The organism is Amycolatopsis sp. NPDC051716 (assembly GCF_040681595.1).
GTDB lineage: Bacteria > Actinomycetota > Actinomycetes > Mycobacteriales > Pseudonocardiaceae > Amycolatopsis.
This window is the reverse complement of sequence record NZ_JBFAZA010000019.1, coordinates 56,327-113,628: the sequence shown is the minus strand read 5'-3', so window position 1 is coordinate 113,628 and position 57,302 is coordinate 56,327. Positions and strand designations below refer to the sequence as shown.

46 protein-coding genes, 2 tRNA genes and 1 riboswitch (2 of these 49 running past the window's edge) are annotated in these 57,302 nt (G+C 69.5%); of the genes, 25 read left to right on the top strand and 23 right to left on the bottom strand.

Features of this window, described 5'->3' with window-relative positions; genetic code table 11:
* Positions 1 to 557 carry the end of a cytochrome P450 gene (locus AB0M30_RS25970; protein WP_364588313.1) on the top strand. Its footprint begins 649 nt before the window's first position, so only the last 557 of its 1,206 coding nucleotides appear in the window; the start codon falls outside the window, past its left edge; it ends in the stop codon at positions 555 to 557.
* Positions 558 to 610: 53 nt separating this feature from the next.
* Here the strand turns inward: AB0M30_RS25970 and AB0M30_RS25965 are convergent, their stop codons facing one another.
* The 3 genes from AB0M30_RS25965 to AB0M30_RS25955 form a co-directional block, all read right to left on the bottom strand.
* Positions 611 to 1,924, bottom strand: a complete 1,314-nt coding sequence (locus AB0M30_RS25965; RefSeq protein ID WP_364588310.1) for a replication-associated recombination protein A — start codon at positions 1,922 to 1,924, stop codon at positions 611 to 613.
* 98 nt (positions 1,925 to 2,022) lie between these two features.
* A complete protein-coding gene (locus AB0M30_RS25960) occupies positions 2,023 to 2,391 on the bottom strand; it encodes an MmcQ/YjbR family DNA-binding protein (RefSeq protein ID WP_364588307.1) in 369 nt (122 codons plus the stop codon).
* Positions 2,388 to 2,783 carry an MmcQ/YjbR family DNA-binding protein gene (locus AB0M30_RS25955; RefSeq protein ID WP_364588304.1) on the bottom strand — a complete coding sequence of 132 codons (396 nt, stop codon included), beginning with the start codon at positions 2,781 to 2,783 and terminating at the stop codon, positions 2,388 to 2,390. The genes AB0M30_RS25960 and AB0M30_RS25955 overlap by 4 nt, the downstream gene beginning before the upstream one ends.
* Positions 2,784 to 2,982: 199 nt before the next feature.
* Between AB0M30_RS25955 and AB0M30_RS25950 the strand changes: the two genes are divergently transcribed.
* From AB0M30_RS25950 to AB0M30_RS25935, 4 genes are read left to right on the top strand one after another with little or no spacing between them, the layout of a single operon-like run.
* Positions 2,983 to 3,801: an AraC family transcriptional regulator gene (locus AB0M30_RS25950; protein WP_364588301.1), complete on the top strand. Its 819-nt coding sequence runs from the start codon at positions 2,983 to 2,985 to the stop codon at positions 3,799 to 3,801.
* A 45-nt stretch (positions 3,802 to 3,846) separates the two neighbouring features.
* Entirely contained in the window at positions 3,847 to 4,245 is a 399-nt protein-coding gene (locus tag AB0M30_RS25945; RefSeq protein ID WP_364588298.1) for an RHS repeat-associated core domain-containing protein, read from the top strand.
* The gene (locus AB0M30_RS25940) at positions 4,187 to 4,372 is read left to right on the top strand and encodes a colicin E3/pyocin S6 family cytotoxin (RefSeq protein WP_364588295.1); all 186 of its coding nucleotides are present in this window, start codon (positions 4,187 to 4,189) and stop codon (positions 4,370 to 4,372) included. The genes AB0M30_RS25945 and AB0M30_RS25940 overlap by 59 nt, the downstream gene beginning before the upstream one ends.
* Positions 4,373 to 4,642, top strand: a complete 270-nt coding sequence (locus AB0M30_RS25935; protein WP_364588292.1) for a hypothetical protein — start codon at positions 4,373 to 4,375, stop codon at positions 4,640 to 4,642.
* 54 nt (positions 4,643 to 4,696) lie between these two features.
* Here AB0M30_RS25935 and AB0M30_RS25930 read toward each other — a convergent pair whose 3' ends face one another.
* A complete protein-coding gene (locus AB0M30_RS25930) occupies positions 4,697 to 9,430 on the bottom strand; it encodes a fibronectin type III domain-containing protein (protein ID WP_364588289.1) in 4,734 nt (1,577 codons plus the stop codon).
* 318 nt (positions 9,431 to 9,748) lie between these two features.
* On the opposite strand from AB0M30_RS25930, the gene AB0M30_RS25925 reads away from it, so the two are divergent.
* From AB0M30_RS25925 to AB0M30_RS25900, 6 genes are all read left to right on the top strand, one after another.
* Complete coding sequence (locus AB0M30_RS25925) at positions 9,749 to 10,117, top strand: hypothetical protein (RefSeq protein ID WP_364588287.1); 369 nt, start codon at positions 9,749 to 9,751, stop codon at positions 10,115 to 10,117.
* Between the two features lie 497 nt (positions 10,118 to 10,614).
* Positions 10,615 to 11,598, top strand: a complete 984-nt coding sequence (locus tag AB0M30_RS25920; protein ID WP_364588284.1) for a LuxR C-terminal-related transcriptional regulator — start codon at positions 10,615 to 10,617, stop codon at positions 11,596 to 11,598.
* 133 nt (positions 11,599 to 11,731) lie between these two features.
* A complete protein-coding gene (locus tag AB0M30_RS25915) occupies positions 11,732 to 13,138 on the top strand; it encodes an APC family permease (RefSeq protein ID WP_364588281.1) in 1,407 nt (468 codons plus the stop codon).
* A gap of 23 nt (positions 13,139 to 13,161) precedes the next feature.
* Positions 13,162 to 13,509: a hypothetical protein gene (locus AB0M30_RS25910; protein WP_364588278.1), complete on the top strand. Its 348-nt coding sequence runs from the start codon at positions 13,162 to 13,164 to the stop codon at positions 13,507 to 13,509.
* Positions 13,510 to 13,527: 18 nt separating this feature from the next.
* Positions 13,528 to 15,834, top strand: a complete 2,307-nt coding sequence (locus AB0M30_RS25905) for a N,N-dimethylformamidase beta subunit family domain-containing protein (protein ID WP_364588275.1) — start codon at positions 13,528 to 13,530, stop codon at positions 15,832 to 15,834.
* 99 nt (positions 15,835 to 15,933) lie between these two features.
* Positions 15,934 to 17,340 carry a gamma-aminobutyraldehyde dehydrogenase gene (locus tag AB0M30_RS25900; protein ID WP_364588516.1) on the top strand — a complete coding sequence of 469 codons (1,407 nt, stop codon included), beginning with the start codon at positions 15,934 to 15,936 and terminating at the stop codon, positions 17,338 to 17,340.
* A gap of 316 nt (positions 17,341 to 17,656) precedes the next feature.
* Here AB0M30_RS25900 and AB0M30_RS25895 read toward each other — a convergent pair whose 3' ends face one another.
* From AB0M30_RS25895 to AB0M30_RS25885, 3 genes are all read right to left on the bottom strand, one after another.
* Positions 17,657 to 19,708: a hypothetical protein gene (locus AB0M30_RS25895; protein WP_364588272.1), complete on the bottom strand. Its 2,052-nt coding sequence runs from the start codon at positions 19,706 to 19,708 to the stop codon at positions 17,657 to 17,659.
* On the bottom strand, positions 19,705 to 20,601 hold the full coding sequence (locus tag AB0M30_RS25890) for a purine phosphorylase (RefSeq protein ID WP_364588269.1): 897 nt from the start codon (positions 20,599 to 20,601) through the stop codon (positions 19,705 to 19,707). Before AB0M30_RS25890 ends, AB0M30_RS25895 begins: the two co-directional genes overlap by 4 nt.
* Before the next feature lie 226 nt (positions 20,602 to 20,827).
* Positions 20,828 to 21,559: an NUDIX domain-containing protein gene (locus tag AB0M30_RS25885; RefSeq protein ID WP_364588266.1), complete on the bottom strand. Its 732-nt coding sequence runs from the start codon at positions 21,557 to 21,559 to the stop codon at positions 20,828 to 20,830.
* 367 nt (positions 21,560 to 21,926) lie between these two features.
* On the opposite strand from AB0M30_RS25885, the gene AB0M30_RS25880 reads away from it, so the two are divergent.
* Complete coding sequence (locus tag AB0M30_RS25880) at positions 21,927 to 23,795, top strand: hypothetical protein (RefSeq protein WP_364588263.1); 1,869 nt, start codon at positions 21,927 to 21,929, stop codon at positions 23,793 to 23,795.
* On the opposite strand, the gene AB0M30_RS25875 is transcribed toward AB0M30_RS25880, so the two are convergent.
* The 3 genes from AB0M30_RS25875 to AB0M30_RS25865 are packed head-to-tail and all read right to left on the bottom strand — an operon-like array spanning position 23,792 to position 29,707.
* On the bottom strand, positions 23,792 to 25,981 hold the full coding sequence (locus AB0M30_RS25875) for a DEAD/DEAH box helicase (protein ID WP_364588260.1): 2,190 nt from the start codon (positions 25,979 to 25,981) through the stop codon (positions 23,792 to 23,794). The two genes, AB0M30_RS25880 and AB0M30_RS25875, sit on opposite strands and share 4 nt — an antisense overlap.
* Complete coding sequence (locus tag AB0M30_RS25870) at positions 25,956 to 27,296, bottom strand: ATP-binding protein (protein WP_364588257.1); 1,341 nt, start codon at positions 27,294 to 27,296, stop codon at positions 25,956 to 25,958. Before AB0M30_RS25870 ends, AB0M30_RS25875 begins: the two co-directional genes overlap by 26 nt.
* The gene (locus AB0M30_RS25865; RefSeq protein ID WP_364588254.1) at positions 27,293 to 29,707 is read right to left on the bottom strand and encodes a TerB N-terminal domain-containing protein; all 2,415 of its coding nucleotides are present in this window, start codon (positions 29,705 to 29,707) and stop codon (positions 27,293 to 27,295) included. The genes AB0M30_RS25870 and AB0M30_RS25865 overlap by 4 nt, the downstream gene beginning before the upstream one ends.
* Positions 29,708 to 30,221: 514 nt before the next feature.
* Here AB0M30_RS25865 and AB0M30_RS25860 point away from each other — a divergent pair.
* Positions 30,222 to 31,445 carry a tyrosine-type recombinase/integrase gene (locus AB0M30_RS25860; RefSeq protein WP_364588251.1) on the top strand — a complete coding sequence of 408 codons (1,224 nt, stop codon included), beginning with the start codon at positions 30,222 to 30,224 and terminating at the stop codon, positions 31,443 to 31,445.
* Between the two features lie 107 nt (positions 31,446 to 31,552).
* Here the strand turns inward: AB0M30_RS25860 and AB0M30_RS25855 are convergent.
* Positions 31,553 to 31,625, bottom strand: a tRNA-Lys gene (locus tag AB0M30_RS25855).
* 166 nt (positions 31,626 to 31,791) lie between these two features.
* Between AB0M30_RS25855 and AB0M30_RS25850 the strand changes: the two genes are divergently transcribed.
* On the top strand, positions 31,792 to 32,991 hold the full coding sequence (locus tag AB0M30_RS25850; protein ID WP_364588249.1) for an Ig-like domain-containing protein: 1,200 nt from the start codon (positions 31,792 to 31,794) through the stop codon (positions 32,989 to 32,991).
* On the opposite strand, the gene proP is transcribed toward AB0M30_RS25850, so the two are convergent.
* From proP to orn, 3 genes are all read right to left on the bottom strand, one after another.
* On the bottom strand, positions 32,988 to 34,394 hold the full coding sequence (proP, locus tag AB0M30_RS25845) for a glycine betaine/L-proline transporter ProP (protein WP_364588246.1): 1,407 nt from the start codon (positions 34,392 to 34,394) through the stop codon (positions 32,988 to 32,990). The two genes, AB0M30_RS25850 and proP, sit on opposite strands and share 4 nt — an antisense overlap.
* A gap of 233 nt (positions 34,395 to 34,627) precedes the next feature.
* Positions 34,628 to 34,703: transfer RNA gene (locus AB0M30_RS25840), tRNA-His, on the bottom strand.
* Between the two features lie 77 nt (positions 34,704 to 34,780).
* Complete coding sequence (gene orn / locus AB0M30_RS25835) at positions 34,781 to 35,389, bottom strand: oligoribonuclease (protein ID WP_364588243.1); 609 nt, start codon at positions 35,387 to 35,389, stop codon at positions 34,781 to 34,783.
* Positions 35,390 to 35,502: 113 nt separating this feature from the next.
* On the opposite strand from orn, the gene AB0M30_RS25830 reads away from it, so the two are divergent.
* Together AB0M30_RS25830 and AB0M30_RS25825 are read left to right on the top strand one after the other, a co-directional pair.
* A complete protein-coding gene (locus AB0M30_RS25830) occupies positions 35,503 to 37,035 on the top strand; it encodes a helicase HerA-like domain-containing protein (protein WP_364588240.1) in 1,533 nt (510 codons plus the stop codon).
* Positions 37,036 to 37,101: 66 nt separating this feature from the next.
* A complete protein-coding gene (locus AB0M30_RS25825) occupies positions 37,102 to 37,479 on the top strand; it encodes a DUF3224 domain-containing protein (RefSeq protein WP_364588237.1) in 378 nt (125 codons plus the stop codon).
* 115 nt (positions 37,480 to 37,594) lie between these two features.
* On the opposite strand, the gene AB0M30_RS25820 is transcribed toward AB0M30_RS25825, so the two are convergent.
* The 3 genes from AB0M30_RS25820 to AB0M30_RS25810 form a co-directional block, all read right to left on the bottom strand.
* Positions 37,595 to 38,620, bottom strand: a complete 1,026-nt coding sequence (locus AB0M30_RS25820) for a trypsin-like peptidase domain-containing protein (protein ID WP_364588234.1) — start codon at positions 38,618 to 38,620, stop codon at positions 37,595 to 37,597.
* Between the two features lie 98 nt (positions 38,621 to 38,718).
* Positions 38,719 to 40,041, bottom strand: coding sequence for a M20 family metallopeptidase (locus AB0M30_RS25815; RefSeq protein WP_364588231.1), 1,323 nt, complete (start codon positions 40,039 to 40,041; stop codon positions 38,719 to 38,721).
* A gap of 39 nt (positions 40,042 to 40,080) precedes the next feature.
* Positions 40,081 to 40,830, bottom strand: a complete 750-nt coding sequence (locus AB0M30_RS25810; RefSeq protein ID WP_364588228.1) for a methyltransferase domain-containing protein — start codon at positions 40,828 to 40,830, stop codon at positions 40,081 to 40,083.
* A gap of 148 nt (positions 40,831 to 40,978) precedes the next feature.
* Between AB0M30_RS25810 and AB0M30_RS25805 the strand changes: the two genes are divergently transcribed.
* From AB0M30_RS25805 to AB0M30_RS25795, 3 genes are all read left to right on the top strand, one after another.
* Complete coding sequence (locus AB0M30_RS25805) at positions 40,979 to 41,884, top strand: DNA-3-methyladenine glycosylase 2 family protein (protein WP_364588225.1); 906 nt, start codon at positions 40,979 to 40,981, stop codon at positions 41,882 to 41,884.
* A gap of 224 nt (positions 41,885 to 42,108) precedes the next feature.
* Positions 42,109 to 42,894: a M50 family metallopeptidase gene (locus AB0M30_RS25800; RefSeq protein WP_103337671.1), complete on the top strand. Its 786-nt coding sequence runs from the start codon at positions 42,109 to 42,111 to the stop codon at positions 42,892 to 42,894.
* Between the two features lie 849 nt (positions 42,895 to 43,743).
* On the top strand, positions 43,744 to 44,976 hold the full coding sequence (locus AB0M30_RS25795; protein WP_364588222.1) for an aldehyde dehydrogenase family protein: 1,233 nt from the start codon (positions 43,744 to 43,746) through the stop codon (positions 44,974 to 44,976).
* 110 nt (positions 44,977 to 45,086) lie between these two features.
* Here the strand turns inward: AB0M30_RS25795 and AB0M30_RS25790 are convergent, their stop codons facing one another.
* A complete protein-coding gene (locus AB0M30_RS25790; RefSeq protein ID WP_364588219.1) occupies positions 45,087 to 45,338 on the bottom strand; it encodes a hypothetical protein in 252 nt (83 codons plus the stop codon).
* 89 nt (positions 45,339 to 45,427) lie between these two features.
* On the opposite strand from AB0M30_RS25790, the gene AB0M30_RS25785 reads away from it, so the two are divergent.
* The gene (locus tag AB0M30_RS25785; protein WP_364588216.1) at positions 45,428 to 46,519 is read left to right on the top strand and encodes a dihydrofolate reductase family protein; all 1,092 of its coding nucleotides are present in this window, start codon (positions 45,428 to 45,430) and stop codon (positions 46,517 to 46,519) included.
* Between the two features lie 4 nt (positions 46,520 to 46,523).
* Here the strand turns inward: AB0M30_RS25785 and AB0M30_RS25780 are convergent, their stop codons facing one another.
* Positions 46,524 to 47,729 carry a chitinase gene (locus tag AB0M30_RS25780; RefSeq protein WP_364588213.1) on the bottom strand — a complete coding sequence of 402 codons (1,206 nt, stop codon included), beginning with the start codon at positions 47,727 to 47,729 and terminating at the stop codon, positions 46,524 to 46,526.
* A gap of 177 nt (positions 47,730 to 47,906) precedes the next feature.
* The gene (cobN, locus tag AB0M30_RS25775) at positions 47,907 to 51,470 is read right to left on the bottom strand and encodes a cobaltochelatase subunit CobN (RefSeq protein WP_364588210.1); all 3,564 of its coding nucleotides are present in this window, start codon (positions 51,468 to 51,470) and stop codon (positions 47,907 to 47,909) included.
* Positions 51,471 to 51,519: 49 nt separating this feature from the next.
* Positions 51,520 to 51,627, bottom strand: a riboswitch (cobalamin riboswitch).
* 85 nt (positions 51,628 to 51,712) lie between these two features.
* Here cobN and AB0M30_RS25770 point away from each other — a divergent pair.
* Positions 51,713 to 52,441, top strand: a complete 729-nt coding sequence (locus tag AB0M30_RS25770; protein WP_364588207.1) for a hypothetical protein — start codon at positions 51,713 to 51,715, stop codon at positions 52,439 to 52,441.
* On the opposite strand, the gene AB0M30_RS25765 is transcribed toward AB0M30_RS25770, so the two are convergent.
* Genes AB0M30_RS25765 through AB0M30_RS25755 form a run of 3 tightly spaced genes read right to left on the bottom strand, consistent with a single transcriptional unit; the run spans position 52,438 to position 54,449 of the window.
* Complete coding sequence (locus AB0M30_RS25765) at positions 52,438 to 52,671, bottom strand: helix-turn-helix transcriptional regulator (RefSeq protein WP_043784651.1); 234 nt, start codon at positions 52,669 to 52,671, stop codon at positions 52,438 to 52,440. The two genes, AB0M30_RS25770 and AB0M30_RS25765, sit on opposite strands and share 4 nt — an antisense overlap.
* 3 nt (positions 52,672 to 52,674) lie before the next feature.
* A complete protein-coding gene (locus AB0M30_RS25760; protein ID WP_364588204.1) occupies positions 52,675 to 53,526 on the bottom strand; it encodes an ABC transporter permease in 852 nt (283 codons plus the stop codon).
* Positions 53,523 to 54,449 (bottom strand): ABC transporter ATP-binding protein, encoded by a 927-nt coding sequence (locus AB0M30_RS25755; protein WP_364588201.1) that lies wholly within the window; start codon positions 54,447 to 54,449, stop codon positions 53,523 to 53,525. The genes AB0M30_RS25760 and AB0M30_RS25755 overlap by 4 nt, the downstream gene beginning before the upstream one ends.
* 109 nt (positions 54,450 to 54,558) lie before the next feature.
* Between AB0M30_RS25755 and AB0M30_RS25750 the strand changes: the two genes are divergently transcribed.
* The 4 genes in view from AB0M30_RS25750 to AB0M30_RS25735 are tightly spaced (at most 4 nt apart) and all read left to right on the top strand, a layout consistent with a single transcriptional unit that may run on beyond the window.
* Positions 54,559 to 54,873: a DUF6191 domain-containing protein gene (locus AB0M30_RS25750; RefSeq protein ID WP_103337663.1), complete on the top strand. Its 315-nt coding sequence runs from the start codon at positions 54,559 to 54,561 to the stop codon at positions 54,871 to 54,873.
* A gap of 4 nt (positions 54,874 to 54,877) precedes the next feature.
* Entirely contained in the window at positions 54,878 to 55,954 is a 1,077-nt protein-coding gene (locus tag AB0M30_RS25745; RefSeq protein ID WP_364588198.1) for a precorrin-3B synthase, read from the top strand.
* The gene (locus tag AB0M30_RS25740) at positions 55,951 to 56,574 is read left to right on the top strand and encodes a precorrin-8X methylmutase (protein ID WP_103337661.1); all 624 of its coding nucleotides are present in this window, start codon (positions 55,951 to 55,953) and stop codon (positions 56,572 to 56,574) included. Before AB0M30_RS25745 ends, AB0M30_RS25740 begins: the two co-directional genes overlap by 4 nt.
* Positions 56,571 to 57,302 carry the 5' end (the start) of a precorrin-2 C(20)-methyltransferase gene (locus AB0M30_RS25735; RefSeq protein WP_364588195.1) on the top strand. Its footprint extends 759 nt past the window's final position, so 732 of the gene's 1,491 nt are visible here — the first part of the coding sequence; it begins with the start codon at positions 56,571 to 56,573; its stop codon lies beyond the right edge, outside the window. Before AB0M30_RS25740 ends, AB0M30_RS25735 begins: the two co-directional genes overlap by 4 nt.

Sequence of the window (57,302 nt, the reverse complement as noted above, 5' to 3'; positions counted from 1 at the left end):
AGCTGCGCGAAGAAGGCACCTACCGGCGGACAGCGCTGGCCGGCATGGGTTTCCTGCTGCTCGTGGCCGGCCACGAGACGACGGCGAACATGATCTCGCTGTCGACCGTGGCGTTCCTGCGCAACCCGGAGCAGCTCGCGATGATCAAGGCCGACCCGGGCAAGACGCTCGACGCGGTCGAGGAGATGTTGCGGTACTTCACGATCATCGACGCGGCGGCGTCCCGGCTGTGCGTCGAGGACACCGAGGTCGGCGGGCAACTGATCCGCGCCGGCGAAGGAGTGCTGGTGCTCGGTCATTCGGCCAACCGGGACCCGCGGGCGTTCGAGCACCCGGACGAGCTCGACATCGAGCGCGGCGCGCGCCACCACGTGGCGTTCGGGTTCGGGCCGCACCAGTGCCTGGGCCAGAACCTGGCTCGGATGGAGCTGCAGATCGTGTTCGACACGCTGTTCCGCCGCATCCCCACGCTGGAGCTGGCGGTGGACGTCGAGGAGCTGCCGTTCAAGGACGACGCGAACATCTATGGCCTGTACCGGCTTCCGGTGACCTGGTAGCGAACTGCCGTCCCGCCACCGGGGGAGAAGGACCTCGACGGCATCCGGCCCAATCATCCGCGTTGCCGGTGAGCACGCGAGGCGGCCCACTCGCGCAGGCGCTCGGCGATCTCGATCTCGTAGCCGTTCCGGGTGGGCTGGTAGTACGTCTCGCGGTCCATGCCGGCGGGGAAGTAGTCGGCACCGGAGAAGCCGTCGGCGGTATCGGGGTCGTACTGGTAGTCCTTGCCGTAGCCGAGGTCTTTCATCAGCCGGGTCGGGGCGTTGAGGATGTGGGCGGGCGGCATGAGCGAGCCGGTGCGCCGGGCGGCGCGGTGGGCTGCGTTGAACCCGCGGTAGACGGCGATGGATTTCGGGGCGGTGGCGAGGTAGACGACGGCCTGGGCGATCGCCAGCTCGCCTTCGGGGGAGCCGAGTCGTTCGTAGACGTCCCAGGCGGCGAGCGTCTGCTGGACCGCCTGCGGGTCGGCCATGCCGATGTCCTCGTTGGCGAAGCGGACCAGGCGGCGGGCTACGTACAGGGGGTCCTCGCCGCCGTCGAGCATGCGGGCGAGCCAGTACAGGGCCGCGTCCGGGTCGGAGCCGCGCATTGACTTGTGCAGCGCGGAGATCAGGTTGTAGTGGCTCTCCTGTGCTTTGTCGTAGAGCGGGGCGCGCTGCTGGATGTGGTGGGCGAGCGCGGTGGTGTCCAGGGGTGTCTCGATGTCCGGGAGGGCTTGGAGCTGTTCGGCCATGTTGAGGAGGTAGCGGCCGTCGCCGTCGGCCATGGCGATCAGGGCGCGGCGGGCGTCGTCGTCCAGGGGCAGCCGGTGGCCGGTGAGCTGCTCGGCGCGGTCGAGCAAGGTGGACAGTGCGGCTTCGTCGAGGCGTTTGAGGACGAGGACCTGGGTGCGGGAGAGGAGGGCGCCGTTGAGTTCGAAGCTCGGGTTTTCCGTGGTGGCGCCGATCAAGGTGATCGTGCCGTCTTCGACGTAGGGGAGGAAGCTGTCCTGCTGGGCGCGGTTGAAGCGGTGGATCTCGTCGACGAACAGCAGGGTGCCCTGGCCGACACCGCGTCGGGTTCGTGCGGTGGCGAAGACCTTCCGCAGATCGGCCACGCCGGAGAAGGTGGCCGATACCGATTCGAAGGTCAGGTTGCTGCCGGCCGCGAGGAGCCGGGCGATGGTCGTTTTCCCGACGCCGGGCGGCCCCCACAGGATGGCGGAGCCGAGGCGCTGCTGGGCGACCATGCGGCCCAGCGGGGCGTCCGGGGCCAGGAGGTGGTCCTGCCCGACGACGTCGGTCAGCTGCGTGGGGCGCAGGCGGTCGGCGAGGGGCCGGGCGGGCTCCTCGTCGAAGAGCGGCAGGGTCGGTTCAGTCGGTTCCATCGGACTCTCGGATCGGCGGGACGTGTGCGGGTGTGACAAGCGTTGCACGGGGCGCTGACGAGCGAGGGCTCAGCCGCCGGCGGCGAAGCTCGCGGCGGTCATCGGGCACCGGGGCGGTCGCGTCGCGGCAGCCGCTCGACGACCAGTTCGTAGGAATTCGTGACGGCCTCGGTGACCAGTCGTTTGGTGATGCCGGGGCCTGGCCCCAGCGAGATCCAGTGCCGTTTGTCGAGATAGCGGCCTGGTGTGATGGAGGCGTAGCCGCGTTCTTGCGCGCGGGCGTGTTCGGGTTCGCACTTGACCGTGATGATCTGGTCGTCCGGGTCGTCGGTGACGATCAGGAACACCTTGCCGGCCACCTTGTACACGTCCAGGTGCTCGGTGAACGGGTAACCGTGGTCCGTCCCGGGCAGCGCGAGGGCCGTTGCGCGCGCGGCGTCTTGGAGCCGGTCGCCGGTCGCGCTCACCTGGCCGCCCGCGTGCCACTGCCGTAGGTGTGCGGGTCGACGGGCTGCTCGGCCTTCGACAGGTGAGAGACGACGAGCAAGTAGGAGTCGGTGACGAGTTCTTCGACCAGTTTCTCATCGATGCCTTCCCCCGCCTCCAGCGTGATCCAGTGCTTCTTGTTCATGTGGTAGCCGGGGGTGATGTGGCTGTTGTGCTCCCGCAGGGCGAGGGCCTCGCCGGGGTCCGCCTTGAGGATCACGATGGGGCGCCCCGGGACCTCGGTCATCAGCATGAACACCTTGCCGCGGACCTTGAAGACCTCCCAATCGGGGCCGAAGGGGTGCTCCAGCCGAGCTCCGGGAAGTTCCTCCGCGCGGCCGGCGGCGGTCTTCTGCAGGGTCGATCCGTTCATGGGTGAGCCTCCTCTGGTGGTGACGGAATGTGACAGCGGTTGCGGCGGCACGTCCCCCATCCTTCCCGCGAAGCCGACCAAGAGGGCGGTAGACTGCGGACACGTGATGGTCGACAAGCGACACCCCAGGCCGAGCGAACCGGTCGCGGTTCCGTTGTACGGTTTCGAGCCCCGGGTCGGTACTCCGTACGGCCTTGAGGTGAATACCATCGAGGATTTTTTCGTCCAGCACGACGGCTGGCCGTGGAATCCACCCCGTCCGGTCCGCGTCACCTTCTACTACCTGATCCTGGTCACCGAGGGTGAGTTGCGGCACGACGTCGACCACGTCACGCGAATCATCGCGCCCGGTCAGTGGCTGTGGGTGCGTCCTGGGCACGCGCTGTGCTTCCATCCGCCCGGCACGGCCCGCGGCCCGTTCATCCTGTTCGAACCGGACGTGCTGACGCCCGGCACCGCCGGTCTCCTGGCCCCGCTCATCGCGCACGAGGCCCCTGCCGTGCTCAGCCCGCACCCCGATGACGCCGTCTGGCTTCAGCAGACGGCCTTCCAGCTCCTGGATGAACACCGCGCGCTGGGGCGCCGCCCCCTCGACATCCACCACGCCCTGCGGCGCAGCCTGCTCGAATCGCTGCTGCTGCGCCTGGCCAACGCCGCCGGGATCGACCCTGCCGACGCGACGGCCGGCACGAGCCGTGGTGACCTCTTTGGACGGTTCCTGGACACCTTGGAGCTGCATTTCCGCGAACTGCACCGGGCCGCGGACTACGCCGAGCTGCTCGGCTGCTCGGTCCGCACCCTCAGCCGCGCCGCCCAGGACGCCACCGGCAACGGCGTGCGGGAGCTCATCAACGAGCGGCGGCTGCTCGAAGCCCGGCGCTTGCTGGGAGACGCCCGGTGGGACGCCCGGGCCGTGGCCGCCCACCTCGGCTTCACCGACCCCGCGAACTTCGGCCGGTTCTTCCGCGACCGCACCGGTTCCACTCCGGCCACCTACGCGGCTCGCGGAAGAAATTAAAGCACGCCATTGCGCCCAGCGTGCCCGAGCGACGGAAGTATCTCAATGTGCGCCGCCGGCGGGGTCACGTCGGCCTTCGTGTGGGACATCAGCTCGCCGGCGAACGTGCTCTCCGACAGCGCCAACGCCTACGTCTACGACGGCAGCCTGCCGATCGAGCAGATCGGCACCGAGGGCACCATCTGGTTCGTGCACCTGCGGTCGCGCTACTACGACCCGGCCATCGCGGTGTTCCTCACGGTCGACCCGCTCTCGGACATCTCGGGGACGCCGTACGCCTACGACAATCCGCTCAACCGGGTGGATCCCCACGGCCAGTGGAGCATCCTCGGCGCGATCGCGGGCGGCTTGCCGGCCGGGGCCGCCCCATCAGGTCTCCGCCGCCATGAGCAGCGGGCGCAGGACCCGGAAGCGCTGGATCAACGACGACGGGTGCATCCTTGAACGGGACTCCCAGCACGGTGCGGTCGAGAAGTACTCGAAGAACGGCAGGAACCACCTCGGCGAGTTCGACCCCGACACCGGGGAGCCGCCGAAGGACGGCGACCCGGCCAGGCGAGTGGAGAAGTAGATGTGGGCGGTCACCGGTTACGGCCGAGACGAAAGCCAGGTGTTCGAACAGGACCTCGCCGGGCTCGGTGAGGACGAGCTGACGCGTTTGCTCGGCGGCGATCCCGGCGCGTACCAGGGCGGTGACGTCGCCATCTCGGCCGAGGGCCGGACGCTGCTGGCGGACCGGCACGGAATCCGGTTCGAGCCGGACGTCGAGTACTTTCTCAGCTACTTCCGGGACTATCCCGGCCAGGTGGTGGGCCGCCCAGGCGACGACGGCGGGCAATGAGCGTACGGGCGAGCCTCCACGGTGGTCTTCAGTGTGACATTTCGGTGTCGCCGTTCACCGGCCGTTCAGAAGAAGCTTCTTGGCCGGGTTCTTTGCCTCTCCGGGGTCGCCGGAGCAGGACCTGGATATGTCCCGGAGTGTGCGGTTGGTGGTCCCATCCTTGATGACGACCTGTACGGGCGAATTGAAATTGCTCGCGTTCTGGGAGAAGACGCTCCAGTCGCCGGCTCCATTGACGTAAAGCTCGAAATATCGCGTGCCGGTGGTGGTGATGTAAACCTTGATCCGGCGGTTGGGTGGATAACCCGTGCCGGTCACCGTGGTTTTGGTGTAGGGCGCGTCCGCTATGCCACAAAAGTGCGAGACGTCCGTGGCCAGCGTCCACAGCTGCACGCTGATCGTGCTGGAGAAGTTGCCGTAGAGCAGGTAGTTGAGGGATTGCAGGTAGAACTGGTAGTTGTGTCCCGGGGTCAGCCCGTCGACGGTCCAGGACACTCCGGTGACGGGATAAGGCAGCTGCCGGAACCCGGCCTCGCCCGCGGAGACGTCGCGCATGTAGATGAAGTAGCCGGTGGTGTTGGCCGCGGGTGTCCACAGCAGAGTCACCGAGAAGACGTCGCGGACGGCCCGCAGGTTGCTGGGGCCGTCGGGGATGAAGCCGCCGGCGATCGACGAGGCGACGTTCGAATATCCGCCGCCGAGGTAGCCGTTGAGGGACCGCAGCTGGAATTCGTAACTGGCGCCGGGAACGAGACCGTTGGCCATCCAGGAGGAACCGGAAACCGGGTAGGGCAGCTGCTTGAACGCCTCCCCGGCGGTGACGTTCCGCTGGAGGACGTAGTAGCCGGTCGCGTTGGCGGCGGGTGACCAGGACAGGGCGACCTGGCCGTTGGCCTGTCCGGACGCGACCGCCCGGAGGTTGCCGGGACCGGCGGGTACGGCCCCGCTCGCGGTGACGGTCACGACGTCGGAGAACCCGCCCTCGAGGTAGCCGTTGAGAGAACGCAGCTGGAACTGGTAGACCGCGCCGGCGATCAGGCCGCGAGCGGTCCAGCTCGAGCCGGACACGGGGTACGCCAGTTTGACGAGGTTCGGTTCGCCGGCCGTGGCGTTGCGGACGTAGACGGAGTAGCCGCTGGCGTTGGCCGCCGGTGTCCAGGTGAGTGTCACCGCGCGGTCTCCGGCGGTGGCGCGGAGGTTGGCGGGTCCGGCGGGGGTGATCCCGCCCGCGGTGACGCCGGCGGTGTTGGAGAACCCGCCGCGGAGGTATCCGTTGACGGGCTGCAGCTTGAATTCGTAGCGGCCACCCGGTGTCAGCCCGGCCGCCACCCAGCTCGATCCGGTCACCGGGTACTGCAATTGCGTGAATCCGCTCTCGCCGGTGCTGACGTTGCGCTGATAGACGTAGTAACCGGACGCACTGGCGACCGGGGTCCACGACAACGTGGCCTGGTTGATGCCCGGCGTCGCCCGCAGATCGGTGGGAGCTGACGGGGTGACGCCGCCGGCCGTGACGCCGGCGACGTTGGAGAAGCCGCCGCGGACGAGCCCGTTGACCGACTGCAGCTTGAACTCGTACCGGCCACCCGGTGTCAGCCCGGCCGCCACCCAGCTCGACCCCGTCACGGGGTACCGCAGCTGCGTGAAGTCGCCTTCACCGGCGCTGACGTTGCGCTGGTAGACGTAGTAGCCCGAAGCGCCCGAGGCTGGGGTCCAGGACAGCGTCGCCTGGTTGGTGCCCGCGGTCGCCCGCAGGTCGGTGACGCCCGGGGGCCGGGTGCCGGTCAGGGTGACGTCGGCGGTGTTGGAGAGGCTGCCGTTGAGGTAGCCGTTGACCGGCTGGACGCGGTATTGGTAGTGCGCACCGGGCACGAGACCGGCGCTGACCCAGGTCGGCCCGCCGACGGGCCAGGGCAGCTGGGTGAACGCGGTTTCTCCGGCGCTGACGTTGCGGACGTGGATGTAGTAACCGGTCGCGTTCGCCGACGGTGTCCAGGCCAGGGTCGCTTCGCCGTCGCCGGACGGCTCGGCGGTCAGATCGGTCACCGCCGCCGGGACCGGCCCGGTCACCGCGACCGTGGCCACATTGGACAGTCCGCTCCGGAGCCGGCCGTCGGCCGCCTGCACCTGGAACTGGTACGTGCCGCCCGGTGTCAGGCCTTCGGCCAGCCACGTCGGACCGGACACCGGCCAGGGCAGCTGGGTGAAGGTGGTTTCGCCGGCGGTGACGTTCTTGCGGTAGACGTAGTAGCCGGTGGCACCCGGCGAGAGCGTCCAGGACAGGGTCGCGGTCCCGTTGCCCGGGCTCGCCGACAGGTTGGTGACGGCGTTCGGGGTGACGCCGGTGACCGCGACGGCGGCCACATTGGACAGTGCGCCGCGGATGTCTCCGTTCGTCGCCTGCAGCTGGAACTGGTACGTTTCGCCCGGGTTCAGCAGCTCGGCCACCCACGTCGGGCCCGAGACCGGCCACGGCAGCTGGGTGAAGGTGGTTTCGCCGGCGGTGACGTTCTTGCGGGAGACGTAGTAGCCGGTCGCGTTGGCCACCGGTGTCCAGGACAGGGTGGCGAATCCGTCGCCCGGACTGGCGGACAGGTCGGTCACCGCGCCGGGCGCGGGTCCGGTCGGGGTGACGGTGGCGATGGTCGAGAACACGCCTTCGGCCGTTCCCTTGGTGGCCTTCAGCTGGAACTCGTAGGTGTGGCCGTTGGTGAGCAGGCCGGCCGTCCACGCCGGGCCCGGCACCGGGTACGGCAGCCGGGTGAAGGTGGTTCCCCCGGCGGTGACGTCCTTGGTGTGCACGTAGTAGCCGGTGGCGCCCGGCGAGAGCGTCCACGACAGGTCGGCCTGGTTGTTGCCCGGTGCGGCGGTCAACTGCGGCGCGACCTGCGGTCCGAGCGGGACGGCCGGATACGGGCGCGGATACGGTGCCCCGACGGAGAAGTTGCCCGCGAGGGAGTCGGCGAACGCCGCGGCGATCTTGACTTCGCCTCGGGCGTTCGGGTGCGTGCCGTCCCAGAGGTCGTCGGCGGGGACGATGTCCTTGCCGGTTTCCGCGACGTACAGCTGGGAGTCCTCAGTGGACAGTTCCTCGGTTGTGCGCCGGAGCCGGGCGTTGAAGTCGGCTACCGACGCGGCGTACCCGGCTTCGCTTTGCGTGCGCTGGTTGGGCAGCAGGGTGCCGAAGACGAACTGCACGCCGGGATCGGCTTGGCGGGCGTTGGCGACGAACTTGCGCAAGCTCTCTTCGGTGCCCGCGGGGTCGCTCATGCCGAAACCGAGGTCGTTGATGCCGAGCAGCACCAGCAGGTAGTCCGGGTGGTGGGCGGCGACGTCGTCTTGGATGCGGGCGGCGGCCCCGCCCATCGACTCGCCCCAGATGGCGTCGTGGTGTTGTGCGAACGCGGGGTCGGCGTAGGTGTGGTTGTCGTTCCAGGTGCCGGCCACGTTGTCGAAGAGGTCGTCGCGCGGGCCGACGAGCGAAAGCTGGGCGCCGGCCGCGGTTTCGTGCTTGTCGAACCGGTAGCGCCAGGTGAAGTCGCCCGCACTGCCCTGGCTGATCGAGTCCCCGACCACCATCACCTCAGTCGGCAGCGCGAGCCGCACCTGGGCCGACGCGGGGCCCGCACCCCGGCGGTTGAACGACCTGACGCTGACGGTGAGGGGCAGGTCGGAGTCCTTGGGCAGCACGGCCGCGGGGCCACCGTGGTTGATCACCGCGACCAGCCGGCCCTCCGCGGTGACGACCTCGTACCCTTCGGCCGGCGGACCGGACGCGGGCGGTTGCCAGCTCAGCGTCCCCGACTCGTGGTCCGCGGCGGGCGTCCAGGTGATCGCCGTCGGCGGATCGGGAACTTCGGTGTAGAGCCCGGGTGGGGCGACGTGCACCGAGGTGGTGGCCACCGCGGACTGCCCGGCGTCGTTGGTGACCTTGAGCCCGATCGGGTAGTCCCCGGTGGCCGCGAACGACGTCTCCAGGACGTCGCCGTCGGTGGTGGTCGCGTACCGGCCGGAACCGTCGAGGTCCCACGCGTAGGTCAGCGGCCGTCCGGCCGGATCGGACGACTCGCCGGCGGACAAGAGGAACGGCTTGCCCGGGACCGCACCGTCGATCGGGGTGATGGTCGCCTCGGGTCCGGCCGAGGGCGGCGCCGGCCGGACCCGCGCGGCGAAGAACTTGGCCGCGTCGAGGGGGTAGGTGTCCTGCCCCGGCCCGTCCCCCACCGTTTGGTAGTTCGTGTGCTGGGAGAAGGAGAACGTCGTGATCGGCTGAGTGAGGCTCGTCCACCGCACGATGCCCTGGCAGATCGGGTCCAAGGCGTGGCAGTACGACCGGACCTTGTCCCGCGGGGCCGGGAACTCCGGTGGCGCACCGCTGCGCCAGTCGGTCAGCAGGCCGTTGCGGTTCCGCTCGAGGGTGCCGAGGCTGGTGCGCGCTTTGCCGTTGAGCAGGGGATCGCCGAACAGTGCGACCCCGAGCACCCGGTCCCGCTGGTCCGCGGGCAGCGACCGGTAGACGTTCCCGGTCACCTGGGCGCCCTGGCTGTAACCGGACAGGACGAGCTGGGTGCCGGCGCAGTTGTCGGTCACCGACTTGATCTTGGCTCGGAGATTGGCTTCGCCCTTGGCCACCGACCGCAGGTACCCGCCGAACGGGCCGCTGCCGATCGCCAGCCCCGCACCCAGCCCGTTGACGATCTTCTCCCAGCCGCCGAACACCGCGACGGCCGGGTATTGCTCGGCGGTCTCCTCGGGCGTCTCCGCCTTGCCGTTGGCCCAGAGAACCACCGACTTGCCTTCGACAGCCGCAGCGAAGTCCAAGTAGAAGCGTTCGACAGCCGGACCGGCGCCCAAACCGGCGGTGGCGCTCTCGCCGGACCCTCGGGAACCGAGGACCAGCAGGTCAGGACAGGATTCGTCGGCGTGCGCCACAGTAGGTGGCAGCACGGTGAGGCCGCCGGTCAGAACCAGGACAAGGACGCAAAGAATCCCCCAGCACCGCATTCCGGCTCCCCCAGTAGAATGACGATGGAACTACGTTAAGCGAAAACCGGTCGCCGTCCAATCCGCTACCTGGCCGCACTTTCCGGGACTATCGTCAGATTCATGGGTTTCCTGCGCAACCGGGGCCGCCGCGCCCGGCTCTCAGCCTTGGCGGACGCCATCGGCGCACGAAAGGGCGAGGTGCTGGGTGACGAGTTTTCCGGCGGCTTCGGTCCTAACGGACCACTCACGTTGGGAGTTATTACCCTTCGACCCGGGTCCGAAGTCGACGTCGCACAGGCACAGATCGACGCCGCGGTGGCTGCTGGTTACACGAACCCGCCCGAACCGCCCTGTACCCAGGGATGCGGGTTTCTCAAAACCCCGGACATGCCGTTCCTCGTCATCGAGACCTATGTGGCCGGGAAGGTCATCCCCCATCACGGCCAGGTCCCTCCCGGGCACACCGGCGTAGTGGTGAGCTTGACCTGACGGGGCATCGCGCCAGTCTCTCCGGAGTGATCGATCGTCAGGCCTGCGGTGGCCGGTGCGACGTAGCCGACCAGCACCGTGATCGACGGCCCTCACACGGCGGCGATTCGTTCCCTGTGCTCCTGGAACCGCGCCCCGGCGGCGGTGCGCTGGTGGCGATCGAAGAGACGCAACGCGGTTTCCTCCCCGGTGTCGCCGGGCGGTGGATCCGCCCGTGCCTGCTTCGCCGCCGACGAGGAAGTGCGGCGATCAGCACCGCACTGGCGAGCACGTTGATCAGCGTGCACACCAGCGGGCCGATCCCGTCGACGGTGCGCCTCTCCGTCGGAGGCGTGTTGGTTTGTCCTTGTTTGCCGTGTCGGAGGCGGCGACGGCAGGCTGCCTGGACTTCCTGGATGGTCACCATTGCGTGTATCCGCGCCAATTCTCGTCCCCGGAGCCCGAGAAGAAGTTACTATGGCGCGCTGGGGTAGGCCGCCTTCGAGAAGGATTTGCTGATGGAGCCATCCCACACCCGGGTCCTGGTCGAGGCGGCCTACGCTGCTGGAGCCCATGACCGACGCGCGGCCGCGATGACGGTGCTGAGGCTGCTCGAGCCGGTGACCCATCACGACGCCGGTGCCTTCATGGTCTGGGACCCGGTGGCTCAAGCACACCGAGCGCTGGCCGCGGTCACCTACGGTGACGAAACGGTCGTTGCGCTGGGTGACCGGTATGCGGCGAGCGCCGAAAACCGGCCGGTCCGGGAGCTGCACCTGCCGATGCGGATCGACGACATGCCGGGCGACTACCGGCGGTCCCCGATGTACCAAGAGGTGCTCAGACCGGGCGGCTTCGAGGATGGCATGACCGCTTGCCTCTTCTCCGGCAGCGGCGCGTACACGGGCATGCTGCACTTCTCCGCGGCGGCGCGCGGCTCGTTCCGCGCCGACGCGGCCGAACTCCTCGAGGCCCTGGCACCCGCGCTGGCCCGGATGTGCGACGTGGCCCGGCGGCAACCCTCCGGTTGCGCCATCCCTCCGGGCGCGAACGCCACCCTGATCGACCACAACGGCCGTGCCTGGGCCGTCGAGTCGTGCGCCCCGGCGCTAGCGCCCACGCAGCCCGGCTTCGCCGCCTTCCTGCGTCGCTTCACGGCCTCGACGCAGGTCACCGCCACCGGGCTGCAGGCGTCGAGCGAAGGCTGGCTCGCGCTTCAGGTCCTGAAGGTGGCCGATCCACTGGGGCGGCCGGAACCGGCGGTACTGGTGCAGGAGCTTCCTACGGCCGGCCTGCCGCACTCCCTCTCGCCGCGCGAGTACGACATCCTGAACGGGATGGCGGCGGGGTTCTCGAACCAGCAGCTGGCTGCGCAGCGTGACGTCTCCCTGCGTACGGTGACCACGCATGTGGAGCGGATCCTGCACAAGATGGGACAGCCTTCGCGAGCCGGCGCTGTGGCGTCGGCGCTGCGCGACGGGATCCTGCGCCTGGACCGCTGACGGCCCTTGTCGGTAGTAATGCGTATTGAGCCGAAAGGTTGCCGAGCGTCATATTCGAGGTGAAGACCAGCCCACGTTGAAGGTGGCTCCCACCCCGCCGTCCGGGCTCGTTCATCCCTCAGGAGGCCCGGCCATGAACGCTCCAGAATCTCCGCAAACCGCGCCGGAAAGAGCCGGCGGCGCGGAGGACGACCGCGACCGGCTGCACGACCTCGGTTACGAGCAGGAGCTCGCCCGCACGCTCAGCCTGGCCGACGTCGTCATCTACGGCCTGATCTACATGGTGCCGCTCGCCCCCGTCGCGGTGTTCGGCATCGTCTACAACATGTCCGCCGGCGCCGTCGCCGCGGTCTACCTGGTGGCCGCGATCGCGATGCTGTTCAGTGCCATCAGCTACAAGGAGATGGCGGTCCGGTTCCCGGTCGCCGGCTCGGTCTACAGCTACGTGCGGATGGGGAGCAACCGCTTCCTCGGGTTCGTCTCGGGGTGGGCCATCCTGCTCGACTACCTGCTGCTGCCGGCGCTGCTGTGCGTCTTCGCGGCCAGCGCGATGACCGGAGTGGTCCCCGAGGTGCCCGCCTGGATCTGGGTGGTGATCTTCGTCGCCGCGACCGCCCTGATCAACATCATGGGCATCAGCGTCACCGCGACGATGAACAAGATCTTCCTTTACATCCAGCTGGCCGTGCTGGCCGTGTTCCTGGTCTGGGCGGCCGTTCTCCTCGTCGAGGGCCGGGCTCACCTGTCGCTCTCCCCGTTCGTCCCGGCCGGCGGCGGCTCCTGGTCCCTGGTTCTCGGTGCGGTCCCCGTCGCCGCGCTGAGCTACATCGGCTTCGACGCGATCTCGACACTGAACGAGGAGGCCGAAGGCGGCGGCAAGACCGTCTCCAAAGCCACCATGATCGTCCTCTACCAAGTGGCCGCGCTGTTCGTCGTGCAGGTCTTCGTGGCGAGCATCCTGGTCCCGAGCGGGACGACCTTCGCCGACGGCGACCCGGTCAACAACGCCTTCTACAACGTGGTGGGCACGGCCATGGCCGGCTGGTTCAAGACGGTCCTCCTGCTGACCGCCGCCCTGATCGCGATCTTCGCCAACACCATCGCCTCCAACGCCACCTCCGCCCGCCTGGTCTTCAGCATGGCCCGCGACGGGCAGCTGCCGAAGTTCCTGTCGCGGGTCAGCGCCCGGCACCGGGTCCCGGTCAACGCGATGATCTTCATCGCGCTCCTGTCGGTGGGAGTCGGCATCCTCGGCGTGGAGCAGTCGGGACTGCTGACCACCCTGGTGACCTTCGGCGCCATCACCGCCTACATCCTTCTGCACGTCAGCGTCTTCACCCACTTCGTCATCCGAGGCCGCAGCCGCCGCTTCTTCGTCCACTGGGTCTCCCCGGTCCTCGGCGCCGCGCTCCTGCTGGTCGCGCTGTGGAACGCGGACCCCAACGCCAAGATCGTCGGCTCGTGCTGGCTCGTCATCGGCCTCGGCGTGGCGGCGTACTTCAAGTTCACCGGCCGCTCGCTCGGCAGCTCCGACGCCTGACCGCACCCGAGAAAGGGACCCTGATGCGCACCAGTGCAGATCGCTCGGCCGAGCTGCTCGAAGTGTTCCGCCTGCGCAGCGAACAACGCCTGCGCAAAGAATGCACCGGCGAAGTTGCCACCGCGCACGAAGCTGCTCCGCTGGGACCGCACGACGACCGGACCCAGCGCGTGCTGCGGGCGCTGCGCAGCCTGCCCACCGCGGGCAAGCACATCATCTTCTCCGAAGGTCCCGACGGCCCCTGGCGCGTGGCGAAGATCGTCCTGAGCCTGCCGGGCAACCTGCTCTTGACCCAACTGTCCTTTGAGGACTACGAAGACGCCATGCGGTCCATCTTCACCGCGCGTGTCGCCGAACTGCTGCAGAACTAGAAAGGAACGACGAGGGCCATGGCACTCTCGAGCGGCCGCACGACGAGCCAGAACGTGTTCGGCTACACCGATCGCTTCTCCGCCCGTCCGGGCGAGGAACTGTCGTTCCACATCAGCTGTGAAGGCCCCGCGACCTACGATGCCGCCCTGGTGCGCTTGCGGCACGGCTACGACGGGCAGGCGGGCCCGGGCTTCCTGGAAGACGAGGTTCCCTCCAGCATCGACGGGACGTACCCGGGTCAGTACTACGCGTGCCAGCCCGGCTCCTACGTCGAAGTCCCCGACCCGAACGGCCTGCTGGCGAACCCCGGCGCACTGGTCATCAGCGCTGCCGTCTTCCCGACCCTGCCGCGCGACAACCGCTCAGGGAACCTGGGCGCCTACCGGGTCAGCCAGAGCTCGGTCGGCTTCACCGGCGAACGCCAGGCCGTCATGGGCACCTGGGACGCGACGACCACGACCGGCTGGGCCCTGCTGCTCGACGACGGCAAGCCGTCCTTCGTGTGGAGCGAGGGCGGCCGGCAACGGACCCTCACCCTTGAACAGGAGCTGACGGGCCACCAGTGGTACCGGATCGACGTCGAGTTGCCCCGGTCGGCGGGGCGGATCACCCTGCGGCAGAGCCCGCTGGAGCACTGTGCGGACCGGGTGGCACCGGCCGCCGCAGCCGCCGTACCCGAGCAGGCGAGCGCGCCCGCCTCGGCGGTCTGGACGGCTTCTTCGATGCCGTTCCGCATCGGCGCGCTGGCTCGCCGGGACGGTGACCGGCTGCTCGCGGCGACCGCGTTCAACGGGAAGATCGGCGGCCTCCGCGTCGAACGCGCCACCGGCGACGCGCGCGAGCCGGTGGCCGCCTGGCACTTCGGCCGCAGCCGACGCCCCGACGGGCTGCTGCTGGGGGACGTGATCGACGAGGGGCCACACGGGCTGCACGGAAGCTGCGTCAACGCGCCCGTCCGGGGCGTCACCGGCCCCGCGTTCCGAGGTGTCGTGGAGGACTTCCGGCTCGAGCCTGACGAGTTCGACGCCATCCACTTCCACGACGACGACATCGCCGACGCCCAGTGGCCCGCGGCGTTCACCTTCGAGGTGCCCGAGGACCTGCCCAGCGGCGTCTACGCGGTGCGGCTGCGGGCCGAGGGCATCGAGCAGCACGTGCCCTTCCTCGTCGGGCCGGGCCGGCGGCGCAAGGACGTCGCCGTCTTGTTCCCCACGGCCACCTACCTGGCTTACGCCAACGACCGGATCGCCTTCGAGGCGGACGGGATGGAGATGCTCCTCGGGCACACGCCCATCGTCCACAAGGAAGATCTGGTCCTGCAGGACCACCCCGAGTTCGGCCGCTCCCTGTACGAAATCCACAACGACGGCTCCGGCGTCGTGTTCGGCAGCGTCCGCCGCCCGCTGATCAGCCTGCAGCCGCGGTACCGGGCCTCGTTCATGAGCGAAGGACCCTGGGGCCTGCCCGCCGACCTGTCCCTGGTGCACTGGCTGGAGACCGCGGAGTGCGAGTTCGACGCCCTCACCGACGAGGACCTCGACCGGGAAGGCTATGACCTGCTGCGCGACTACCGCGTCGTGATCACCGGAAGCCACCCCGAATACGTCACGCGCCGCGAGCTCGACGCCCTCGAAGAGTTCACCGCCAACGACGGCCGGCTGATGTATCTCGGCGGCAACGGGTTCTTCGCGACCGTCTCCTACGACCCGGACGCACCGCACCTGATGGAGCTGCGCCGCGCCGACGGCGGGACCCGTCCCCACCAGTCACCCTTCGCCGAGCGCCGCCACACCACCTCGGGCGAGGCCAGCGGCCTCTGGCGCAACAAGGGAAAGGCCCCGCAACGCTTGGTCGGAGTCGGGATGGCGGCTCAGGGCTTCGACCGCTGCACCCACTACGAGCGCCTCGCCGACAGCCGGGATCCACGGGCGGCCTTCATCTTCGAAGGCGTCGGCGAGAACGAGCTCCTGGGCGACTTCGGCATCATCGGCGGCGGCGCGGCCGGTTCGGAGATCGACTGCTGGAACCCGGCGCTCGGCTCCCCGCCCGGAACCCTCGTCCTGGCCACCTCCGGACCCTTCTCCGACAACTACTTGCTGGTGACCGAGGAAATCTTCGAGATGCTCCCCGGCATGGGCGGAACCGAGCAACCGGCGGTCCGCTCGGACATCGTCTACTGCGCGCTGGAGGGCGGCGGCGGATTCTTCTCGGTCGGGTCCATCGCCTGGACCGGGTCGTTGTCCCACAACGGGTATGACAACAACATCGCGAAGATCACCGGCAACGTGCTGCGTCGCTTCCGCGACGAGAAGCCGCTGGAGTAGCCCGCGGCGGCCTACGTCCGGCATCGCCGCCTGTGGAAACCACCTCTGTGCCGACTGGAGATCCAGTGACCACCGTTCTGCGTACCCTGCGAAAACCACATCGACGGGGAGTCGCTCGACGCCGCCGACAGGCGGACCATCGAGATCGTCAACCCGGTGACGGGCGAGCCCTACGCGACCTCGCCGCTGTCCGGCCCGGCCGACGTCGAGGCGGCCATGGGCGCAGCCGCGGCCGCGTTCCCGGCGTGGCGCGACACGACCCCGGCCGAGCGGCAGCGCCTGCTGCTGAAGATCGCGGACGCTTTCGAGGCGAGGGCCGGGGAGCTCGTCGCCGTCGAGTCCGAGAACACCGGCAAGCCGCTCGGGCTGACGGCCAGCGAGGAGCTGCCGCCGATGGTGGACCAGATCCGCTTTTTCGCCGGCGCCGCGCGCCTGCTGGAGGGCCGCTCGGCCGGTGAGTACCTGGCAGGCATGACGTCCATCGTCCGTCGTGAGCCCGTCGGGGTCTGCGCGCAGGTCGCACCGTGGAACTACCCGATGCTGATGGCGGTCTGGAAGTTCGCCCCGGCGCTGGCCGCGGGGAACACCGTGGTCTTGAAGCCGTCGGACACCACCCCGGCCTCCACCCTGCTGATGGCCGAGATCGCCGGGGCGATCCTGCCCAAGGGCGTTTTCAACGTCGTCTGCGGTGACCGCGAGACCGGCCGCCTGATGGTCGAGCACCCGGCCCCGGCGATGGCCTCGATCACCGGCTCGGTACGAGCCGGCAGGCAAGTCGCCGAATCCGCGGCCAAGGACGTCAAGCGTGTCCACCTGGAGCTGGGCGGTAAGGCACCGGCCGTCGTCTTCGCCGACGCCGACCTCGCCCAGGCCGTCGAGGGCATCTCGATGGCCGGCTTCTTCAACGCCGGTCAGGACTGTACGGCCGCGACCCGCGTCCTCGTCCAGGAATCGGTCCACGACGAGTTCGTCACGGCGCTGGCGAGGGCCGCTACCGCCACGAAGACCGGCCCGCCCGACGACCCGGGCGTGCTGTACGGACCGCTCAACAATGCCGGCCAGCTCAGGCAAGTCTCCGGCTTCATCGAACGCCTGCCCGCCCACGCCAAGATCGAAGCAGGCGGCCACCGTGTCGGCGACAAAGGCTACTTCTACGCCCCCACCGTCGTTTCCGGCCTCGAGCAGGACGACGAGATGATCCAGAACGAGGTGTTCGGCCCGGTCATCACCGTCCAGCCCTTCCGCGACGAGGCACAGGCATTGGACTACGCCAACGACGTCGACTACGCCCTGGCCTCATCGGTGTGGACCAAGGACCACGCGCGCGCGATGCGCATGTCCAAGCGGCTCGATTTCGGCTGCGTGTGGATCAACACCCACATCCCGCTGGTCGCCGAGATGCCCCACGGCGGCTTCAAGCAGTCCGGCTACGGCAAGGATCTGTCCGCGTACGGCTTCGAGGACTACACCCGCATCAAACACGTCATGACGGCATTGGACGCGTGACGCTCACAGGCCTGCTCGCGACCGACGCCACCGATCGGGACCACGCATCGTGGAGGTCCTCGCCACAGATCCAAGCACGACTCACCCGCGATATCACGACCGCTCATCACCAGTAGCGGTCGGCCAGGACCAAGGCAGGCGGACTGTACCTTCGCCTCACACGCCGGGCCGACGGGCGCCGAGCTGGATCGAGTGGCTGGCACGCACAACTACGGTCGTCGGATCCTCCGAAAGTGGAGAGCCGAGCAAGATCGGCAGGTCAACGGCCTCGGGCGTGCTGCGGGGATTGATGCAGAAACGAAGTCCGCCAGGGCAGTCATGCACTCGGGTCCGTCGTGATGTTAATGTGCCCCTGGGCGGCGTCCGGTGACGGCGGGGTTTCGGCGAAGATCTCCGCGGAGAGACTGCCGACAGCGGTGGCGTTGATGTAGGGATCCCGTCTGATCCAGTTCTTTCCTTCGGCGGCGATGCCTTCGAGGATGTGCAGTGTGTTCGTAAATCCGGCCGCTTCCAGCGACATCCTCGCCAGCGCCAGCGGGCTTTCGCCGGACGTGGCTGCGCTGGATTCGTGGTCGGTGATGTCGATATTCTGTGGTTCGCCGTTCATCAGCACGAGTTCCATGCTGTAGCTCAGCTCCGAGGTGGTGGAGACGTGGACCGACGAGACTGCGTCGAAGCGGAAGTTGTTGCGTGCTTCTCCGCGGAGGTAGGCGTTTTCGAAGTCGAGCTCGGTGCTGAGTTCACGCACGCCATCTCGCGTGATGAGGAAGAGCCGGATGTCGTACTTGGAGTAGCGCCACGGCGCACCGTTGACCCGAGCTCGCTTGCAGGACGCTGCGGGTGTCTGCAGGAATGCGTGGGTGAGGATGTCCCGCCACGCGACCCTATAGTGTTTCAGGGCTTTGTCGAGGAACTTGACCTTGTCGGCGTTCAGCCATTGCTCCATTTCGGTCTCGGTGGGACGTGTCGAGTCGAGCCGGTGCTTCCAGCGGGTGTAAGCGGCCTCCCGTGCGGCCAGGACGTGTTCGTAGTCCTCCCGGTCCTCAACAAGCCGGCGGCGTTCGCCGAGGATTTGCGACCACCCGGCGCCGGCGGCGATGGCCCCTGCTGCCGCGACCACCGTTGCGGCCGAGCTGAGGACGGGGCTGATGGCGGTTGTGGTCGTGATGACGTAGCCGGTGGCTGTGAACAGGAGGATGGCTGCGGTGACGCAGCGCAGCTTTTTCGTGGGCGTGACGCGGTATTGCATCCGATATTGGAACAGCTCGCCTGCCTTCCAGCGGCGTAGCACACTGCTGGTTTCGTAGCGGATCAGCCACCTGATGCGTCCGACGGGGATGCGGCTCTCGCGATAGATCTCGACGATTTCGTTGCGCAGGGCTGCCCGGAATCCCGATGTCGCCCGCAGGCATTCGTGGCGGGTGTCGTCTCGTGGCGCGTACCGTTCGGCGTAGTGGGTGAACGCGTGATCCACGCTGCGAGCGAATCCCTCGTCGAGACGGGCGCCACGGCCGGATCGGGGGCGGTAGAGGCGGTCTTTGGCGGCGGCTCGAGCGGAGCGGTAGCGCCATTCGTATCCGTCACGGACGGCGATGACGGCTGTGACTGCGGCGGTGAGGTAGGCGAGTATCGGCAGGACGTGCGCGTCCAGCACGACGATGCGTCCCAAGTAGACAGTCGCAGCGAGAAAAGCGAGCGTGCCGAGCGTGGCTTTGGCGCGGTCGCGTGGAGTCGTGGTGGACGGCTCAGGTAGTCGGGCGCGGGGCCGGGCTGGGACAGGATGGAAGTAGGCCCATACGCGCTTTGTGCGGTCGTTGCTCAGCTGGATGACGTCCGCGTTCTTGCGGATGTCGGCCCAGTAGCTGTCGCGGAGCCCGCCGATCAGGACGAGATCGAGGTGACGCAGGATCTGTTCACGTTGCGGTGGGTCCAGCTCGGCGAGGGCGTCAATCCCTGGTTGCGGGTTGCTGTCGTGTGTTGCGAGGCAGTCCAGCAGGGTGCACAGGGCGCGGAGGGCTTGGGTCCATGCGTCGTTCGGGAGTGTCTCGCAGATCGCGGGCAGGCCGGACAGCTGGTGGCGTTCGTCGGTGGAGAGGTCGCGGTAGGACCGTTTGGAGAGCATCGCGAGAGCCCAGTGGAAGTGGACTTCGCCGCTGGTGAAGCCTTCGCCGCGGGCTTCTTCGATGAGTTCGCGGGCGCGGTTGGGGATGCCGTCGTGCAGATACCGCAGGCCGACGCTGTATTTCTCGGCTGGTGAGGCTCCGGGGAGGACCTGGTAGACGGCCGAGTCGTGGACTTCCGTGGCGACGATGCCGACGTGCGAACCTGCGCCGACGGTGGCGTGGGTCGTCTGATGTGGGTTGCTCATGCGAGGCCCTTGGCCACGCTGACGAGTGCGGTGATCTTGGCGGCCAGTCCGGCGAGGTCGGCGATGAGGCCGCCGAGGCGCTTGAGTGCGAGGACGAAGGTCTTCCGGCCTTCTGGGTTCGGTGACTCGAGGGCGCCGCCGGCGATGTCGAGCTCGGCCCGCGCGGCGTCGTAGGTCTCGCCGTCGAGCCGGCCTCGAGCGTGTTCGTGTGAGAGCTGTTCCCGGATCGAGGCGAGCTCGGCGGCGAGGTCGGCTGTGCTCGGCGAGGGAGGTGTGCTGTTTTGGTAGACCGTGCTGCCGGTGACGTTGACGGCCTGGATGCCGACTTGCCCGTGGGAGGTGGAGTAGACGGTGCCGGGGGTGGTGTTGTCCTTCATGGTGGCCTGCTTTCGGTCTCGGACGAGTTCGGTGGCGAGGCGGATCGCGAAGGCTGCGGCGTTGGCGGCGGCCTGTGGTTGCCAGTCGCGGTCCGCTGCGGTCGTTTTGGTGCCGTCCGCCTTATCGCTGATGCCGCGGACGACGGCGACAGGAGAACCGTTGAGGTGTCCGGCCTGGGCGACGCCGGCGGCTTCCATCTCGATCGCCATGGCGTCGTTGTAGTGCTCCCGGATCCAGCATGCTTCTGTCGACAAGCGGGAGTTGTGGACGACTTCGCCGGCCGCGATGGCGCCGAAGTGCACCGCGGTCCCCGGCGGGACGTCGGGTTTCCACGCGCCGATCCGGGCGATGTGCTGGGCGATCTGGCTGATTTCGTGGTCGGTTTCCCAGACCCGCGGGCGGGCTTTGAGACCGTCGTCCTCGCTGGTGCCGCCGTGGTAGGCGTATACGTGGGTGGCGACCACGACGTCGCCGAGCGGGGTGTCCCAGAGAGCACCGGCAACGCCGACGAACACGAGTGCGGCGGGGAAAACTCTTGGATGGCACGTTCGGCGAGCACTGCGGCGGATTGGGAGCCTTTACCGGTGAGGCTGAGTGCAACGCGGCAGGAGGTGCCGCGGATGGTGCCGATCTCGAAGCGGGTGCCGCGGTCGTGCCGGTGCAGGGTGACGTCGATCAGCCGCTCGTGCACGGCTTTGTACTCGGTGTTGAAGGCCGTGAGCATTACTACCAGGTCGTCGGTCATCGTCTCGCCTCGGTGGTCGTGGTCGGAGTGGGACGTACCAGGGGTGGGAAGAGTGCGGATCGGGTGCCAGGGGCGAACAGGCGGGCTGGGCGGCCGCGGCCGACGCGGCGTTCGGTGCCGAGCGGGACGATGAAGTCCTCGACTGCTTGGACTTTGCGGTAGAAGTTCCGCGGGTCGAGTTCGACACCCCAGACCGCTTCATAGACCTGCTGCAGCTCGGTGATCGTGAAGGGCGGGGTGCAGAAGGCGGTGGCGAGCGCGGTGTGTTCGAGCTTCGCCCGGGCTCTCTCCAAGCCGTCCTGGAGGATCCGTTCGTGGTCGAAGGCCAGGCGCACGCGGTGGCTCAGCACATCGGAAACGGGGGTCCACGTGGCGTCGGCCGCGTCGGTGCCGGCGCGGGGCTGGGGGAGTTCCGGCGCGATGGCGAGGTAGGCGACGGAAACGACGCGGCCCCTCGGGTCGCGATCGGGAGTGCCGTAAGCGCCGAGCTGCTCGAGGTGCAGCCGATCGGCGCCGAGGCCGGCTTCCTCGAGCAGCTCCCGGTGGGCGGCCGCGAGGATGTCCTCGGTGCTGGTGGCAAGGAACCCGCCAGGTAGCGCCGACGTGCCTTCGAAAGGGGCGACGCCGCGTTCTACGAGAAGAACGTGCAAGACCGACTCGCGCAGGGTGAAGATCACCAGGTCGACGGCGAGCAGCACGGGCGGGGGTGTCCAGTGATCGGCGGGCATGGACCCAGCCTAATTACTGTCAGATAGACAGTAAAGGTGAAGCTTCCGCGATCTGATGTCACGGTGGGTGTGCAGGTTGCTGCATCCGAGTGGTCGGATGACTCCTCGTTGAACAGGCGCGGTAACGACACGTCAGTTACGAAAAGTAATAGCCGCGGCCGAGGTGCACCTTCGAACGATGTGGCAGTTGATTGTTCACATGACAAAAGATGGTCAATTCTTGGACGTATTTCCCCAGCTCCGAGATCTGTATGCCGCTCGGCGCGTGATCGGGACCGCTCAGCGTGACAGGATTAAGTTGATCTATCTGTCATGTCACGCTTGTTGCAGTGAGTAACTGATCTTACTGCTGTGGTGGTGAGGGAACATGACGAGCCAATCTGACGTCGCGCTCGAGGAGGTGCCGTGGGGCGACCTCAAGCCGTTCATGTCGGTCATCGTGCTGCGGTGCGTCGGCCGCCCGGAGCTTGCGTTCGGTGCCCTGGTGCGATTGCTCAAGAAGCCGGGACGGGCCCGTCAGGGGACGAGCGTGCGCACCATTGCCGAAACCGAACTGAGCGCCGAGGTGGGGGGAGTCGTCCCCGGCGTGGGTACGCTGGAGTCGCTGCAGGTCGATCAACTGTTTGGCTGCGTCCGGCGGCAGCAGAGCCGGCCGGGGTGGGTGCTGGCGTCCTCCGACTACATGAATGTGTCCCACGAGCTGATCGTCGTGCTGCGCCGGGGACAGCTGATCGCGGTGCGCGCCGAGCGCAATGTGCTGGATCGGCTGCAGAAGCAACTGAACACCGCGCCGCTCCCCCCGCTCCGGCGGCTCGGGTCGGGTGTCCTCGAGGAAGCCTTCATGCAGGGTGCGGCGAAGAACATCTGGATGAGGTCGATCCAGCGGCGAAGCGTCCTCAGGCCGACCAGCAAGGCGATCGGTGGCGACGACCTGGGTGTTGCGCTCGATCCGGTGGAGGACGGCTTCTTCGCCTGGGACGCGGCGCGGTGTGAGATGCCGGACAATCCGGAGGTTGTCTTCCTCAAGGGCAAGGTCGGTGTCACGGTCAGCAACTCGCAGATCTGGTTCAAGGACTCGCCCGATTTCCACACGTACGTGCTCACGATGGGCGAGATCCTCGGCATCACCGCCGAAGTGATTGAGACACCGACAGGTTTCTCGGCTTTTCCAGTCACCGCACGAGAGGTGTTCGACCTCGCCGAGGTGTCAGAGGCCTACGAGGTGCTTCCGGTCGACGTGGACTCGTTGCCGGAGTCGTTGCGTGGCGGCGAGGATGTGGAAGAGGCTGCGCTGGTGCTCCAGGACGCCGTCCTCAACGTCCAAGAAGGTGCGAGAGGGACCAAGTTCAAGCTTGATGTCGGAACCGGCGGCGTGATCGGTGGTCAGCTGGCTGCGAACCTCAAGAAGCTCGACGATCGGTTCGAGCTCGACGTCGGGTTCGATCGATGTGCTCGCGACCCGCTGCCGTCGGCCCGCGAAGTCTTTCAGGCTGTGAACGCAGGGCAGTTGCTCGAGGTCTACTTCGCATCCGGCCACAAGTACTCGGCAGGGCGACTCTGGAAGCAGGACTTCACGCCGACGCCGTTCACCGGCTGGGCTTGGGAGGACTTCACCGGATTCGATATCACGAAGGAGAAGCCGGGAAAGCTGCAGTCGACGCCGTTGATCCACGCGGCGATCGGGGAGGCGGATGACGACTCGCTGTTCGCGTGGATGGTCGACTACTGCAGCGAGGGCTGGCTGCTCTGCGACGACAGTTCCGGCGAGGCGGCCGACTTCTTCCACATTGACGACGAAAACCTGTTGCGCGTGTTCCACGTGAAGGCGTCGAGCAACAAGTCGGAAAACCGCGGCGTGAAGGTCGGCGACTACGACGTCGTCCTCGCCCAGGCGCAGAAGAACATGCTGTACCTGGACAAGGACCTGCTGGCCGAGCGGCTCGCGAGCACCACCATCGAGGAGCCCGCCTGCTGGTTCGACGGAGAGCGCGTTAAGGACCGACGAGAAGGCTTCCTGGCGAAGCTGAAGGGGAGCCGTTCCAAAGGCACGACCGAGGTCGTGGTCGTGCAGCCCAATCTCAGCCGCAAGCTCTACGCCAAGGTGTCGGAGGACATCGCAAACGGCGTCGTCAACCAGAACACGCTCCGCCTCCAGTTGCTGGAGATGCAATTGAAGATGGCGCGCATCGCGGCGGTCAAGTACGTGACCGACCTGACGGTCATCGGCAGCGGTTAGCTTATGAGAAGCCGGGCAGCTTGGACAGCTCCCGGGCAATCGAGGACGGCTGACTCGAACTGATCGCAGAGAAGCTCCTCACTCAACCAGCTGTCGAACTTCTCGGTCGCCTTACTCTCGACCTTGCGGGCGAGTTCGTGCGCGTCGGGCGCAAGCCCCTTTGCCACCTTCCTCAGCGCGGTCAGCGCCGCTGCACTGGCTGTGCCGACCAGTCGAAGAGCGGCGCTGTCGACAGCCGCTTCCATTCCGGTGGCGTTAAAGATAACTGCGAGGGTGTGCAGCTGGCGGTCGCCGGTCCACGGGAACAACAGCGTGTCGGAGCCATCGATGATGACCGGATGACTGTCGAGTTCGAGGGTCGTATACTCCCGCCGGGCTTGCTCGAGCAGCGTTCGCGACTGCCGGTCGAGGTAGGCGGGGACGTGGTCGCCTTCGAGAAGTGTTCGCATCTTCGCCCGGACTTCGCTGTGCACCAAACCGCCGGAGTCGCCGAGGTGCGGGGGCTTGCCGCCGGGCGCCGGGGTGAGCTGGACGACTTTGTCTTCTTCATGGACCGAGACGACACGCCACCGTTGACCGGCGAACACCAGTAATAGGCCTTCATACAGGGGGAAGTCGATCGGCATGGTGCCGAGCTGCCGGCCGCTGTGAACGAGGCGGTACTCCTCTGGCGTTTGGAAGGCGGCGTAGAACGTGTAGTGGTTGACGGCAGGCTCTCCGCGCCCACCGAGCATCAGGGTGCCGTCGCTGGCTTGGGTGAGCACGTCTTTGGCACCGAGGGTGCGGAGCAGGTCCGCGAACTGTGCTGTGGTCACGGCCGAGAACGGGCTTCCGCGTCCGCACAACACCCGATACGCCTCGGGCGGCCGCGCCCCACCGTGCTGGGCGATCAAGGATAGAAGCTGCTGGATCAGCGTGGACAGGTGCATCCGGGATGGGTCGGGTGGCTCGCACCAGCGTTCGAGCAGCAGGTCGATCGACGCGATCGTCTGCACCAAGGGCAGCTGGAGGCGGTCGAGGAGCGACGTCTCGGCGTCGATCACCACAGCGGCGCAGTAGGCACGGAGGACAGCAGGCTCGTCACGACGGCCGGAACGCCCGAGCCGCTGCCGGAGCGAGGCCACCGACGGCGGCGGGCCGATCTGCGCGACCTGGGCGATGGCGCCGATGTCGATGCCCATCTCCAGCGTCGTCGTGCAGACGGCGGTGGTCGGCTTGGTCGGGTCCTTGAGCATCGCCTCGACGTCTTCGCGCAGCTCTTTGGCAAGATTTCCGTGATGCGCGTGGAATTCGTTGGGGACACCGGCGGCGAGGCTGCGGTCGGCGAGTTCGGCCGCGTAAAGCTCGACACGCGAGCGCGCGTTGGCGAACACCAGGTTGGTCCGGCCGCGCAGGTTCGCGAACAGATGGTCGGCGATGCCACGAACAGCCATGTCCGCGTCCTCGTCGGTGTCCGGTTGTTCGTCGACGTAGCTGCGCAGCTGCAGCCGCAGCTCCTGGCCGGTCGCCGCCGATTCGAGGACCGTGACTCGCTCACCGTGGTCCGGGCGGAGCTGCCCTGCGGCCAGCGACATGTCGCCCAGCGTCGCGGACAGCCCGATCCTCGGTATGCGCCGCTTGACGGCGATTTCGAGGCGGTGCAGCTGGGAGAGCAGCTGGGCGCCGCGCTCGGTTCCCAGGAACGAGTGCAGCTCGTCCACGACCACGTACTGCAGCGCCCCGAACAGCCGCGCGATCTGCGTCCCGCGCAGCACGAACATCGCTTCCAGCGACTCCGGGGTGATCAGCAGGATTCCCGAGGGATTGCGCAGCACAGCCTGCTTGCGGGTGCTGGCGACGTCGCCGTGCCAGCGGTGAGTCGGGATTTCGAGGGCTTCGCACAGCTCTTCGGTTCTCCGGAACTGGTCGTTGATCAGCGCCTTGAGCGGGCCGACGTACAGCGCCTGGATGCCCGTGCCGCGGTGGTCGGCGAGCTTGGAGCAGATCGGCAGGAACGCGGCCTCGGTCTTGCCCGCGGCGGTCGCTGCGCCGATCAAGACATCAGTGTCGCCGCCCAGGATGGCGGGAATGGCCGCGTCTTGGACGTCGCGCAGCTCGCTCCACCCTTGCTGCCACACCCACCGCTGCACCTTGGGGTGGAGCAGTCCGAAGTTGACGGCTTCAGATGCGGAGGCTGGTGAGCTCATCGGTGCCGTTCGCCTCCGTGGCGTCGAGTTCGTCGGGCAGCGGCTCCAGGTCGGGGTTGGTTTCGGTGTCGATCGAGACGTTCCCGAGCAGCTGCCGCCAGTCGGCGCCGGGGTTCTGGTCGAGCACGGCCAGGAGGTTGACGAACTCCTTGATGGTGTTGCGCGGGGTGCGGAAGTACGCGTCGCCGATCCGGCCGGCGCAGTGCTGCATGAACGCGGCCAGCGCCTCGTCCGGAACGAGGTAGGCAGCGGGGTCGCCGCCGGCGTAGACGTGACGCAGACGTTCGAGCAGGACGTGCATGTCTTCCGGGGTCAGGTTCGCCAGCCGCAGGACCGGGCCGGAGTAGTCGACCAGGCCACCGACGGCGAAGTTGTTTTCGGCCAGGCGGCTGCGGAGCGCTTCGTAGCTGTAGAGCCCGCGGCGGGTGTCCATCAGCATCTCCGGGGTGCCGCCGAAGCAGAAGCCCAGGCCTTCGACGTTGCCTTGGAGACAGTCGTTGACGATGCGCAGGACCTGCTCGTAGTTCGACTTGCGGGCGCCGGTGTGGGCGAGCTTGTAGAGGTTGACCATCTCGTCCAAGCACACGAGCAGGCCGGAGAAGCCGGCGAGCCGGACGAACCGGGCGACGAGTTTGAGGTGGTCGTAGAAGCTGGTGTCGTCGACGATGGTGCGCACGCCCAGCGCCGCGCGGGCGTCGGTGCGGGTCGCGAACTCACCCCGCAGCCAGCGGATCGCGTCGGACTTCAGCTGCTCGTTGCCGGTGTCGTGGCCTTTCCAGTAGGCGGCGATGACCTGCGCGAAGTCGTAGCCGCCGACACTTTCCGACAGCTGTTCGAGCCGACGGGCGATCACCGTCGCCGGCGACGTCGCGGCACTGGTGGCTTCCTGGATCGCCGAGGTCACGAACCGCTCGACGATGCTGGGCAGCGCGTTGCCGTCCGGGGTAGAGCGGGTGGCGATGTTGCGCATCAGCTCGGCGTAGAGCGAACGCGCCTGACCACCACTCGCGTGCAAGCGACGGTCAGGGCTGAGGTCGGCCGACGTCGTGACGAGCTTCCGCTCGGCGGCGATGGACCGGACCAGGTTCAGGAAGAACGTCTTGCCGGCGCCGTACTCGCCGATCACGAAGCGGACCGCGGAACCGCCGTCGGCGATGCGCGTGATCTCCTGGCTCATCGCCGACACTTCGGCGGCACGTCCCACCTGGATGTGCTGGAACCCGGCGCGGGGCACCACGCCGGACCGCAGGGAGGAGATGATCGCGTCTCGATCGCGGGGGCGCAGGCGTGCGGGCTTCGGGGCGGGTGTGGTCATCCGAGCATGTCCTTCACGATGTCCTGGTTGATCTCGATGGGATCGGAGCCTTCGCACAGCGGCTCGTCGGTGCGGTCGTAGGCCGCGTCGTTGAGGACTTCGAGCGCGCCATCGGGCATCAAGCCAATTTCGGCAGCCAGCGCGTCGAACTCGGCGCGGCTCCAGGTGTCCTGCTTGACGAGCCGGTGGAACAACACGGTGTGTGAGGGATCCAGCCCTCCGACCACCGCGTCCGCGGGAGGTGGCGGTGGAGGAGTGGGTTGGTCGTCGGCGAAGATTTCGGCGAGTTCGGCGGCGACCCGCACGGACTCGGCCCTCGTCCGCGCGAGCCGTTCCGGATCGAGGGCGAGCGTCGAGGTTCCCGCTGGAGCCGCCGACGGAGCCGGGATGGTGCGGCCGGACCGCTGGGCACCGGGAATTCGGGTGCTGGTCAGCTCGTCGGTCGACGTCGCGGCAGCGTGCAGGGTTCCGTACACCTCGCCGGGATCGAGGCCGAGCGTGGTGAACAGCCGCTCGAGCGTGCGGATCTCGTCGGGGGTGACTTGGCCGTCGGCTGCGGCGATGGTGGTGAGCAACCGCCCGACCGTGGCCTTGCGCGACGTCGGGAGTGATTCCAGGCGCCGGCGCAGGACCGCGGGAGTGGGTGGTTTGGTCAGGACTAGTGCGGCGTGGGCGTCGAGCCGGAGTCGCTCGTCTTCGCTGAGATCGAGGTCGTCGATCGCCAGTTCCCGCAGCGCACGCCGTTCGGGCTCGCTGACTGTGCCGTCCGCGGCGGCCACGAGCATGCCGAGGTTGATGATTGCGAGCGCGGCCGCGTACTCGGTGCTGGGTGCGCTGACCGGGGGATCCGCTCGCCGGAACAGGACCACCGACGACGTCGGCGTCGGCGTGTTCCCGCCGAAGCGCACGTCGGGTTCTATGCCGAGGCCACGGTGTTCTAGCAGCTGAGCCAAGGCGACGGCGTCGGCCTTGGCCAGTTTGCCGGTCTTGGTCGGCCACCGCGAGACCAGCTCCTGAGCCGAGGTGACCCCGCGGCCGTCGCTGCCGATGCTCTGCGCGGCCCACGACCACAGCGCCTCGGTCTCGGGGCTCGGTTTGTGGGTGACGCCCTCCGGCAGGAGCGCGATGGCCGCGGGTGAGCCGGCGCCGTCCGGGTTGCGGCCGAGGTAGCGGCTGTAGGCGTCGAGATCGCTGGTCACGCCTTCGACGATGTCTCTCAGCTTGGTGATCGGGCCGGTCAGTTTGCCGACGTCGGGCAGCTTTGTGTTTTCGACCGTGATGTGGCCGTTGAAGCCCCTGCTGGCTGCGTAATAGCCCGCGGAGAGGCGCGGTTTGTTCGGCTTGATGACCATGCCCTCGCCGAACTTCGCGCGGTACCGCCGGGTGAACAGCTCCAGGAACTCGTTCGGACACCGCATCGCCGGCGTGCGCAGGTTGGTGTCGGGGTGGTGGCCGTACCAGGACAACGCCCAGTCCGCCGGGACCGGACGCCCGTCCACCGCCAGTTGCGCCAACCCGACTTTGAGGTCCGCGGGAAGCTCGTAGCTCCATTCGGGAACGAGCGGCGCTGCGCGGTCGTACCGCACGGTCGGGTCGAGGAGGGCGACCGCATCGAGCAAACCTTCGGCGTAGCTGCGGAAGGAGCGATTGCCGCGGTAGATGCCGAGCAGCCGCCGAACTTCGCCTACCAGGGTCGCGAACTCGGCGTCGGCGTCGGCGAGGTTGGGGATCTCGGTGAGCAAGCGACGTTCGAGACCGTAGAAGTACAGGAACACGTAGCCGATGTAGGCGTTCGAGTTTGCGCGGCCACCGGCCAGCCAACCGAGGTAGGCGCCACGAGCTCGTGGGGATATATCGGCGTAGCTGGGCCAGTAGTCCATCGACTCGCCCGCCCAGTCCGGGTTGCGCAGGTCCACTGGCAGACCAGGGTCGATCAGTGCGGGTTCGGTTCCGACTCCGGCGGCATCGGGCATGCCGGTGCCGACGTAGAGCAGGCCACCCCGCAGTGTCGTTCCCGCGACGACAACATCCTGGTCTTGGGGAAGCCACCGATGAGCGGGACGGGCACGGGCCGGTCGGCTCGGCGCCGAAGGCGCGTTGGCGGCACGCGATGACGTGCGCCGGTCAGGTTGGCGAGGAGGTGCGCCCTGGCGAGCAGGTGCGAGTGCTGGAGGCTGGAGAACTTGCGCCGTACTGGGGCGGCGTTGCTTCCGGACGGGCCCCGGCGGTGCCGGTTGCCGGTGTGGAAGCACAGCTGGCGGAGGCGCCTGCCGGAGCTGCGGAGGCGCCTGCCGGAGCTGCGGAGGTTCTGCCGATCTCTGCGATGCTCCGGCATCGGATGCTCGCCAGGCCTTCCTGACCAGCAGGATAACGATGGCCGCCGCGATCAGGAGGATGACCAGCGCTGCCAAAGAGACCCCCTCGATCGCACGCCTTGAGGCGACATACTGCTTCGTTCCTGGTGAAGGATCGCTGTTAGCCGAAGGGGAGTTACCAACTTGATCGAATCGTCACTTGAGGTGATTCGACGCGGGTTGGAGATTCACCTATCAGAGATTCTGCTTGCAAATTCCGCTCACTTTGACGATCGCGGAGCTTTCACGAGCCAGCGGGCCGCCACGGACGCTGGGTTGAGAGACGGAGGCAACTTGGCTGCACATCACATACCGACCATGTCTCACCGTCATGTCCGTGGCGAGTACGCGGGTATCAGTGCTGTGGAAGACCTGCTGCGTTGCCAGGCAAGCCGGTGCGTGGGCCAGGTGTGTCGCACGGTACGGAGTGCCGCCTCGTTCGCCCTGTCTGGGCCTCTCGGGTTCGTAAGTGGTGGATTCTGCCGCGGGTCGTCGTGTCGTCCAAACTGGAGAGAGTTTCTCGTGACGCGCGCATCGTTGAGTGTTCGTGTGCTCTGTGGACGGAGGAATCATGGCGAAGCGATCAGGTAGGCGGGTGTTCAAAAGGTGCGGTTGTGTCAATCCGGATGGTGGTCGTCGGCGGGTGCAGCGTGGCGGGTTTGCGTCGCGGGCTGCGGCAGAGCGCGCGCGGGGGTTCTGGCTGGGTGACGATGTGGATCCGGGGCGGGCCGTGGTGACGGTGGGTCAGTGGCTGGATGTGTGGCTGGCGACGAGGAACACGCTCCGGCCGTCGACACGGCAGCTGTATGAGCAGCTGATTCGTGACTGTCTGCAGCCACGGTTGGGCGGGCTCGCTGTGTCGGAGCTGACGATCGGGAAGGTGCAGGTGGCGTTCACGGGGTTGTTGCGGGCGAATGCGGTGCGGTCGCGGCCGTTGTCGCCGACGACGGTGCAGCGGATTCGTGAGGTGTTGCGGGCCGCGCTTAACGGTGCGATCCGGCGTGAGTTGATCACGCACGATCCGGCGCGGTGGGTGGAGTTGCCCTCGGCGCGCCGGCCTCGGGCGGTGGTGTGGACCGAGGCCCGGGTCGAGCTGTGGCGGAGGACCGAGGAACGGCCGGCGGCCGCGGTATGGACGGCCGAGCGGACCGCGACGTTCCTCGAGCAGGTCCGCGATCACCAGCTGTATCCGCTGTATCACGTGGCAGCCGTGCTGGGATTGCGCCGCGGAGAGGCGGTCGGTCTGCGGTGGTGCGATGTCGACCTGGCGAACCGGACACTGGCGGTCGTGCGGCAGCTGGTTGAACGTGATGGCCGCGGTGTGTGCCTGCCGAAGACCGACGCCAGCTGCCGGACCGTCGCGTTGGACCGGGGAACGACTGCCCTGCTGCGCCGGCTCGCCCGGGAGGACCCGGCCGGTGATTGGGTGTTCTCTCATGATCAGGGCCGGTCGTGGAGCCCGAGTTACGTCTCCCGCACCTTCCGGGCCCTGGTGGACGAGGCCGGCCTGCCGCCGATCCGGTTCCACGACCTGCGACACGGCGCGGCGACCCTGTCGCTGGCGGCCGGGAACGAGCTGCGGGTGGTGCAGGCCCTGCTCGGGCACTCCAGCATCGTACTCACCGCCGACACCTACACCAGCGTCCTGCCCTGCCTGGCGCAGCAGGCGGCGGATGCCACGGCGGAGCTCGTCCGGCGCGCCGGGTACCAGCGCGGGGCCAAGATCCTCAAGGTGGTGGTGCCCCGGCAGCGCAGCGGCTCGCCGCGAGCACGGATGGTGACGCCAAGTCACTGAACCGGGCCGACACGTCGGCTGCACCCGGGCTGCACGCACGAGCAAAGCCCACCAGCAGTAACCCCTAAATTGCAGGGAAACCGTTGATGGGCTTTGCTTTCCGACTGTGCGCCATCAGGGACTCGAACCCCGAACCCGCTGGTTAAGAGCCAGCTGCTCTGCCAATTGAGCTAATGGCGCCGGTGTCTGCCGGAGGTTTCCCTCGGCGACGTGGAAAAGATTAGCACCCCTCTCCGGGGCCCGTTTCAGGGGGGTCCCCCAACCCGGTTCCGGCATCGCCGCCCCGGTGTCGGGGCTGGTCGGGCACACTGTAGTCGGACATCGACGGCGAAACAGGCGGGTGGGCATGCGGGGTGTGACGGTGCGGTTGCTGGTGGCCGCCGGGGTGATCGGCCTGTCCTTGGCCGGGTGCAGCAGTAACCCTTCGGGTGAACCTCCGCGGGAGACCGCTCCCGCGAGCAGCAGTAGCAGTACCGCTCCCAAGCCCGCCCCGAAGCCCGCTGTGCTCGCCCTCACGCCCGCCAAGGATGCGAAGGACGTCGCGCCCGGGGAGCCGGTGAGCGTCACCGTCGCGGACGGGAAGGTCGGGGACGTCAAGCTGACCGGGGCCGATGGCAAGGTCATCGCCGGGAAGCCGCGGGCCGACGGTTCGGGGTGGGACTCCGCCGAGCCGCTCGGCTACAGCAAGACCTACAAGCTGACCGCGACCGCCGTCGGCTCCGACGGCAAGCCGGTCACGTCGGAGTCGACCTTCAGCACCGTCAAGCCCGCCCGGCAGCTCGGCGTCTCGGTGAACCTCGACGACGGCGAGACCGTCGGGGTCGGGATGCCGCTGATCTTCACCTTCACCGGCAACGTCACCGACAAGGCCGCGGCCGAGAGGGCGCTGAAGGTCTCCGCGGAGCCGGCCACCGAGGGCGCCTTCCGCTGGTCCGGCGACAAGCAGGTCACCTGGCGGCCGAAGGAGTACTGGAAGAGCGGCACCAAGATCAAGGTCGACGCCGCCGTCTACGGCAAGCCGCTCGGCAACGGCAGCTACGGCCGGGAGGACAAGGGCGCCGCCGTCACCGTCGGCGACAAGCTCGTCGCCGTCGCGGACGGCGTGACCCACCAGATGACGGTCACGATCAACGACAAGGAGGTCAAGACCATGCCGACCTCCATGGGCAAGCCCGGCCACAACACGCCGCAGGGCACCTACACCGTCATGAGCGAGCACACCGGCTACACGATGAACTCCGCCACCTACGGCGTGCCCGAAGACGCACCCGGCGGCTACAGCACCTTCGTCCAGTACGCGATCCGGCTGTCCTACAGCGGCATCTTCTACCACTCCGCGCCGTGGTCGGTGCGGCAGCAGGGCCACAGCAACGTCAGCCACGGCTGCCTGAACCTGTCCACCGAGAACACGAAGTGGCTGATGGACACGTCCAAGAAGGGTGACGTCGTCACGGTGCAGAACAGCGGCGGCCCGAAGCTCGAGCCGACCGACGGCTGGAGCGTCTGGCAGCTGTCCTGGGACGAGTGGCGGACGGCGGCGAACTAGCCCGAGTCGCGGACCAGTTCGCGCGCCTCGGCCTCGGTCGACACCGCGGGTCCCGAGCCCCAGAGCGGCTTGTTCGCCGTCTCGCGGCTGAAGTACACCGCGACGGCGCCGATCGCGCCCGCCGCCATCAGGTACCAGGCCGGCCAGAAGTCGTGGCCGGTGGCGGAGATCAGCGACTGCATCACCAGCGGGGTCGTGCCGCCGAAGAGCGACACCGAGATGTTGAACGCGATGGACAGCGCGCCGTACCGGATGGCCGTCGGGAACAGCGCGGGCAGCGCGGCGGGCATCGACACCTCGAAGCAGAGCAGCAGCAGCCCGAGTCCCATCAGGCCGAGGAAGGTGAGGACGAGGCCGCCGTCGTGGACGAGCAGCATCAGCGGCCAGGACAGCACGAGGAACCCGAGGCAGCCGGCCATCATCACGGGCTTGCGGCCGACGTGGTCGGTGATCCGCCCGCCGACCATGATGATGAGCATCATCACGACCATGACGACGATGATCAGCAGCAGCCCGTGGGTGGCGTCGAGGTGGAGCTGCTCGGAGAGGTACGTCGGCATGTACGAAAGCAGCATGTAGTCGGTGACGTTGAAGACGAGCACCAGGCCGACGCACACGAGCAGCGCGGGCCAGTACTCGGTGAACATCTTCCAGAACGGTTCCCCGGACTTCCCCCGTTTCTCGGCCTCCTCGGCGTGCTTCTGGAAGGCGGGGGTCTCCTCCAGCTTCAGCCGCATGTAGAGCCCGATGATGCCGAGCGGCCCGGCGACCAGGAACGGAACGCGCCAGCCCCAGTCGAGCAACGTCTCGTGCGGCACCCAGGCCTTCATCCCGGTGACGACGGACGCCCCGAGCACGTACCCGGACAGCGTCCCGAACTCGAGCCACGACCCCATGAACCCCCGCCGCTTATCGGGCGAGTACTCGGCGATGAAGGTGGTGGCGCCCCCGTACTCCCCGCCGGTGGAGAACCCCTGCACCATCCGCGCGACGACGAGCAGGACGGGCGACCAGACCCCGATGGAGCTGTACGACGGGATCAAGCCGATGCACAGCGTCCCGATGGCCATCATGATCATGGTGACGGCGAGCACCTTCTGCCGTCCGATCCGGTCCCCGAGCGGCCCGAAGACGAGCCCGCCGAGCGGTCGCATGAGGAAGGCGGCGGTGAATGCCCCGAAGGTCCCGATCAGCCGAACCCCGGGAGACACGGTGGGGGGAAAGAACACCTCGGCAATGGTGTCGGCGATGTAGGCGTAGACCCCGAAGTCGAACCACTCCATGGCATTGCCCAGGGCGGCAGCCCCGACCGCCCGTTTCAGAAGTGACCGATCGACAACGGTGATGTCCTCATACCGAAGCTGCTTCTTCCGGCCCCTGACCTTCCCACCTGAACGTTCCACGCCTCAACGGTGCATCCCCATCCGGGCGCCCGCACGCTGAGCCATCCAGTCGTGAGCGTTACCACCAACGGCCCAACCGCAACCGCCCAAACCGCACTCGCCAACGCAAGGCGACCACTCGGATGGGGGTCCGGGGGCGCGCCCCCGGCGGGGGTGTGGGGGTTCGACCCCCACAAAAAGGCGAAACCCCAGTTTGGGGGAGGGCCCGCCAGGGCCCGACCAAACCAGGGTGATGGGGTGAGCGACGGGTTTCGAACCCGCGACCTCCTGGACCACAACCAGGTGCTCTACCAGCTGAGCTACGCCCACCATCGCCGAGGGGATCCGCTTGCGATCACCTCGCTGGGAGTAATCGTAGCGGGTGCTCGCGACCGCTTTTCAGGGGGTCACCTTTGGTGCCGTTCCTGCACTTCAGCGGCCGCGGCCTTGGCTTCTTCGCTGGTGGGGCCGGGCTGGGGCACGAAGGCGGCGCGCCGGTAGTAGTCGAGTTCGCCGATGGATTCGCGGATGTCGGCGAGGGCGCGGTGGGCGAGGCCCTTCTCGGGCTTGGCGTAGTAGATGCGCGGGTACCAGCGGCGGACGAGTTCTTTGACGGAGGAGACGTCGACCATGCGGTAGTGCAGGTGGGCGTCGAGGGCGGGCATGTCGCGGGCGATGAAGCCGCGGTCGGTGGCGATGGAGTTGCCGGCGAGGGGGGCGGTGCCCGGTTCGGGGACGTGCTCGCGGATGTAGTCGAGGACGCGGCGCTCGGCTTCTTCGAGGGTCACCGTGGAGCGGCGGACTTCTTCGGTGAGGCCGGAGTGGGCGTGCATCTCGCGGACGATCTCGGGCATCCCGGCGAGTTTTTCCTCGTCGGCGTGGATGACGATGTCGACTCCGTCGCCGAGCACGTTGAGTTCTGCGTCGGTGACGAGGGCGGCGATTTCGATCAACGCTTCCTTGCCGAGGTCGAGCCCCGTCATTTCGCAGTCGATCCAGACTAGGCGGTCGGTCACCTGGTGACCCTAACCCGACACGGGGATAGGAAGGGCGTTACCTGCGCGTACGGCGCGTTACGCTCGCCAAGCCGGGTTCGGTGTGGTGCGGGACACAGATCGGGGAGCGGGCAGTGGCCGAGCAGGAGTCGCCGGCGAGTGAGATCGCCGCTGGTTATGCGAGTGAAGGTGCCGCGCTGGAGCTGGGTGCGGTGGTGATCGACGGGCAGGTGGACGCGGCGGCGGCCGTGCGGCTGCCGTTGGCGACGCTGAACCGGCACGGGCTGGTCGCCGGCGCGACCGGCACGGGCAAGACCAAGACGTTGCAGCTGATCGCGGAGCAGCTGTCGGCGGCCGGGGTGCCGGTGGTGCTCGCGGACGTGAAGGGCGACCTGTCCGGGCTGGCCGCGGCGGGCGAGGCGAACGACAAGGTCGCGAAGCGCTCGCAGGAGCTGGGTGACGACTGGGCCGGCGCGGCGTTCCCGGTGCAGTTCCTGTCGCTGGGCACCGGCGGCAAGGGGTCGCCGATCCGGGCGACGATCACGAGCTTCGGGCCGGTGCTGCTGGCCAAGGTGCTGGGGCTGAACGAGACGCAGGAGTCGACGCTCGGGCTGATCTTCCACTGGGCGGACCAGCGCGGTCTGGCTCTGCTGGACACGAAGGACCTCCGGTCGGTGATCACGCACCTGACCAGCGACGAGGGCAAGGAGGACCTCAAGGGGATCGGCGGGGTCTCGGCGGCGACGGCCGGCGTGATCCTGCGTGCGCTGTCCAATCTGGAGGCCCAGGGCGGCGAGGACTTCTTCGGGGAGCCCGAGCTGGACGTGCACGACCTCATGCGGCAGACCGGCGGCAAAGGCGTCGTCACGCTCCTTGAACTCGACAACCTCCAGGCGAAGCCCGCGTTGTTCTCGACGTTCCTGATGTGGCTGCTGGCCGAGCTGTTCGAGGAACTGCCCGAGGAGGGCGATCTCGACCAGCCGAAGCTGGTGTTCTTCTTCGACGAGGCTCACCTGCTGTTCGCCGACGCGTCGAAGGCGTTCCTCGAGCGCATCGAGCAGACCGTGAAGCTGATCCGGTCGAAGGGCGTGGGCGTGTTCTTCTGCACGCAGCTGCCCACGGACGTCCCGAACGCCGTGCTCTCGCAGCTCGGCGCCCGGATCCAGCACGCGTTGCGGGCGTTCACCCCGGATGACCAGGCGGCGCTAGCCAAGACCGTGAAGACCTACCCGAAGACGAAGTTCTACGAGCTCGACACGGCGTTGACGTCGCTGGGCATCGGCGAGGCCGTCGTCACGGTGCTGTCGGAACGGGGTGCGCCGACGCCGGTGGCGTGGACGCGGCTGCGGGCGCCGCGGTCGAAGATGGGCTCGATCGGCGACGAGGCCGTCGCCGCGGCCGTCTCTTCGTCCGACCTGCATGCGAAGTACGCCGAGACGATCGACCGGGAGTCGGCCTACGAGCGGCTCGCCGCGAAGGTCGCCGCCGCTCCCGAGCCGGCTCCCGCGCCCGAGGCTGCCCCCGCGCCGCCGGCGCCGGGGAAGGACGAGCCGGGATTCCTCGAGTCCGCCATGAAGAACCCGGCGGTGAAGTCGTTCATGCGGTCCGCGGCGAGCGCGCTGGGCCGCGAGATCACGCGTGGCCTGTTCGGCAACCGGCGGCGCTGACAAATCATGACGCAAGCTGTCAGGTATCGCTGTCAGGCTGGCCCCACCTTCGAAAGGAAATCAGCCATGACCAGCACTGCCGCCGCGTCGTTCGTCCTCGACAAGTGGGAACCGCAGGCGACCGACGAGGCCGGGGCCACCGAGTTCGCCCGGGTGGCGATCGGCAAGACGTTCACCGGCGCGGTCGAGGGAACCAGCACCGTCGAGATGCTGACGGCGTCCAACGCGACTTCGCGCGCGTACGTGGCCTTCGAGCGACTCGAGGTCTCGGTCGACGGCCGCAAGGGCGGCTTCGTCCTGCACCACTCGGCCGACGACACCGGCCTGACGCTGAAGATCCTCACCGGCTCGGGCTTCGGCGAGCTTGCCGGAATCGCCGGGACGGCGAGCATCGAGATCGACGAAGAGAAGAACCACCTCTTCACCCTCACCTACACGCTCTGAGCAGCACGAAGGCCGTTTCGAGAGCCCCCGATCGACTCTCGAAACGGCCTTCGCGGTGATCTCCCGCTCCCCGAAGCGGGGGGACGGGCCGCCCCGACCACGGCCCGTCCGCGTCCTAGTTGTTCACGATCTGGTCGACGATCTTCTTGGCGTCGTTGATCGGGATGGCGAAACCGATCCCGACACTGCCCGCCGAGCCGTTGGCCGACGCCGACGGGCTGTACAGCGCCGAGTTGATGCCGATCACGTTGCCCTGGGCGTCGACCAGCGCGCCGCCGGAGTTGCCCTGGTTGATCGCGGCGTCGGTCTGGATCGCGGTGTAACTGGGCGAGTCGCTGCTCTGGTTCGACGTGCGGCTGAACGGCGAGCGCTGCTGCTGTTCGCCCTGCCCGATGTCGGACAGGTTCCGGTTCAGCGCGCTGACGATGCCGGTGGTGACGGTGTTCTGCAGGCCGCCCGGCGAGCCGATCGCGACCACTTCCTGGCCGACGGCGAGCTTGCTCGAGTCGCCCAGGGACGCCGCCTTCAAGCCACTGGCGTTCTGGGCCTGGACCACGGCGATGTCCGCCTTGGTGTCCGCGCCGACCACGCTGGCCTGGTACTTCTTGCCGTCGGAGGTGGTGATCACGACGTTCTGAGCGCCGTCGACGACGTGCGCGTTGGTCAGGATCCGGCCGTCCGAACTGAGGATGACGCCGGAGCCGATGGCCTCGCCCTGGCTCGTCGTGACGTTGATCTGGACGACGCTGGGCGTGACCTTCGCCGCGACGGCGCTGACGTCGCCGGAGGTCGAGTTCGCGACCGTCTGCCCGTTCGCGGCCGGCGTGCTGAGCGACGTCGTCGCGCCGTCCGCCGAAGTCGTCGTGAGCCCGACGATCGCCGCGCCGCCGACGCCGCCGATCAGCGCGGCGCCGAGCGCGGTCGCGCTGACGACCATCGCGACGCGGCCACCCTTGCGCGGCTTGGTCTTCAGCGCCGTGGGGGCCTGGGCGCCGGGAGCCGGCGGCGGGGTGAAGAGCGGATTCGGCGCGGCCTGCTGCTGGTAGGCGTACTGCGCGTACGGCCCGTACTGCTGAGTGCTGTGGTGCGGCTGGTGCCCACCGGTTGAGGCGGGGCCGGGCCGACTCTCGTTCTCGGTCATAGGACCAGATTCGCGCTCGTGCTTGTGAGCAGCCTGTGGAAATACCTCAGGCTTTGCTGAGAAGAATCAGCTGAGAAAACTCAGCCGGTCCTCAGGCTTCAGGCGAAGAACGACGGGACGTCCAGCGCTCCTCCCGCCGCCTCGAACTCGTCGTGCACCGCCTTCCGCAGCTCGGCGTCGCCGAGGTAGTCGGCGGCGGTCAGGGCCAGGCCCAGCGCGCCGTCCCGGACTCCCGCATCGCCCGTCTTCGATCCGGCCGCGGCCGCGAACTCCTTGGTGTGCAACGCAACCGTCGGCCCCGAGATCGCGAGCATGGGGTGCAGTGCGGGGACGCGGTAGGAGATGTTGCCCAAGTCCGTCGAGCCCGTGAGCGACTCCGGCACGATGCCCGGCGGCAGCGGCTTGCGGCCGGTGATCACCTGGTTGGCCGTCCAGCGCCCGGCGAGCGCGGTGTTGAACCGGATCGGCAGGTAAGCCGCCTGGGCGTCCCAGATCAGCTCGACGCCGCAGCCGGTCATCGCCGCGGCGCCTTCGGCGATCGACGTCATGCGGGCGGCGAGGTCGCGCAGGGTTTCCGGGCGCTGGGACCGGAGGTAGAACAGCAGCGCGGCGCGAGCCGGGATGATGTTGGGCCGGGCGCCGCCGTCGGTGAACACGCCGTGGACGCGGTCGCTCTGCGGGAGCTGCTGGCGCAGCGCCGAGACGCCTTGGTACGCGGCGACGGCGGCGTCGAGCGCGTTGCGGCCCATGAACGGCTGGGCGCTCGCGTGTGCGCCGACGCCGTGGAAGACCATCTCCAGCTGACGCCGCCCGAGGAACGGGTGCAGCGCGATGTTGTGGCTGAACGGGTGCAGCATGATCACCGCGTCGACGTCGTCGAACACGCCGGCCCGGGCGAGGATCTCCTTGCCGCCTCCGCCTTCCTCGGCGGGCGTGCCGATCAGGCTGACGCGGCCGCCGAGCCGCTCGGCGACGGTCGCGGCGCCGAGGAAGCCACCCGCGGCGGTGGTGCAGATGACGTTGTGGCCGCAGGCGTGACCGAGCCCGGGCAGCGCGTCGTACTCGGCGAGCACGGCGATGTGCGGCCCGTCTCGCGGTGGTGTGCTGACGCGCAGCGCGGTGTCGAGCCCGCCGACGCCGACCGTGGCTTCGTGGCCGTGCCGGTGCAGGAGGTCGGCCAGCGCCCGCACGGACCGGTGTTCGGCGAACCCCTCCTCGGGATGGGCGTGCAGATCTTGGCTCAACGTCACCAGATCGGGTGAGCTGCGCTCGACCGCGGCGGTCACTTCGGCCCGCGTCGCCTCGTCCGCGCCGGTGTGCGGCGAGGACAGCGGTTCGGCGGCCGCGACGGCGTCGGCGGTGGCCTCGACCAGGGAACGCAGGTAGCTGTCGTCGGGCGGGACGGGGTCGGCGTGGGTCATGGGGCGATGCTAACCGCCACCTCCGACAATCCGCGGTGCTCAGCCGAGCTCGCCCGCCACGATCTGCGTGACACCGGCGTACCGTTCGGTGATCTTCGTGAAGCCGCGGGCGCGCAGGGCCGCCCCGATTTCGCCGCGATCGAACATCTTCTGGCCGCTCACGATCCCGCCGGCCGACTCGATCAGGCGTGCGGGTTGCCGGCCGCGGCGGGCGCTCGTCAGCAGCACGACCCGGCCACCCGGTTTCACCACGCGCGCGAACGAGTCCAGCGCGGTCTCCGGCTCGGCGAACATGTGCAACGCGGCGAAGCAGCAGAGCGCGTCTACTGTGGACGGCTTCAACGGCAGGTGCACGGCGTCGGCACGCAGGTAGGCGACGGTGTCCGGGCCGCCCTCGCCGACGGCCTTGGCGAGCATGGTGCGGGCGCCGTCGAGCCCGATCGCCAGCCCGTCCGGGCCGACGGCCGCGCCGAACGCCCGGGTGAACCGGCCGGTTCCGCACGCGACGTCGAGCACCGTGCGGCCCGGTGCCAGCCGGAGGAGTTTCGTGGCCAGTGAGACTTCTTCCGCCATGCTCGGTCCGAACGGGCCCTTGAGCGCGCGGCCGAGGGCGGGCCGCCAGTAGCGCTCGTAGACCTGCGGGAGCAGGGTGGTGCGCATCAGGCGCTGCGTGAGCCCGGTCGGCGGACCGGCCTGGTCCGCGGCGCCCAGCAGGTCGAGGTAGCCGGAGTCCGGCTGGGCCGGCGTCTCGAGCAGGGCCTGGAGACGATCGGATGCGCTGGTCGGCACGGGCTCTCCTCCCTTTCGGACACCGGCAGTATGCCCACCTCCGGGCCACTCGATCGGGTGAACAAATCCGGGATCAGGCGTTCGACGCCCGAAATTGTCGGTGCCCCTTCCTAACGTCGCAGGCAAGGTTCCGATCCGAGGAGGAGAGATGACGACGATTTCCCGCCCGCGCACCGACATCGAGGTCCGCGGCGAGTTCGACCTGGCCGCGGCGGCCCGCTTCCTGACCGGCTTCGCCCCGGCCGGGCAGCCGGACTCCGAACCCGGCGCACTGCGGGTGGCGTTCGCGCTCGACGGCGAATGGACGCCGGTGGGAGCGGTGCTGCGGCAGAGATCGCCCGGCGAGGTCACGGTCGAGGTCTACGGTCCGCCCGAGCACACCGACGCGGTGGTGGCCCAGGTGCGGCGGATGTGCTCGCTGGACGTCGACGGCACGGCCTTCCCGGAGGCCGGCGCCCGTGATCCGGTGGTTTCGCTGCTGCAGGGGCTGCACCCGGGCCTGCGTCCGGTCTTGTTCGCATCGCCGTACGAGGCGGCGTGCTGGGCCGTGCTGAGCCACCGGATCTGGATGACGCAGGCGGTCCGGCTGCGCCGTCGCTTGACCGAGCGCTACGGCACCGAGGTCGACGTGGGTGGGAGCATGCTGCGGGCATTCCCGGCGCCGGCCGCTCTGGCGAAGATGGAGTACCAGCCGGGGCTGCCGGGCCCGAAGATCCCGCGCCTGCGCGCCATCGCCGAGGCGGCGGCCGGCGGAATGCTGGACGCGGCGGCGTTGCGGGCCATGCCGGCGGAGGAGGCGCTGAAGCAGCTGCAGCTGCTGCCGGGCATCGGCCGGTTCAGCGCGGAGCTGATCCTGATCCGCGGCGCCGGCCACCCGGACGTCTTCCCCCGCAGCGAAACCCGCCTCCACGAGATCATGCGCGACGCGTACCACCTCCCGGGCGCGGGCGTCGCGGAGCTGGCGGAGATCGCGGAGTCCTGGGCGCCGTTCCGGAGCTGGGTCTCGTTCCTGTTCCGGGTCGAGGGCGAGGCCCGGATGCGGGAGTCGCGATGACCTGACCTGGGCGGAGGCCCACCGGCGGTGGCCGGGTGAAGCTGCTTGCCGAGCCCGGATCCGGCTCGGGGCGGTGGCAACGCCCCGGCCCGTGCGGTCGCGCCTCTCGCCGCCCGCGTTCCGACGACAGAAAGGAGAGCGCCACGACGCAATACCGGAAGCCGCGAAGCGGCGAGCGGTGGGGACTCACGGTAGCCAGATATCGCCTGTGGTGAGGTGTCCGGGTGAGCTCGCCCGTTCATTTCGCGCTCGGTGGTCCGGCCGGTGACGCCCTGTCGGCTTTCCGCGCGGCTGCCGCCACGGACACATCGCCGGCCGGTTCGCTGCTGGAGCAGGCCCAGGCCCCCGCGGTGATCACCCTGATCGCCGGCGGCGTGGCGCTGCTCGTGGTGCTGGTCGGCGGGACGCCGTGGCGGCGGGCGCGGAACGTCGTGACGATGGTGCACGAGGCCGGGCACGCGCTGGCCGCGGTGCTCGTCGGACGGCGCCTGCAGGGCATCAAGCTGCATTCGGACACCTCGGGCGTCACCGTCTCGCGCGGCAAGCCCGAGGGGCCGGGCATGGCATTCACGGCGATGGCCGGGTACCTGGCGCCATCGGTCCTGGGGCTGGTGTTCGCCAGCCTGCTGGGCGCCGACCTGGTCGGCACGGTGCTGGTCCTGATCGCGCTGCTGCTGCTCGGCGTGCTGGTGATGGTGCGCAACGCGTACGGGGTGTTCACGGTCGTCGCCAGCGCGGCGGTGCTGGCGCTGATCGCGTTCGTGGCCCCGGTCGAGCTGCAGGCCCCGTTCAGCTACCTGGTGACGTGGTTCCTGCTGTTCGGAGGTGTCCGGCCGGTGGCCGAGCTCCAGACCAAGCGCCGCCGCGGCCAGGCCCGCGACTCGGACGCGGACCAGCTGGGCCGCCTCACGGCGGTCCCGCCGGTGCTGTGGGTCTTGGTCTTCGCGGTGGCAACGATCAGCTGCTTGATCGCCGGCGCCCTGTGGCTGCTGGAGCCAGTGGCCAAGTAGCGCCGACAGCGGTGGTTTCCAGCCGCGGCGCCCGGTACCGGCGGCCATGGCCCGGAGCCGCTCCACCAGGCGGCGGAAGCTGCCCGCGCCGCTGCCTGCTGCGTGCCGCTCGCTGGCGCCGCCCGCGGCTGGCTGCCTATCGACCCGCTGCCGGCTACCCGCTCGCTGCCGCGACTCGCGGCTGGCTGCCCGCCGACCGGCTACTGGCCGGCCGCCCGCCGCCCGCCGCCCGCCGACCGGCTACTGGCTGCTGGCTGGCGCCCGCCGACCGGCTACTGGCTGGCGTCCGCCGGCTGACGGCTGCCTGCCAGCCGCCGCCCGCTGGCCCCGGCCTGACCGACCCACGTGGAGCGGCCCACGAGCGTTGGCCTGAGCCCGCCGCCACGCTCGCCAGCCGTCTGCGGCGGCCGCGGTGATTGCGAGGTGCCGTTGCGGTGGTCTGGCACGCGGCCGGTCGGTTCGGGCGCCTGCCGCGGGCGCCGCGCGCGTGCGGTCGGCTGGTCGCGCTGATCGTGAGGCGCCACTGCGCCGCTCGGGCCTTCCCTGCCCGTTGGCGGTCCTCGCGGTCGCGATCGGTGGCCGGTCGGCAGCTGCTGGTGTGCTCGGGCCTGCCCCGGCCGGTCGCGGCACCACCTCACGGGCGGTGGCCGGTCAGCGGCCGCGGCGGTCGCGAGCTGCCGCCGCGATGCCCGACCACACCAGCGGCCGGCCGGCCCCTCCGCCGTGGTCGTCACCCGGCGGCCGCGCCACCCCGACCACGCCCACGCCTCGCTCACCGGCGGTGGAGCCCGTGGCCGGTCACCGGGGTGCATGCGGCAAACTGGTGGTCCGCGCGGAGGGAGACGAACGATGGACGAGGTCGCCAAGGCCGTCGAGGAGTGCGCACGGGCGGCGAAGCTGGCCGCGCCGTCGCTGGCTGCCGCGAGCGCCCAGGCCGTCGATGCCGCTCTGTCCGGGATGGCCGAGCGGCTGCTCGCGCACCGTAACGAGATCCTCGAGGCGAACCAGGCCGATGTCGCGCGCGCCAAGGCCGACGGGATGAGCGCCGGCCTGCTCGACCGGCTCACCATCACCCCGGAGCGGCTCACCGGCATGGCCGAACAGCTTCGGCTGCTCGCCGGGGCCCCGCACCAGGAGCGCTCCGTCGACGTGTCCACGCTGGACGGCGGCCTGCGGCTGGTCGAACGGCGGCGGCCGGTGGGGGTCATCGGCGCGAACTACGAGGCGCGGCCGAACGTCACCGTCGACGTGGCCTCCCAGCTGGTCAAATCGCGCAACGCCGGCGTTCTGCGCACCGGCTCGGCCGCGCTCGGCTCCGCCCAGCGGCTGCGTGAGGTCGTCATCGCGCCGGCGCTCACCGAGGCGGGCATCGATGCCGACTGCGTTCAGCTCGTGCCGCGCGTGGAGCGGGAGGCGGCCTCCGCGCTCGTCCGGCTGCCCGGCCTCGTGCCGCTGGTGATCCTGCGCGGCAGCGGGGACAGCACCCGCGCCCTCGCCACCGAGGCGGCCGTCCACGGCGTGCGCACCCTCGCCCACGCCGATGGCGGCGGCGTCCTCTACGTCGACCGCGGGGCGGACGTCACCAAGGCGCGCGACCTCGTCTACGCCAGCCTCGACCGGCTGGGCGTCTGCAACCGGCTGAACCTGCTGCTCATCCACGAAGACATCCACGACGACGCCTGGCCCGCGATCTCGGACGCCCTCGCCGAGCGCGGCGTCACGCCTTCGCTGGCCCCGCACGAGCACCCCATCGGCTACGAGTGGGCGCTGGACTCGGACCGGGAAGCCACCGTGACCGTCGCCAAGGTCGGCTCGCTCTCCGACGCCGTCGAGATCGCCAACGAGCGCACCTCCGGCCTGGCGGCGGGCATCTCCACCGAGGACGAGTCGGCCGCCGACGCCTTCTTCGACGGCTACACCGGCACGGGCGTCTTCTGGAACGCCCCGACCCGCCTCCTCGACGGCTTCAAGCTGCTCGCCGTCCCGGAAACCGGCATCAACCTCGACAAGGTTCCCGGCCCACGCGGCCCGGTCACCTACACCGACCTCTACGTCCGCCAGTACGCGGTCCTGCCGGCCTGAACCGAGCGGGGCCGGGCCCAGGCCAGGCGGGCCAGGCCAGGCCGGGCCAGGCCAGGCCAGGCGGGCCAGGCCAGGCCAGGCGGGCCGGGCCGAGCCGGGGCTGGGCCCGGTCAGCGCGTCGGCGGGACGCCGGCGAGCTTGCGCAGCTCCTTGACCGTGTCCACGGCGTTGATGACCAGCTCGGTCCGCTCGTCGGCGTCGCCGGAATAGCGGTAGATCGCCGTCGGTCCGTCGCTGATCGCGATCGCCGCGACCAGGCGGCCTTCGGGGTCACGGGTGAGCCCGGTCGTCACCGACACCTCCCGGCCGACGGTGTCGACCGTGGTGAGCGTCCGCTCCTTGTACCAGCCTCGCGTTGTCATGTTCAGAAAGCTCCGGGGGGATGCGCACGGCAGGGGGATACGTCGTAGGACGCGGGGACCGCCCCGGGTGTTACGGCATACTGGGCCGGGTGATCTCCCGGCCGCACGTCCTGCTGTCCGCCGCGCAGTCGCTCGACGGCTACCTCGACGACACCTCACCCGAGCGGCTGGTGCTGTCCACAGAGGACGACTTCGCGATCGTCGATCGGTTGCGGGCCGAGGCCGACGCCATCTTCGTCGGGGCCGGGACCGTGCGGGCCGACAACCCGCGGCTGCTCGTCCGCTCGCCCGAACTCCGGCGGAAACGGCTGGAGCAGGGTAAGCCCGAACAACCCGTCAAGGTCACCGTGACCACCCGCGGCCTTGACCCGGACGCGCAGTTCTTCACCGTCGGGGACACCGAAAAGATCGTCTACGCACCGCCCGACGCCGCGGATGCGCTCAAGCACGTCGCCACCGTCGTCGACGCCGGGAACCCGCCGGACTTCGGGCGCGTCCTCGACGACCTCGGCGCGCGCGGCATCGAGAACCTGCTGGTCGAAGGCGGCGGCGGGATCCACACGCGCTTCCTCACCGAAGGCCTTGCCGACGCACTGCGGCTCGCGATCGCGCCGTTCTTCGTCGGGCAGCCGGACGCGCCGCGGTTCGTCGGGCCGGGCCGCTATCCGCGGCCGCTGGTCCTGACCGCCGCGCACGAGCTGCAGGGGATGGCCATCCTCGAGTACCGCGCCGCCGCCGAACCGACCGGCCGGGACGTCCAGCGCCTCAAGGAAGCCATCGCGCTCGCCGCCGAGTGCCCGCCCAGCCACACCTTCCGGGTCGGCGCCGTGATCACCGACGCGGACGGCGAGGTCGTCGCCACCGGGCATTCCGGCGAAGGCGACCCGGGCAACCACGCCGAGGAAGCCGCACTGGCCAAGTGCGCCGGCGACCCGCGCCTGGCCGGCGCGACCGTGTACAGCTCGCTGGAACCGTGCAGCCACCGCAGTTCCCACCCGCGCAGCTGCACCCGGCTCATCCTCGACGCCGGGATCCCGCGGGTGGTGTTCGCCTGGCGCGAGCCGCCGGTCTTCGTCGACGCCCGGGGCACTGAACTGCTGCGGCAGGCCGGGCGGCACGTCGTCGAGGTGCCCGCGCTGGCCCCGGAGGTCCAGCGCGAGAACACCCACCTCGACTTCTAGGCCACTAACAGGCGCCGTTGTCCTGCCAGACGCCCCATTCGCCGGTGGTGCCGGGCTCTTCGCCCTGCGTCCACCACTTGGCCGTCCACTTGTGGCTGTTGTGCGAGACGACGTTGTCCTTGACGTAGACCTTCGTCCGGTCCCACTCCGCCGCGGTGCAAGAGCCGTTGCCCGGGGTGGTGGGGGTCGTCGTCACCGGCGGGGTGGTCTGCGGCGGGGTCGCGCCGGCGAAGCGGACGCTGAACTTCGTGAAGTCCCAGTCGTTCTGCGGGACGTTGCTGCAGACGCCGTTGTCCGTGGTGCCGGAGCAGGCGCGGTCCCGGTTCACCGACCAGAACGTGAAGCGGCCGAGGCCGTGGCTGGTCGCGTAGTCGTACACCGTCTGGAAGTCCGAGGTGTAGAACATCTCCGCCGCGTCGGACTTGCCGTTCATGCCGGAGAAACCCTCGTGGGCGTACGCGGTCGCGCTGTCCCAACCCAGATGCGACATCAGCAGGCCGTGGAACGCTTCCAGCGCCGAAACCTGCGACGAGCCGCCGTTGAAACCGCCGTCGAACGGCATGATCGAGAAGTTGTTCGGCGTGAAGCCGATCGACTTCGCCTGGTCGATCAGCTGCGTGCCGAACCAGCCGGTGCCGGCCGCGGTGCCCGGCATGGTCACCGACACGAACAGGCCGGGGTTGCTGGCCTGCAACGTCTTCGCGGCGCCGAGCTCGTTCGCGATCGCGGCGGTGTTCTCGTACTCGGGCTCTTCGAGGTCGAAGTCGATCGCCTTGAGCGAGTACTTCGTGATGACCTGCTGGTAGGCGGCGGCCGTCGCGGCCACCGTTCCGCAGGTCTGGCCGAGCTTCGTGCCGCCGTACCCGCCGACGGACACCGAGACGTCGCCGCCCGCGCCGCGGATCCGCGAGATCACGCCCGCGACCGCGGTGTCGGAGGAGACGGCGGAGGTGCCGTCCCAGGTCGGGCTGCAGCCGCCGCCGTTCGGAGCGAGGATGAACGCCAGCTGGAACGCCTTGAGCCCGGTCGCGTTCATCACGGTCACAGGGTCGGGCGGGTTGTTGCTCTGGGGCATCAGGTACGGCGCCGCGGCGTACCAGTTGTTGCTCAGCGCCGCGGTCGCCGACGGTGCGCCGAGCACGAGGCTGACGGCGGTGGCGGCGAAAGTGGCGGCGGCGAGCCCGACGGCGGCCAGTCTGCTCCTGCGCATGAGCTGTCCTCCCGGTGGGGATCGAGGTGGACAGATCATTGGACTAGACCATTAACGAAGTCAAGACGCGAAGGTCGGGTAATCCCGATCGACGGGCGAAACGTCCCGCAATATCCGAAACTTGTCCGGCGAAGGCGGCGGTGGTCCGGACCACCGCCGCCGGCTCTCCGCTTGCGGTCACTCCGACTCGAGGTCACCCTCCAACGACAGGTACACCTCGCGCATCTTTTCCAGCAACGCCGGATCCGGCTCCGCCCACAAACCGCGGTCCGCCGCCTCGTTCAGCCGCTCCACGATCCCGCGCAGCGCCCACGGGTTCGCCTGCCGCAGGAACTCCTGGTTCACCTCGTCGAGCACGTACGACTCGGTCAGCTTCTCGTACATCCAGTCGCCGACCACGCCGGCCGTGGCGTCGAAGCCGAACAGGTAGTCCACCGTGGCCGCCAGCTCGAACGCACCCTTGTAACCGTGCCGGCGCATCGCCGCCAGCCACCGGGGGTTGACCACGCGGGCGCGGAACACCCGGGCCGTCTCCTCGCCCAGCGTGCGCGTGCGGACCGCGTCGGGGGAGGTGCTGTCGCCCACGTAGGACGCCGGGGCCGCGCCCGTCAGCGCGCGGACCGTCGCGATCATCCCGCCGTGGTACTGGAAGTAGTCGTCCGAGTCGGCGATGTCGTGCTCGCGCGTGTCGGTGTTCTTCGCCGCCACCACGATGCGCTTGTACGAACTCTCCATGTCCTCGCGCGCCGGGCGGCCGTCCAGGTCGCGGCCGTACGCGAAGCCGCCCCACACCGCGTACACCTCCGCGAGGTCCTTGTCGTCGCGCCAGTTCCCGCTGTCCATCAGCGGGAGCAGGCCCGCGCCGTACGCGCCCGGCTTCGAGCCGAAGATCCGCGTGGTCGCGCGCCGGTCGTCGCCGTGTGCCGCCAGGTCGGCGGACACGTGCGCGCGGACGAAGTTCTCGTCGAGAGGTTCGTCCAGCCCGGCCACCAGCCGCACCGCGTCGTCCATCAGGGCGATCACGTGCGGGAACGCGTCGCGGAAGAACCCGCTGATCCGGATCGTGACGTCGATCCGGGGCCGGCCCAGCTCGGCGAGGGGGATCGCCTCGATGCCCGTGACGCGCCGCGAAGCTTCGTCCCACACCGGCTGGACGCCCAGCAGCGCCAGGACTTCCGCCGCGTCGTCGCCGGACGTCCGCATCGCCGACGTGCCCCACACCGACAGCCCGACCGACTTCGGCCAGTCGCCGGTGTCCTCGCGATAGCGCTTCAGCAGCGAGTCCGCCAGCGCCTGCCCGGTTTCCCAGGCCAGCCGGCTCGGGATGGCCTTCGGGTCGACGGTGTAGAAGTTCCGCCCGGTCGGCAGCACGTTGATCAGCCCGCGCAGCGGCGACCCGCTCGGCCCGGCCGGGATGTACCCGCCGTCCAGCGCGTGCAGCACCGCGTCCAGCTCGGCCGACGTCCCCGCGAGCCGGGGGACGATTTCCTCCGCGGCGAACGAAAGCACCCGCGCGACCTGGGCGTCCGGCGCCACCGACGCGACCGCGGTCGCGTCCCAGCCCCGCATCTCCATCGTCTGGACGAGCTCACGCGCCGTCTTCTCGACCGCGTCCACTTCGGACATCGGCGCGTCTTCCTTGAGGCCCAGCGCGGACCGCAGGCCGGGTACCGCGCCCTGCTTGCCGCCCCACATCTGGGACGCGCGCAGCATCGCCAGCACCAGGTTGACGCGCGCCTCGCCGGTCGGCGCCGCCCCCAGGACGTGCAGCCCGTCGCGGATCTGCGCGTCCTTGACCTCGCAGAGCCAGCCGTCGATGTGCAGCAGGAAGTCGTCGAACTCCGCGTCGTGCGGCCGTTCGTCGATGCCGAGGTCGTGGTCCAGCTTCGCCGCCTGGATCAGCGTCCAGATCTGCTGGCGCACGGCCGGCAGCTTCGCCGGGTCCATCGCCGCGATGTTCGCGTGCTCGTCGAGCAGCTGCTCCAGCCGCGCCATGTCGCCGTAGGACTCCGCCCGCGCCATCGGCGGGATCAGGTGGTCGACGATCGTCGCGTGCGCGCGGCGCTTCGCCTGCGCGCCCTCGCCCGGGTCGTTGATCAGGAACGGGTACACCAGCGGCAGGTTCCCGAGCACGGCGTCCGGTGCGCACGACGCCGAGAGCCCCGCGGTCTTGCCCGGCAGCCACTCCAGCGACCCGTGCTTGCCCAGGTGGACGACGGCGTGCGCGCCGAACTCCTCTTCCAGCCAGCGGTACGCGGCCAGGTAGTGGTGGCTCGGCGGCAGGTCCGGGTTGTGGTAGATCGCGACGGGGTTCTCGCCGAACCCGCGGGGCGGCTGGATCATGATGATCACGTTGCCGCTCTGCAGGGACGCCAGCACGATGTCGCCGTTGTCGACGTACAGCTCGCCGGGCGCGGGGCCCCAGTGCTCCTCGACGCCTTCGCGCAGCTCGCCCGGCAGCGCGTCGAACCACTCCTGGTACCGCGCGGCGGGGACGCGGATCGGGTTTCCGGCGAGCTGCTCTTCGGTCAGCCACTCCGGGTCCTGGCCGCCGGCGGCGATCAGCGCGTGGATCAACGCGTCGCCGTCGGGCTGGTCGGTGCCGGTCGGGTCGACGCCCGGGAACGCGTCCGGTCCCAGGTCGTAGCCCAGCGCGCGCATCCGCCGCAGCAGCTCGATCGCCGACGCGGGCGTGTCCAGCCCGACCGCGTTGCCGACGCGAGAGTGCTTCGTCGGGTACGCGGACAGCATCAGCGCGATGCGGCGTTCCGGCGGAGGTGTGTACCGGAGCCGCGCATGCGCCAGCGCGATGCGAGCGACGCGGGACGCGCGCTCGGCGTCCGGCACGTACCGGGGGAGACCGTCCTCGTCCAGCTCCTTGAACGAGAACGGCACCGTGATCAGCCGCCCGTCGAACTCCGGCACGGCCATCTGGTTCCCGGCGTCGAGCGGCGAGAGGCCGTCGTCGCTGGCCGCCCACGTCTCGCGGTCGCTGGTCAGGCACAGCGCCTGCAGGATCGGGACGTCGAGCGCGGCCATCTCGGCGACGTCCCACGCCTCGTCGTCACCACCCGCGCCCACCTCGGACGGCCGCGTGCCGCCGGCCGCGAGCACGGTGACCAGCAAGGCGTCCACGGACGCCAGCTCGGCCATCATCTCCGGCTCGCGTGTCCGCAGCGAAGCACAGTAGACCGGCAACGCGCGCCCGCCCGCGGCTTCGATTTCGTCGGCCAGGGTGTGCACGAACGCGGTGTTCCCGGACAGGTGGTGTGCGCGGTAGTAGAGGATGCCGATGACCGGGCCGTCGCCCCGCGAAGGACGTTCGAGGACGCCCCACGTGGACTGCTCGGCGGGCGGCTCGAAACCGTCGCCGGTCAGCAGGAGCGTGTCGGAGAGGAACCGGTGCAGCTGGGTGAGGTTGGCCGGGCCGCCCTGCGCGAGGTAGGCGTGGGCCTCGGCCGCGATCCCGGCGGGGACGGTGGAGAGCTTCATCAGCTCGGCGTCCGGCGTCTGCTCCCCGCCCAGGACGACGACGTGCGCGCCCGACGCCCGCAGCGTGTCCAGGCCGTCCTGCCAGCTCCGCGGCGTGCCGAGGATCCGCGCGACGACGATCTTGACGCCGTCGAGCAGCCCGGGCAGCTCGGCGACGTCGAGCCGGGCGGGGTTGCCGAGCCGGTACTCGCGGTCGCTCGATCGGGCGCTGAGCAGGTCGGTGTCCGAAGTGGACAAAAGCAGGATCACGAGGTTCCTCCTCGGGGTCCGCGCCCCGGGTAGACGGGCGCGCCGGCCGGAGTTCCTGGCTCCCGGAGCCGCCGACGTACTCCCTCCCGCGGAGGGGGCATCGAACACGGCTCCGGTCACAGTGGCGGGACCGCCCCGGACTTCCACCGGGTTCCTCCACCTGCCGACGCGTGGGTATCGCCCTCACTCTCCGGTGCTGGTCGAGGCGCGTCAAGGTGACGTTGCCTGGGTAACCTGGCGGCTTGGAACCCTTGCTCCGGAGCTTCACCGCCGCGCAGTCGACCCGGCAGCCGTACCGCCACCCCACCGCGGCCGAGCTCGAAACCGCCGGAACGGGCTTCGCCGCCTTGCTCGACGGCCGCCCCCACCACCTCCCTGACCTGGGGTTCTCCGTGACCGGCGATGCCCTAGTGGTCCAGGAACGCGGCACCGAACGGGCCTGGGGGCTCTACGCGATCGACCGGTCCGCGCCGCCGTCACTGGTCGTCGAGGTGCCGCACCCCTCGTCCGACCTGCGGACCGACCTCATCGGCCTGGCCCTCTTCCAGCAGGTGCCCGGCGCGCTGCTCGCCGTCGCGGGGGCGCACCGCCGCCGGGAGGACCCGGCGCACGAGACGCGGACCGTCTTCCACGTCGTCACCACGCTGCTGGCCCGCCGCGGCCTGCCGCAGGTCCAGCTGCACGGCTTCAAGGACCGCACCCTGCCCGCGGCCGACGTCGTCCTCTCGGCCGGCGCCGCGGAGGCCGGCGACGCGGCCCGCCGGGCAGCGGACCGCCTGGAAGCCGCCGGGTTCCGCGTCCGCCGGGCCTGGGCCGAGCCCTGCCGCGGCCTGGCCGGGACGACGAACGTCCAGGGCCAGGCCGCCGACGGCACACCGTTCCTGCACGTCGAGCTCAACCGGACGATCCGCGAGACCCGCCGCGACGCCGTCGTCCGCGCCCTGGCCGACGCCGACCTGCGCAAGCCCTAGGCGGACCGCTCTCCCAGGCGGGGGAAGGGCTTCGTCGAGAACAGCACTTCCACGGAGACCTCGAAGAACTCCGCGATCCGCAGGGCCAGGTACAGCGAAGGGCTGTACTCGCCGCGCTCCAGGTAGCCGATCGTCTGGTAGTGCACGCCGAGGGCCTCCGCCAGCTGCCGCCGCGAGATCGACCGCTCCGCGCGCAGCATCGCGATCCGGTTGTACACGACCTCGCTCATGACTCACCCCACACGCTGCATGGCCTTCTGCCGCCGTTCGGCCAGCGACGAGCCGGCCTCGCGCCGCGCCATCCGGCGGAGCAGGATCGGGGCCAGCGCGAACCCGGCCACCGCCCAGGCGAGGAGCACCGCCAGGGTCGCCACCGGCCGCCACGACTGGCCGATCTCGACGGCGAGTGCGCTGTCCGGCAGCAACGCCGAGCGCATCCCGAGGCCGAGCCAGTACATCGGGAACACCTGCCCGACGTCCTGCAGCCAGCCCGGCAGCGCCGTGATCGGGTAGAAGATGCCCGAAATCGCGCCCATGCCCATCACCGGCAGGGTGATCAGCCCGATCGCGCGCGAGCTGGTGGCCAGCGCCCCCAGCGCCGCACCGATCGGCATCGTCGCGATCATGCCGAGCACCAGCACCCCGAGCAGGTGCAGGTACGACCAGACGCCGTCGGGCGCCAGCACGGGGAACGCGAACAGGCACGGGACCAGGACCGCGATGATGGACGTGAGCTGGGCGAGCGACAGCGCGGTCGTCTTCCCGGCCAGGTACCCGACCATCCCGTTCGGGGTCGCCTTGGCCCGCAGCAGCGTGCCGTCTTCGCGGTCGACGGCCAGGTAGCCCGCCGCGGCGGTCAGGCCGTTGAACACGATGCCGGCGCCGAGCACGCCGGGCACGGTCGCCGCGCCCAGCGAGAACGACGTGCCGGGCAGCGTGGCGTTGCGCATGAAGAACAACGTACCGAGGAAGAGCGCGACGAAGACGAGCTGCCCCACGACGTCGTCGGCGTTGGTCCACGTCTGCTTGAACTCGATCCAGCCACGGGCCAGGCCGGAGCGCAGCGCGGTGGTCCTGGCGTTCATCGCGCACCCGCTTCCTGGAGGCCGAGCTCCGTCTCGCCGCCGGTTTCGGCGCGGTGGACCAGCGTCATGTAGGTGTCCTCCAGCGACGCCCGCCGGACCTCGAGGTCCGCGACGGCCTCGCCGTGCTGCTTGAACAGGTCGTACACGTACTTCGTCGCTTCGGTCGTCGAGTGGACGAAGCGCTGCCCGCCGACGCTCCAGCGGACCTCGGCCTCGCCGGAGATCTGCCGGCTGAGCTGGTCGGCCGAGCCGTCGGCGATGATCCGGCCGCCGTTGAGGATGAGGATCCGGTCGGCCAGCTTCTCGGCCTCGTCCAGGTCGTGCGTGGTCAGCAGGATCGTCGTGTCGAGCTCGTCGGACAGGCGGTGCACCAGGTCGTGGAACTCGCGCCGGGCCTCGGGGTCGAAGCCCGCGGTCGGCTCGTCGAGGAACAGCAGCTCGGGGCGCCCGACGATGCCGATGGCGACGTCGAGCCGCCGCCGCTGCCCGCCCGAGAGCTGCTTGAGCTTCTTGTGCGCGTGCTCGGTGAGCCCGACCGTCGCGATCAGCTCGTCGGTGTCCCACGGCCGCTGGTGCGACGCCGTCGAGTACGGCGCGTAGTACCGGCCGAGGTGCGCGAGCAGCTCGCGGACGCGCCACTTCCCGTGGTCACGCCAGGACTGGAGCACGACCCCCAGCCGTGCCCGCCAGTCCTCGCCGCCGTGCGCCGGGTCGACGCCCAGCACGCTCACCTCGCCGGCCGACCGCATGCGGAAGCCCTCGAGGATCTCGATCGTCGTCGTCTTGCCCGCGCCGTTCGGCCCGAGCAGGCCGACGACCTCACCCCGGTACGCCTCGAACTCGACGCCGTGGAGCACGTCGTTCGTGCCGTACCGCATCCGCAGCCCGCGCACGCGGACGACGGGATCGGACGGATCTCTCATCACGGTCACCCCCATCTGACTGATGCGATTGAATGTAGCACACCTACTACATTTGATCAGACTTCTGCGGTACCGGGAACTTGACCCACGGTCACCCGGTTCGCCGGGCATGGGAACTTGGCTGGGGCTCGCCCTTCCGGGCGGCGTCGTGATCCTGCTGGTCATGGCCGCGATCGAACTGCGGCCGCGCAAGAACGGCTCGCGCTTCAAGGCGCGGCTGTCCGCGACCTCCATCGAAGAAGCCACCGCGTTCCTCTACGGGACCAAGCGGCGTGAGCTGGAACACCGGGAAACGATGTCGATGCTCGTCGAGCAGGACGCCGAAGGCGCGCCTCCTTGGCGTGACGTGGACCTGGACGCCGGAACGGCCCGGATCCGGCCGCGTTCGGACCCGCCGGAGCCCCGGAACGGCCAGCTACAGTGACCTCATGCCGACCCCAGCACGCGTGCGAGCCGACGCGTGCCCCGGTGTTTTCGCACCCCACGACGCCGCTGACGGCCCGTTGGCGCGGGTGCGGCTGCCCGGCGGCACGATTTCCGCAGTGCAGCTGCACGCGCTGGCCGACGCGGCCGAGGCCTGCGGCGACGGCGACCTCCACCTCACCTCGCGCGGCAACGTCCAGCTCCGCGGCGTCACCGAGCCCGGTCTCGCGGACCGGCTGACCGGCGCGGGTCTGCTGCCTTCGCCGTCGCACGAGCGGGTCCGGAACGTCCTCGCGTCACCGCTGAGCGGAGTGCGCGGCGGCCTCGCCGACGTCCGCGGCCTGGCGGCTGAGCTGGACCAGGTGCTGTGTTCGACGCCGGACCTGGCGGCTCTGCCCGGACGGTTCCTCTTCGCCTTCGACGACGGACGCGGGGACGTCGCCGGCGAAGGTGCCGACGTCTGCTGGCGCGCGACGGGCCCTGCCGGGGGAACGCTGCTGCTCGCGGGTGGCGACACGGGACGACGGGTGGCCCGCGCCGACGCGGTGGCGGTGCTCATCGAGGTGGCGCTGGAGTTCTGCCGGGTGCGCGGCGCCGCCTGGCGCGTCGCCGAACTCGACGACCCGGCCTGGCGCGGGACGCCGGTGCCGCGGATGCCGGCCGAGGTCCCGGCCGGCCTGATTCTCAAGGATGGCGGTGGCTTCGCGGCCGGTGTCGTGCCGCGCTTCGGGCAGCTGTCCGCGACGCGGGCGCGGGCGCTGGCGGAGTACGGGACGGCGCTGGTCACGCCGTGGAAGTCGCTGGTCCTGCCGGACGTGCCCGCCGACGTCTTCGAGCGGCTGGGGTTCGGGGGCGAGGCGTTGGGGACCACCGCGTGCATCGGCCGTCCGGGCTGCGCGAAGTCGCGCGCCGACGTCCGGGCCGACGCGGTGTTCCGGCCGGGCCTGCGCGCGCACTTCTCGGGCTGTGAGCGGCGGTGCGGAAAGCCGTCGCAGTCCCATGTGGACGTTGTCGCCGAAGCGGGGGGCTACCGCATCGACGGCCGCTGGGTGCCGCTCGACGAGATGGAAGGGAAGCTGTGATCGACTACCTGCGGGACGGTGCCGAGATCTACCGGCACTCGTTCGCCACGATCCGCGAGGAGGCGGACCTGGCGATCCTGCCCGACGACGTGGCCGGGCTGGCGGTCCGGATGATCCACGCCTGCGGCATGGTCGATCTGGTCGACGACCTGCGCTACACGCTCGACGTCGTCGAGTCCGGCCGCGCCGCCCTCGAAGCGGGCGCGCCGATCCTGTGCGACGCGCAGATGATCGCGAGCGGCGTCACCCGCCGTCGCCTGCCCGCGAACAACGAGGTGCTCTGCACGCTCTCGGACCCTGCGGTGCCAGGTCTGGCCGAGCGGATGGGCACCACGCGCTCGGCCGCCGCGCTGGAACTGTGGCGCGACAAGCTGCCCGGCTCGGTCGTGGCGATCGGCAACGCGCCGACGGCGTTGTTCCGCCTGCTGGAGATCCTCGACGAAGGCGTCGGCGCGCCCGCGGCGATCATCGGCGTCCCGGTCGGTTTCGTCGGCGCGGCGGAGTCCAAAGAGGAGCTGGCCAAGCGCGCCCCGGCACCGTACCTGGTGGTGCACGGCCGGCGCGGCGGCAGCGCGATGGCCGTCGCGGCGATCAACGCCCTCGCGAGCGCCGAAGAATGACCGGAACGCTGTACGGCGTCGGGCTCGGCCCCGGCGACCCGGAACTGATGACGGTCAAGGCGGCGCGCCTGATTTCCGAAGCCTCGGTGATCGCCTACCACTGCGCGCGGCACGGCCGGAGCATCGCGCGGTCGGTCGCCGAGCCGTACCTGCGCGAGGGGCAGATCGAGGAGAAGCTCGTCTACCCGGTCACGACCGAGACGACCGACCACCCGGGCGGGTACGAGGGCGCGATCGCCGACTTCTACGAGCTGAGCGCGAAGCGGCTGGCCGAGCACCTCGACGCGGGCCGCGACGTGGTTCTGCTCTGCGAAGGCGACCCGTTCTTCTACGGCTCGTACATGTACATGCACGAACGGCTTTCCGGCCGCTTCGAGGCGGTGGTCGTCCCGGGCGTGACGTCGGTGAGCGCGGCGTCGTCGGTCTTCGGCCGCCCGCTGGTGCAGCGCGACGAGGTGCTGACGGTGCTCCCGGGCACGCTGCCGGCCCCGGAACTGGCCCGGCGCCTCGCCGACACCGACGCGGCGGCGGTGCTGAAGCTGGGCCGGACGTTCTCGTCGGTGCGAGAGGCGTTCGCGGAGGCGGGCAAGCTGGACGACGCCGTCTACGTCGAGCGCGCGACTTGGGGCCAGCAGCGTGTCGAGCCGTTGGCCTCGGTCGATCCTTCGACGGTGCCGTACTTCTCGCTGGCGTTGCTGCCTTCGCCGGCTTACGCGTCACGTCAGTCT

Bases quoted from the DNA above. Each gene is read 5' to 3' on its own strand.
- AB0M30_RS25895 (WP_364588272.1), bottom strand. From the start codon at position 19,708: ATGAGCAACCCACATCAGACGACCCACGCCACCGTCGGCGCAGGTTCG.
- AB0M30_RS25820 (WP_364588234.1), bottom strand. From the start codon at position 38,620: ATGACCGAGAACGAGAGTCGGCCCGGCCCCGCCTCAACCGGTGGGCAC.
- AB0M30_RS25925 (WP_364588287.1), top strand. From the start codon at position 9,749: ATGGGTTTCCTGCGCAACCGGGGCCGCCGCGCCCGGCTCTCAGCCTTG.
- AB0M30_RS25870 (WP_364588257.1), bottom strand. From the start codon at position 27,296: ATGACCACACCCGCCCCGAAGCCCGCACGCCTGCGCCCCCGCGATCGA.
- AB0M30_RS25765 (WP_043784651.1), bottom strand. From the start codon at position 52,671: ATGAGCGAGGTCGTGTACAACCGGATCGCGATGCTGCGCGCGGAGCGG.
- AB0M30_RS25905 (WP_364588275.1), top strand. From the start codon at position 13,528: ATGGCACTCTCGAGCGGCCGCACGACGAGCCAGAACGTGTTCGGCTAC.
- AB0M30_RS25790 (WP_364588219.1), bottom strand. From the start codon at position 45,338: ATGACAACGCGAGGCTGGTACAAGGAGCGGACGCTCACCACGGTCGAC.
- AB0M30_RS25795 (WP_364588222.1), top strand. From the start codon at position 43,744: ATGGACGAGGTCGCCAAGGCCGTCGAGGAGTGCGCACGGGCGGCGAAG.
- AB0M30_RS25875 (WP_364588260.1), bottom strand. From the start codon at position 25,981: ATGAGCTCACCAGCCTCCGCATCTGAAGCCGTCAACTTCGGACTGCTC.
- AB0M30_RS25750 (WP_103337663.1), top strand. From the start codon at position 54,559: ATGGGAACTTGGCTGGGGCTCGCCCTTCCGGGCGGCGTCGTGATCCTG.
- AB0M30_RS25920 (WP_364588284.1), top strand. From the start codon at position 10,615: ATGGAGCCATCCCACACCCGGGTCCTGGTCGAGGCGGCCTACGCTGCT.
- AB0M30_RS25755 (WP_364588201.1), bottom strand. From the start codon at position 54,449: ATGAGAGATCCGTCCGATCCCGTCGTCCGCGTGCGCGGGCTGCGGATG.
- AB0M30_RS25935 (WP_364588292.1), top strand. From the start codon at position 4,373: ATGTGGGCGGTCACCGGTTACGGCCGAGACGAAAGCCAGGTGTTCGAA.
- AB0M30_RS25860 (WP_364588251.1), top strand. From the start codon at position 30,222: ATGGCGAAGCGATCAGGTAGGCGGGTGTTCAAAAGGTGCGGTTGTGTC.
- AB0M30_RS25780 (WP_364588213.1), bottom strand. From the start codon at position 47,729: ATGCGCAGGAGCAGACTGGCCGCCGTCGGGCTCGCCGCCGCCACTTTC.
- AB0M30_RS25850 (WP_364588249.1), top strand. From the start codon at position 31,792: ATGCGGGGTGTGACGGTGCGGTTGCTGGTGGCCGCCGGGGTGATCGGC.
- AB0M30_RS25885 (WP_364588266.1), bottom strand. From the start codon at position 21,559: ATGCCCGCCGATCACTGGACACCCCCGCCCGTGCTGCTCGCCGTCGAC.
- AB0M30_RS25910 (WP_364588278.1), top strand. From the start codon at position 13,162: ATGCGCACCAGTGCAGATCGCTCGGCCGAGCTGCTCGAAGTGTTCCGC.
- AB0M30_RS25760 (WP_364588204.1), bottom strand. From the start codon at position 53,526: ATGAACGCCAGGACCACCGCGCTGCGCTCCGGCCTGGCCCGTGGCTGG.
- AB0M30_RS25815 (WP_364588231.1), bottom strand. From the start codon at position 40,041: ATGACCCACGCCGACCCCGTCCCGCCCGACGACAGCTACCTGCGTTCC.
- AB0M30_RS25945 (WP_364588298.1), top strand. From the start codon at position 3,847: ATGTGCGCCGCCGGCGGGGTCACGTCGGCCTTCGTGTGGGACATCAGC.
- AB0M30_RS25805 (WP_364588225.1), top strand. From the start codon at position 40,979: ATGACGACGATTTCCCGCCCGCGCACCGACATCGAGGTCCGCGGCGAG.
- AB0M30_RS25915 (WP_364588281.1), top strand. From the start codon at position 11,732: ATGAACGCTCCAGAATCTCCGCAAACCGCGCCGGAAAGAGCCGGCGGC.
- AB0M30_RS25955 (WP_364588304.1), bottom strand. From the start codon at position 2,783: ATGAACGGATCGACCCTGCAGAAGACCGCCGCCGGCCGCGCGGAGGAA.
- AB0M30_RS25880 (WP_364588263.1), top strand. From the start codon at position 21,927: ATGACGAGCCAATCTGACGTCGCGCTCGAGGAGGTGCCGTGGGGCGAC.
- AB0M30_RS25965 (WP_364588310.1), bottom strand. From the start codon at position 1,924: ATGGAACCGACTGAACCGACCCTGCCGCTCTTCGACGAGGAGCCCGCC.
- AB0M30_RS25825 (WP_364588237.1), top strand. From the start codon at position 37,102: ATGACCAGCACTGCCGCCGCGTCGTTCGTCCTCGACAAGTGGGAACCG.
- AB0M30_RS25745 (WP_364588198.1), top strand. From the start codon at position 54,878: ATGCCGACCCCAGCACGCGTGCGAGCCGACGCGTGCCCCGGTGTTTTC.
- AB0M30_RS25940 (WP_364588295.1), top strand. From the start codon at position 4,187: ATGAGCAGCGGGCGCAGGACCCGGAAGCGCTGGATCAACGACGACGGG.